At 71.4% G+C, this 56,273-nt stretch carries 51 protein-coding genes (1 of these 51 running past the window's edge); 24 read left to right on the top strand and 27 right to left on the bottom strand.

Annotation, left to right across the window (positions count from 1 at the left end; all coding sequences use genetic code 11):
• Nucleotides 1–223, bottom strand: partial view of a helix-turn-helix domain-containing protein gene (locus AB0F56_RS17010; RefSeq protein WP_362009755.1) — the 5' portion only. 1,142 nt of this gene lie to the left of the window's left edge; 223 of the gene's 1,365 nt are visible here — the first part of the coding sequence; its start codon is at nt 221–223; the stop codon falls past the left edge of the window.
• A gap of 173 nt (nt 224–396) precedes the next feature.
• Between AB0F56_RS17010 and AB0F56_RS17005 the strand changes: the two genes are divergently transcribed.
• Together AB0F56_RS17005 and AB0F56_RS17000 are read left to right on the top strand one after the other, a co-directional pair.
• The gene (locus AB0F56_RS17005) at nt 397–1,908 is read left to right on the top strand and encodes a long-chain fatty acid--CoA ligase (protein ID WP_362009753.1); all 1,512 of its coding nucleotides are present in this window, start codon (nt 397–399) and stop codon (nt 1,906–1,908) included.
• A gap of 3 nt (nt 1,909–1,911) precedes the next feature.
• Entirely contained in the window at nt 1,912–3,495 is a 1,584-nt protein-coding gene (locus AB0F56_RS17000; protein WP_362009750.1) for a carboxylesterase family protein, read from the top strand.
• Nucleotides 3,496–3,508: 13 nt separating this feature from the next.
• Here the strand turns inward: AB0F56_RS17000 and AB0F56_RS16995 are convergent, their stop codons facing one another.
• Both AB0F56_RS16995 and AB0F56_RS16990 read right to left on the bottom strand, forming a co-directional pair.
• Nucleotides 3,509–4,624, bottom strand: coding sequence for an AI-2E family transporter (locus tag AB0F56_RS16995; protein ID WP_362009747.1), 1,116 nt, complete (start codon nt 4,622–4,624; stop codon nt 3,509–3,511).
• 799 nt (nt 4,625–5,423) lie between these two features.
• Nucleotides 5,424–5,801, bottom strand: a complete 378-nt coding sequence (locus tag AB0F56_RS16990; RefSeq protein ID WP_362009745.1) for a MerR family transcriptional regulator — start codon at nt 5,799–5,801, stop codon at nt 5,424–5,426.
• Nucleotides 5,802–5,884: 83 nt separating this feature from the next.
• Between AB0F56_RS16990 and AB0F56_RS16985 the strand changes: the two genes are divergently transcribed.
• Nucleotides 5,885–6,958 (top strand): alkene reductase, encoded by a 1,074-nt coding sequence (locus AB0F56_RS16985; protein WP_362009742.1) that lies wholly within the window; start codon nt 5,885–5,887, stop codon nt 6,956–6,958.
• Nucleotides 6,959–6,977: 19 nt separating this feature from the next.
• On the opposite strand, the gene AB0F56_RS16980 is transcribed toward AB0F56_RS16985, so the two are convergent.
• The gene (locus AB0F56_RS16980; RefSeq protein ID WP_362009739.1) at nt 6,978–7,775 is read right to left on the bottom strand and encodes an SDR family oxidoreductase; all 798 of its coding nucleotides are present in this window, start codon (nt 7,773–7,775) and stop codon (nt 6,978–6,980) included.
• A 132-nt stretch (nt 7,776–7,907) separates the two neighbouring features.
• Here AB0F56_RS16980 and AB0F56_RS16975 point away from each other — a divergent pair, with 132 nt between their 5' ends.
• A complete protein-coding gene (locus AB0F56_RS16975; protein ID WP_362009736.1) occupies nt 7,908–8,513 on the top strand; it encodes a TetR family transcriptional regulator in 606 nt (201 codons plus the stop codon).
• Between the two features lie 254 nt (nt 8,514–8,767).
• On the top strand, nt 8,768–9,175 hold the full coding sequence (locus AB0F56_RS16970; protein ID WP_362010301.1) for a CoA-binding protein: 408 nt from the start codon (nt 8,768–8,770) through the stop codon (nt 9,173–9,175).
• A 16-nt stretch (nt 9,176–9,191) separates the two neighbouring features.
• Here AB0F56_RS16970 and AB0F56_RS16965 read toward each other — a convergent pair whose 3' ends face one another.
• Both AB0F56_RS16965 and AB0F56_RS16960 read right to left on the bottom strand, forming a co-directional pair.
• A complete protein-coding gene (locus AB0F56_RS16965; RefSeq protein WP_362009733.1) occupies nt 9,192–9,749 on the bottom strand; it encodes a YbaK/EbsC family protein in 558 nt (185 codons plus the stop codon).
• Between the two features lie 44 nt (nt 9,750–9,793).
• On the bottom strand, nt 9,794–10,366 hold the full coding sequence (locus AB0F56_RS16960; RefSeq protein WP_362009730.1) for an XRE family transcriptional regulator: 573 nt from the start codon (nt 10,364–10,366) through the stop codon (nt 9,794–9,796).
• Between the two features lie 115 nt (nt 10,367–10,481).
• Here AB0F56_RS16960 and AB0F56_RS16955 point away from each other — a divergent pair, with 115 nt between their 5' ends.
• Nucleotides 10,482–11,348, top strand: coding sequence for a DMT family transporter (locus AB0F56_RS16955; protein ID WP_362009727.1), 867 nt, complete (start codon nt 10,482–10,484; stop codon nt 11,346–11,348).
• A gap of 45 nt (nt 11,349–11,393) precedes the next feature.
• Here the strand turns inward: AB0F56_RS16955 and AB0F56_RS16950 are convergent, their stop codons facing one another.
• A complete protein-coding gene (locus tag AB0F56_RS16950; protein ID WP_362009724.1) occupies nt 11,394–12,137 on the bottom strand; it encodes an acyltransferase in 744 nt (247 codons plus the stop codon).
• A gap of 120 nt (nt 12,138–12,257) precedes the next feature.
• Here AB0F56_RS16950 and AB0F56_RS16945 point away from each other — a divergent pair, with 120 nt between their 5' ends.
• Nucleotides 12,258–12,785 (top strand): gamma carbonic anhydrase family protein, encoded by a 528-nt coding sequence (locus tag AB0F56_RS16945; protein WP_362009721.1) that lies wholly within the window; start codon nt 12,258–12,260, stop codon nt 12,783–12,785.
• 112 nt (nt 12,786–12,897) lie between these two features.
• Here the strand turns inward: AB0F56_RS16945 and AB0F56_RS16940 are convergent, their stop codons facing one another.
• Entirely contained in the window at nt 12,898–13,563 is a 666-nt protein-coding gene (locus AB0F56_RS16940) for a DedA family protein (protein WP_362009718.1), read from the bottom strand.
• 198 nt (nt 13,564–13,761) lie between these two features.
• Between AB0F56_RS16940 and AB0F56_RS16935 the strand changes: the two genes are divergently transcribed.
• From AB0F56_RS16935 to AB0F56_RS16925, 3 genes are all read left to right on the top strand, one after another.
• Nucleotides 13,762–15,153, top strand: coding sequence for a hypothetical protein (locus AB0F56_RS16935; RefSeq protein ID WP_362009716.1), 1,392 nt, complete (start codon nt 13,762–13,764; stop codon nt 15,151–15,153).
• Between the two features lie 73 nt (nt 15,154–15,226).
• Nucleotides 15,227–16,495, top strand: a complete 1,269-nt coding sequence (locus tag AB0F56_RS16930; protein WP_362010298.1) for a MoxR family ATPase — start codon at nt 15,227–15,229, stop codon at nt 16,493–16,495.
• Nucleotides 16,492–17,769, top strand: a complete 1,278-nt coding sequence (locus tag AB0F56_RS16925; RefSeq protein ID WP_362009713.1) for a VWA-like domain-containing protein — start codon at nt 16,492–16,494, stop codon at nt 17,767–17,769. Before AB0F56_RS16930 ends, AB0F56_RS16925 begins: the two co-directional genes overlap by 4 nt.
• 82 nt (nt 17,770–17,851) lie before the next feature.
• Here the strand turns inward: AB0F56_RS16925 and AB0F56_RS16920 are convergent, their stop codons facing one another.
• Nucleotides 17,852–18,313, bottom strand: coding sequence for a DUF4442 domain-containing protein (locus AB0F56_RS16920; RefSeq protein WP_361597477.1), 462 nt, complete (start codon nt 18,311–18,313; stop codon nt 17,852–17,854).
• 106 nt (nt 18,314–18,419) lie between these two features.
• On the opposite strand from AB0F56_RS16920, the gene AB0F56_RS16915 reads away from it, so the two are divergent.
• On the top strand, nt 18,420–19,514 hold the full coding sequence (locus AB0F56_RS16915) for a hypothetical protein (RefSeq protein ID WP_362009710.1): 1,095 nt from the start codon (nt 18,420–18,422) through the stop codon (nt 19,512–19,514).
• Between the two features lie 126 nt (nt 19,515–19,640).
• Nucleotides 19,641–20,960, top strand: a complete 1,320-nt coding sequence (locus AB0F56_RS16910; protein WP_362009708.1) for an MFS transporter — start codon at nt 19,641–19,643, stop codon at nt 20,958–20,960.
• Here AB0F56_RS16910 and AB0F56_RS16905 read toward each other — a convergent pair.
• From AB0F56_RS16905 to AB0F56_RS16895, 3 genes are all read right to left on the bottom strand, one after another.
• Nucleotides 20,947–21,738, bottom strand: coding sequence for a fused MFS/spermidine synthase (locus tag AB0F56_RS16905; RefSeq protein WP_362010295.1), 792 nt, complete (start codon nt 21,736–21,738; stop codon nt 20,947–20,949). The two genes, AB0F56_RS16910 and AB0F56_RS16905, sit on opposite strands and share 14 nt — an antisense overlap.
• A gap of 151 nt (nt 21,739–21,889) precedes the next feature.
• Nucleotides 21,890–23,068 (bottom strand): elongation factor Tu, encoded by a 1,179-nt coding sequence (gene tuf, locus AB0F56_RS16900; RefSeq protein WP_362009705.1) that lies wholly within the window; start codon nt 23,066–23,068, stop codon nt 21,890–21,892.
• Nucleotides 23,069–23,352: 284 nt separating this feature from the next.
• Entirely contained in the window at nt 23,353–24,060 is a 708-nt protein-coding gene (locus AB0F56_RS16895) for a DNA alkylation repair protein (RefSeq protein ID WP_362009703.1), read from the bottom strand.
• Between the two features lie 171 nt (nt 24,061–24,231).
• Between AB0F56_RS16895 and AB0F56_RS16890 the strand changes: the two genes are divergently transcribed.
• Nucleotides 24,232–25,038, top strand: a complete 807-nt coding sequence (locus AB0F56_RS16890; RefSeq protein ID WP_362009701.1) for a TVP38/TMEM64 family protein — start codon at nt 24,232–24,234, stop codon at nt 25,036–25,038.
• 34 nt (nt 25,039–25,072) lie between these two features.
• On the opposite strand, the gene AB0F56_RS16885 is transcribed toward AB0F56_RS16890, so the two are convergent.
• A complete protein-coding gene (locus AB0F56_RS16885) occupies nt 25,073–25,234 on the bottom strand; it encodes a hypothetical protein (RefSeq protein WP_362009698.1) in 162 nt (53 codons plus the stop codon).
• Between the two features lie 101 nt (nt 25,235–25,335).
• On the opposite strand from AB0F56_RS16885, the gene AB0F56_RS16880 reads away from it, so the two are divergent.
• The 4 genes from AB0F56_RS16880 to lnt all read left to right on the top strand — a co-directional run bounded on the left by AB0F56_RS16880 (nt 25,336) and on the right by lnt (nt 28,734).
• Entirely contained in the window at nt 25,336–26,211 is an 876-nt protein-coding gene (locus AB0F56_RS16880) for an undecaprenyl-diphosphate phosphatase (protein ID WP_362009696.1), read from the top strand.
• A gap of 76 nt (nt 26,212–26,287) precedes the next feature.
• Nucleotides 26,288–26,503, top strand: a complete 216-nt coding sequence (locus tag AB0F56_RS16875) for a hypothetical protein (RefSeq protein ID WP_362009694.1) — start codon at nt 26,288–26,290, stop codon at nt 26,501–26,503.
• A gap of 74 nt (nt 26,504–26,577) precedes the next feature.
• Nucleotides 26,578–27,024 (top strand): nuclear transport factor 2 family protein, encoded by a 447-nt coding sequence (locus AB0F56_RS16870; RefSeq protein WP_362009691.1) that lies wholly within the window; start codon nt 26,578–26,580, stop codon nt 27,022–27,024.
• Nucleotides 27,025–27,105: 81 nt separating this feature from the next.
• Entirely contained in the window at nt 27,106–28,734 is a 1,629-nt protein-coding gene (lnt, locus tag AB0F56_RS16865; protein ID WP_362009688.1) for an apolipoprotein N-acyltransferase, read from the top strand.
• Here the strand turns inward: lnt and AB0F56_RS16860 are convergent.
• Together AB0F56_RS16860 and AB0F56_RS16855 are read right to left on the bottom strand one after the other, a co-directional pair.
• Nucleotides 28,658–29,563, bottom strand: a complete 906-nt coding sequence (locus AB0F56_RS16860) for a Gfo/Idh/MocA family oxidoreductase (protein ID WP_362009686.1) — start codon at nt 29,561–29,563, stop codon at nt 28,658–28,660. The two genes, lnt and AB0F56_RS16860, sit on opposite strands and share 77 nt — an antisense overlap.
• A 61-nt stretch (nt 29,564–29,624) precedes the next feature.
• Nucleotides 29,625–30,812: an FAD-dependent monooxygenase gene (locus tag AB0F56_RS16855; protein WP_362009684.1), complete on the bottom strand. Its 1,188-nt coding sequence runs from the start codon at nt 30,810–30,812 to the stop codon at nt 29,625–29,627.
• A 105-nt stretch (nt 30,813–30,917) separates the two neighbouring features.
• On the opposite strand from AB0F56_RS16855, the gene AB0F56_RS16850 reads away from it, so the two are divergent.
• Both AB0F56_RS16850 and AB0F56_RS16845 read left to right on the top strand, forming a co-directional pair.
• On the top strand, nt 30,918–31,538 hold the full coding sequence (locus AB0F56_RS16850; protein ID WP_362009682.1) for a TetR/AcrR family transcriptional regulator: 621 nt from the start codon (nt 30,918–30,920) through the stop codon (nt 31,536–31,538).
• 52 nt (nt 31,539–31,590) lie between these two features.
• Nucleotides 31,591–32,112 carry a DinB family protein gene (locus AB0F56_RS16845; protein WP_362009679.1) on the top strand — a complete coding sequence of 174 codons (522 nt, stop codon included), beginning with the start codon at nt 31,591–31,593 and terminating at the stop codon, nt 32,110–32,112.
• A 47-nt stretch (nt 32,113–32,159) separates the two neighbouring features.
• Here the strand turns inward: AB0F56_RS16845 and AB0F56_RS16840 are convergent, their stop codons facing one another.
• The 12 genes from AB0F56_RS16840 to AB0F56_RS16785 form a co-directional block, all read right to left on the bottom strand.
• Nucleotides 32,160–32,633 carry a hypothetical protein gene (locus AB0F56_RS16840; protein ID WP_362010292.1) on the bottom strand — a complete coding sequence of 158 codons (474 nt, stop codon included), beginning with the start codon at nt 32,631–32,633 and terminating at the stop codon, nt 32,160–32,162.
• Between the two features lie 94 nt (nt 32,634–32,727).
• Nucleotides 32,728–33,411, bottom strand: a complete 684-nt coding sequence (ung, locus tag AB0F56_RS16835; protein ID WP_362009677.1) for a uracil-DNA glycosylase — start codon at nt 33,409–33,411, stop codon at nt 32,728–32,730.
• A gap of 94 nt (nt 33,412–33,505) precedes the next feature.
• Complete coding sequence (locus AB0F56_RS16830; RefSeq protein ID WP_362009674.1) at nt 33,506–35,083, bottom strand: ABC transporter substrate-binding protein; 1,578 nt, start codon at nt 35,081–35,083, stop codon at nt 33,506–33,508.
• Between the two features lie 150 nt (nt 35,084–35,233).
• Complete coding sequence (locus AB0F56_RS16825; protein ID WP_362009671.1) at nt 35,234–36,001, bottom strand: SDR family oxidoreductase; 768 nt, start codon at nt 35,999–36,001, stop codon at nt 35,234–35,236.
• Between the two features lie 26 nt (nt 36,002–36,027).
• On the bottom strand, nt 36,028–36,789 hold the full coding sequence (gene fabG / locus AB0F56_RS16820; protein ID WP_362009668.1) for a 3-oxoacyl-ACP reductase FabG: 762 nt from the start codon (nt 36,787–36,789) through the stop codon (nt 36,028–36,030).
• A 149-nt stretch (nt 36,790–36,938) separates the two neighbouring features.
• Nucleotides 36,939–37,322, bottom strand: a complete 384-nt coding sequence (locus AB0F56_RS16815; RefSeq protein WP_362009665.1) for a DUF3037 domain-containing protein — start codon at nt 37,320–37,322, stop codon at nt 36,939–36,941.
• Nucleotides 37,319–38,164: a HipA family kinase gene (locus AB0F56_RS16810; protein WP_362009662.1), complete on the bottom strand. Its 846-nt coding sequence runs from the start codon at nt 38,162–38,164 to the stop codon at nt 37,319–37,321. The genes AB0F56_RS16815 and AB0F56_RS16810 overlap by 4 nt, the downstream gene beginning before the upstream one ends.
• A 59-nt stretch (nt 38,165–38,223) precedes the next feature.
• On the bottom strand, nt 38,224–38,880 hold the full coding sequence (locus AB0F56_RS16805) for a hypothetical protein (RefSeq protein ID WP_362009660.1): 657 nt from the start codon (nt 38,878–38,880) through the stop codon (nt 38,224–38,226).
• 83 nt (nt 38,881–38,963) lie between these two features.
• The gene (locus AB0F56_RS16800) at nt 38,964–39,518 is read right to left on the bottom strand and encodes an RNA polymerase sigma factor (protein WP_362009658.1); all 555 of its coding nucleotides are present in this window, start codon (nt 39,516–39,518) and stop codon (nt 38,964–38,966) included.
• Nucleotides 39,519–39,592: 74 nt separating this feature from the next.
• Nucleotides 39,593–40,045 (bottom strand): hypothetical protein, encoded by a 453-nt coding sequence (locus AB0F56_RS16795; protein ID WP_362009655.1) that lies wholly within the window; start codon nt 40,043–40,045, stop codon nt 39,593–39,595.
• A 233-nt stretch (nt 40,046–40,278) separates the two neighbouring features.
• Entirely contained in the window at nt 40,279–40,857 is a 579-nt protein-coding gene (locus tag AB0F56_RS16790; RefSeq protein ID WP_362009653.1) for a hypothetical protein, read from the bottom strand.
• Nucleotides 40,858–40,887: 30 nt separating this feature from the next.
• A complete protein-coding gene (locus AB0F56_RS16785) occupies nt 40,888–48,618 on the bottom strand; it encodes a DNRLRE domain-containing protein (protein ID WP_362010289.1) in 7,731 nt (2,576 codons plus the stop codon).
• 1,284 nt (nt 48,619–49,902) lie between these two features.
• Here AB0F56_RS16785 and AB0F56_RS16780 point away from each other — a divergent pair.
• From AB0F56_RS16780 to AB0F56_RS16760, 5 genes are all read left to right on the top strand, one after another.
• Nucleotides 49,903–50,379: an MmpS family transport accessory protein gene (locus AB0F56_RS16780; RefSeq protein ID WP_362009650.1), complete on the top strand. Its 477-nt coding sequence runs from the start codon at nt 49,903–49,905 to the stop codon at nt 50,377–50,379.
• 60 nt (nt 50,380–50,439) lie between these two features.
• Nucleotides 50,440–52,020 (top strand): N-acetylmuramoyl-L-alanine amidase, encoded by a 1,581-nt coding sequence (locus tag AB0F56_RS16775; RefSeq protein ID WP_362009647.1) that lies wholly within the window; start codon nt 50,440–50,442, stop codon nt 52,018–52,020.
• Between the two features lie 354 nt (nt 52,021–52,374).
• The gene (locus AB0F56_RS16770; protein ID WP_362009644.1) at nt 52,375–52,896 is read left to right on the top strand and encodes a hypothetical protein; all 522 of its coding nucleotides are present in this window, start codon (nt 52,375–52,377) and stop codon (nt 52,894–52,896) included.
• Between the two features lie 90 nt (nt 52,897–52,986).
• Nucleotides 52,987–53,556 (top strand): hypothetical protein, encoded by a 570-nt coding sequence (locus tag AB0F56_RS16765; protein ID WP_362009641.1) that lies wholly within the window; start codon nt 52,987–52,989, stop codon nt 53,554–53,556.
• Between the two features lie 220 nt (nt 53,557–53,776).
• Nucleotides 53,777–56,273 (top strand): hypothetical protein (locus tag AB0F56_RS16760; protein WP_362009638.1); only part of this gene is annotated, 2,497 nt, incomplete at its 3' end.

Below are 56,273 nucleotides of genomic sequence, written 5' to 3'. Positions count from 1 at the left end.
CGGAGTGGGCGCGGATGTCGTCGACGGCGCGGTCGGTGAGACGGGCCAGGTCGCCGATGAGGGAGGTGGCGAGGGTGCGGCGCAGGGTGACACCGGCGCTCGTGGCGGCGGCCGTGGCGGGCGCGCCGGGCACGGGGGCCGCGGCCGGGCGGCCGGTGCCGGGGCCCGTGCCGGGGCCGGTCCGGGGGCCGCGGCCGGGCGTCGGCGCCGGAGTGAGGGTCATGGGCGCACCGTAACGCCGCCGTTTGGCGGATGCCACGTCCTGGACACCTCGGAGAGGCCGCTGCCCACTCCGCGACGTCACATGATGGGCATACGCACATGGTGCCGGACCCGTGACAGGAACGATTCTTTGCCGTGTCGGGCCCGTCAACGCAGCGTTTCCTGGAGCGTGCCATGTCACTGAGCGTCGCCAATGTCCTGGGCGAGTCCGCCCGCCAGTTCCCCGACCGGATCGCGGTCGTCGAAGGGGCGGTCCGGCTGACCTACCGGGAGCTGTGGCACGACGCCCTGCGGTGCGCCGCCGGGCTGCGGGCCGCGGGGGTGAGGCCGGGCGACCGGGTGGCCGTGCTGCTGCCGAACACGACGGAGTTCCTGCGGGCGTACTACGGCGCACTGGCCGCCGGGGCCACGGTCGTCCCGGTCCACGCCCTGCTGGTCGCCGAGGAGGTGCGGTACGTCCTGGAGCACAGCGGCGCGGTCACGCTCGTGAGCGGCGGCCCCCTGTGGGCGGTGGCCGAGGAGGCGGCCCGCGGCGCCGGGGTGCGCGCGCTGCAGGGCGCGCCGATGGCGGCGGAGCCGCTGCGGGCCGCCGAGCCGGCCGGGCCGAGCGACACGGCGGTCATCCTCTACACGAGCGGGACGACGGGCCGCCCGAAGGGCGCCCGCCTCACCCATCTCAACATCGTCCTCAACGCGTCCGTGACCTCGCAGGACCTGCTGGGCATGGGCGCGGAGGACGTCGTCCTCGGCTGTCTGCCGCTCTTCCACAGCTACGGGCAGACCTGCGCGATGAACGGGACGCTGCGGGCCGGGGCCACGCTGGTCCTTATGCCCCGGTTCAGCGGCCCGGCGGCGCTCGCGGCCCTGGCCGACGAGGGCGTCACCGTCTTCATGGGCGTACCGACGATGTACCACGCGTTGGTGGAGGCGGCGGCCTCCGACGCCCGGCGGCCCGCGGCCCTTCGTGCGGCCGTCTCGGGCGGCGCGGCGCTGCCGGTCGCGGTCCTCGAACGGTTCGAGGAGACGTTCTCGACGCAGGTCCTGGAGGGGTACGGCCTCACCGAGACCTCGCCGGTCGCCACCTTCAACCAGCCGCACATCGGGACGCGGCCCGGCACCGTGGGGCACCCGGTGTGGGGCGTGGAGATCGGGGTCGCGGACGCGGCCGTCGAGGACCGGATCGAGCTGCTCGCGGACGGCGAGATCGGCGAGGTCGTGGTGCGCGGGCACAACGTGTTCGCGGGGTACCTCGACGATCCGGAGGCGACGGCCGCGGCGGTGGTGGACGGCTGGTTCCGCACCGGCGACCTGGGCGTCCGCGACGAGGAGGGCTTCCTGAGCATCGTGGACCGGAAGAAGGACCTGGTGATCCGAGGCGGCTTCAACATCTATCCGCGCGAGGTCGAGGAGGTCCTGGTCCGGCACCCGGCGGTCTCGGAGGTCGCGGTGATCGGTGTCCCCGACGAGGCGAAGGGCGAGGAGGTCTGCGCCGTCGTCGTCCTGCGCCCGGGCTCCGGATGCGTCGGGGCGGCGGAGCTGGTGGAGTGGTCGAAGGAGCGCCTGGGCCGGCACAAGTACCCGCGGCTCGTGCGGTTCGTGGACGCGATGCCGCTCGGCCCGACCGGCAAGGTCCTCAAGCGGGCGCTGGTCGCGGCGGGTTCGGGAACGTCGGGCACGGAGGGCTGAGCGGTGCCCGAGGTTCGTGAGCCCGTGGTGTCCCTGCGGGGTGGGGAACTGCGGGGGTTCCTGGTCGAGGGGGCGCTGGGTGAAGGGTCGCCGGTCGGTGGGCCGCCGGTCGGTGGGTCGCTCGTGGACGGGTCGCCGGTCGAGGGCGCGCTCGTCGACGCGTCCCCGCCTCGCCGTGTCGCCGCCTTTCTGGGTGTGCCGTACGCGCAGGCGCCCGTGGGGCCGTTGCGGTTCCGGGCGCCCGAGCCCGTCGAGGCGTGGGACGGTGTGCGGGGCGCCCTCGCCTTCGGGGCGACGGCGCCCAAGCGCCCGTACGCGGCCCCTCTCGACACACTCCTCCCCGACCCGGACGTGACGGGGCCGAACTGTCTCAACCTCAACGTCTGGGCGCCGTGGCCGCCACCCGCGGGCGAGCCGGAGGCCACGGGCCGGCCCGTCATGGTGTGGATCCACGGCGGTTCCCTGGTCCACGGCTCGTCGGCCGTCCCCGTCTACGACGGGGAGGCGTTCGCGCGCGACGGTGTCGTGCTCGTCTCCCTCAACTACCGGCTCGGCGTCGAGGGGTTCGGGGTCTTCCCCGACGCCCCGGCCAACCTGGGCCTTCGCGACCAGCTGGCCGCGCTGACGTGGATACGGGAGAACATCGGGGCCTTCGGCGGCGACCCGGAGCGGGTCACCGTCTTCGGCGAGTCGGCCGGCGCGATCTCCCTCGCCGCGCTGCTCGCCTCGCCCCTCGCCAAGGGCCTGTTCCGCAGGGCCGTGCTCCAGAGCGGGGCGCCGATGGCGCTGCCCCTCGACCGGGCCCGCCGGACGACGGAGGCGATAGCCGCGCACCTGGGCGTGCCGGCGACGGCGCGGGCGCTGTCCGCCGTACCGGCGGAGCGGCTGCTCGACGCGCAGACCGAGGTGACGGGGAAGGGTTCGCCGCTGACCGGCGGGCACTCCTTCCAGATAGCCGTGGACGGCGAGGTCCTGCCCCGCGATCCGTTCGAGGCGCTGCGCGAGGGCGCGTCGGCGGACGTGGACCTGCTGATGGGCACGAACACGGAGGAGTACCGCCTGTGGTTCGTGCCGAGCGGGCTCACCGAGCGCATCGGCCGGCTGGCGCTGCGCGCCGCGGCCTGGAAGACCAAGGTGCCGACGCGGACCGTACGGACGTACCGGGCGCGCCGCCCCGGCGAGAAGCCGGGCGAGCTGCTGGGCGCGCTCGCGACGGACAAGCTGCTGCGGGTGCCGCAGATCCGGCTGGCGGACGCCCGGGCGGCGGGCCCGGGCGCCACGTACGTCTACGAGTTCGGCTGGCGCTCCCCGGTCCTCGGCCTGGGGGCCTGCCACGCCCTGGAGATCGGCTTCGTCTTCGACACCCTCGACCGGCCCGGGACGGAGGCCCTGACGGGTCCGGACGCGCCGCGCCCGCTCGCCGCCGCGATGCACTCCGCGTGGGTGCGGTTCGCGGCGACGGGCGATCCGGGCTGGCGGCCCTGGGACGGGGCGCGGCCGGTGATGACCTTCGGCCGCCCCGGCGACGACGGGCCGACGGTGGTCGAGTCGCCGCGCGAGGAGGAGCTGCGGGCCTGGGGCGTCTGAAGGGCCGGTGCGCCTACGACGCGACGGGGGCGCCGAGGGGCGCCTCTTCGGTCTCCCGTTCCCGCGGCGGTTCGCTGAGCTGTTCGCGCAGGTAGTTCCAGACGACCGCGATCAGCGCGGCGATCGGTACGGCGAGCAGGCTGCCGACGATGCCGGCGAGGCTGCCGCCCAGGGTCACCGCCAGCAGGATCACGGCGGCGTGGAGGCCGAGCCCCCGGCTCTGGATCATGGGCTGGAAGACGTTCCCCTCCAGCTGCTGCACCACGACGATGATGGCGAGGACGATCAGCGCGTCCGTCAGACCGTTGGACACCAGCGCGATGAGCACGGCGACCAGGCCGGCGAACAGGGCTCCCACGATGGGCACGAAGGCCGACACGAAAGTCAGCACCGCCAGCGGGAGCACCAGGGGCACGCCGAGGATCCACAGGCCGATGCCGATGAAGACGGCGTCGAGCAGGCCGACGAACGCCTGCGAACGCACGAACGCGCCCAGGGTCTCCCAGCCGCGCGCGGCGACGACGGGGACGTCGACGGCGAGGCGGCCGGGGAGCTGACGGGTCAGCCAGGGCAGGAACCGCGGGCCGTCCTTGAGGAAGAAGAACATGAGGAAGAGCGCGAGGACGGCGGTGACGACCCCGTTGAAGACGGTGCCCACGCCCGTACCGACGGCGCTGACCAGGCTGCCGACGCTGTTCTGGACGCGGTCGACGGCCGTGTCGAAGGCGCCGGAGATCTGCTCGTCGCCGATGTTCAGCGGCGGTCCCGCCGCCCACTCGCGCAACTTCTGGATGCCTTCCACCACGCCGTCGGCGAGCTCCCCCGACTGGGACGAGACGGGCACCGCGATCAGCGCCACGATGCCCGCGGCCACGAGGAGGAAGAGCACGGTCACGGCCGAGGCCGCCAGCGCGGGGGGCCAACCCCACCGGCGCAGGTGGCGGGTGAGGGGCCAGGTCAGGGTGGTGAGGAGAAGGGCCACGATGAGGGGCCAGACGACCGACCACATCCGGCCGAGGAGCCACAGGGCGACCGAGGCCATGACGAGGACGACGAGCAACTCGGCGGAGACACGGGCGGATCGCCGGAGCGCGGCGGCGGCCTTCGTGGAACTGAGCGTGGCAGGCATGGGGATCACCCTATGGGTGCCCGGCGGCACTCCGGGAGCCCGGTCGTCGTGGACACCGGTCCACCGGAGTCCACGGCGGCGCCGGTCACGGCGCCGCCGGCCGTTCCACGGGGCGGGACGTCAGCCGACCCGGCCGTACATCTGTCGCTACGGACCACACACGGGCTCTTGAGACCACGAGCAGTATGGATCAAGGCCGTGCGCAGAGAAGGCAAGTGGGAGCGCACCGGCGCACCTGCCGAAGCACCGCTGCTCCTGGCATCTCCTCGACCCAGTCCTCAAACGGTGGCTCGCGGACGGGATCAAGGGCCTGCCCGCGATCACCTGCGGTCACCAGGGCTCAGCCACGGACGCATGCTTGGTCCTCGTCTCACTCAGCGTCTCGATGATCAACAGACCCGCCGTTTCATGGACACTCCCGCCGCAGGCCATCAGAGATCCTGAACCTCCAATTGCTGTCGAATTAGAGATGTCGGCAAGGTGATTCGGTGACCCACTAAGGCTGACCTGCAACAACGGACAGGGCACGGAATCAGGTCGGCAACCTATGAGGCGACCAGCTGGGCCACGCACAAGGCGCCCAGCCGGGCAATCGGCGAGCCAACCAGTGAGGCAACCAGGTTCAGGAGCACGCAGCGGCGCCGCAGGGTCGCGACGGCCGCAATCGGACGAGCAGTTGATGAGGGGCGGGGACGACGACTGACCGCGGTGGACGAGATCGGCTGTCTCTCTCAACACCATGATCAGCCCCTATCCCGATGCACCCGCCGTTTGCGAAGGCTCGGGACCTTTCTCGGGGTCAGTCGGCCGTGGCCGTCGCCAACCCCGTCCGGTGCGCCCGGGCCGCGGCCATCAGCCCGTCGAGGGTGTCCCTGGTCCGTACGAGGTCGGCGATGTGCGCGGAGAGCCGCTCCCGCTCCAGCGCCATCCGCTCCAGCGCGGCGTCGGAGTTCTCCTCGCTGGGCGCGTCGACACAGGGCAGCAGCTCGACGATGGTGCGGCTGGACAGACCGGCGGCGTACAGGCGCTGGATGAACGCGACCCGCTCGACCTCGACGTCCGTGTAGTGCCGCTGCCCGCTGGCGCTGCGCGTGCTGGCGAGGAGGCCCTGATCCTCGTAATAGCGCACGGACCGGACACTCACCCCGGCCCGCGACGCGAGCTCACCGATCCGCACGAAGCCTCCCGACTGCGTTCCGCTGTGTTCCGGCTCACAACAGCTTGCCTCTGACGTCAATGTCAGGTCTTAGCGTAACCGACATGACAACTCTCTTCACCAGCTTCCGACTCGGCGGCCTCACCCTCCCCAACCGCGTGGTCATGGCCCCGATGACCCGCGTCCGGGCCGCCGCCGGCGGCCTCGCGACCCCCTCCATGGCGGCCTACTACGCCCAGCGGGCCACGGCCGGGCTGATCGTGAGCGAGGGCGTGCAGCCGAGCGTCGTCGGGCAGTCCAACCCCGGTACGCCGGGGCTGCACACCGACGAGCAGGTCGAGGCATGGCGCCCCGTGACCGCCGCCGTCCACGCCAACGGCGGCCGGATCTTCGCCCAGCTCATGCACGGCGGCCGGGTCTCCCACCCCGACACGACCGGCCTGCGGCCCGTCGGGCCGTCGGCGGTCCCGGCGGTCGGCGACGTGTTCACCCCGACCGGCCCCCAGCCCGCTCCGACGCCCCGCGCGCTGGACACCGCCGAAGTGCCCGAGCACGCCCGCTCCTACGGCCTGGCCGCCCGCCGCGCCGTCGACGCGGGGTTCGACGGTGTCGAACTGCACGGCGCCAACGGCTACCTGATCTCGCAGTTCCTCTCGTCCAACGCCAATCTGCGCACGGACCGCTACGGCGGCCCGGTCGAGCACCGGATCAGGTTCGCGGTCGAGGCGGCAACGGCGGCCGTCGACGCCGTCGGAGGCGCCAGGACCGGCATCCGGCTCTCTCCGGGCGGTACGTTCTGGGGCGTCGAGGAGACCGACGTACGCGAGTTGTACACCGCGCTCCTGGCCGAACTGGCCTCCCTGGACCTCGCGTACATCCACCTCGAAGCCACCGCGGACGAGGAGCTGCTGGTCGCCCTGCGGCGGGCGTGGCCGGGTGCGCTCGTCATGAACCCGGTGCTGCCGATGGGCCCGAAGCAGACCGGCCGGGACGACGCCGACCACTGGCTCGGCCTGGGCGCCGACCTCATCAGCTTCGGCCGCGCGTACGTCGCCAACCCGGACCTGGTCGAGCGGATGCGGGGCGGGCTGCCGATCGCACCGGCCGACGAGGCCACGTACTACCAGGGCGGCGACGCGGGCTACCTGACCTACCCGGCGTACCAGCACACGGCCTGACCCCGAGCGGGCGCCGAGCTCAGCGCGCGCCCGTCATGGATCCCATGACGAGGACCGCGCGGCGCCTGGTCAGACCGCGGCTCAGGCTCGCCATCACACGGTTGCGTCGGCCGGAGACGACACTCGGCGGCGGCGTACGGCGGTCCAGGGCCCGCAGCGCCGTCGCCACGACCTCCTGCGGGGACTGCATCTTCGCGCCGCCGGCGGCGGCATCCGTGCCGGTGACTTCGAAGAACTCGGTGCCGGTCGCGCCGGGCGACAGGGCGAGCACACGGAGCCCGGTGCCGCGGGACTCCTGCCACAGGGCCTCGGTGAAGCTCAGCACGAACGCCTTGGCCGCCGCGTAGACGGCCATGTTGGGGACGGGGAGATACGCGGCCATGCTGGCGACGTTGACGAGCACGCCGTCGCCGGCGCTCCGCAGCGGCCCGATGAACGCGCGGCTGATGTCGACGAGGCCGGCGATGTCGACGGCGATCTCCTCGCGCAGGCGCTGCGGGTCCTCGGTGTGGAACGGCCCGAAGGTGCCGAACCCGGCGTTGTTCACGACGCTCGTCACGGTCAGCCCGCGCCGGGCCACCTCCTCCGCGAGGGTCTCCCCCACGCCGGGCAGGCCGAGGTCGAGCGGTATGGCCGTGGCGCGGACGCCGTGGGTCGCGGCCAGTTCGGCGGCCAGGTTCTCGAGCCGCTCCCGGCGCCGGGCGACGAGCACGACGGCCGAGCCGCGCGCGGCGATCTGCCGCGCGAACTCGGCACCGATGCCGGCGCTCGCGCCGGTGATCAGGGTGGTCTGGCGGCGGTAGTCGACGGCACTCATGGCTGCTCCCCAGGATCGATGGATCGATGGATCGATGACGCGGTGAACCCACTCCGAATGTCACTGTAGGCCGAAACTGTCACCGAGTGTCAATACGGTACGGGGTGACACCGGCTGGTAGGCTCCGTACTCATGAGCGACGACGACAAGACCGTCCGCGGTGGACTGCGGGCCCGCACCCGGCTGGCCGTGCAGGCCGAGATCGTCGCCACCGCGATGCGGCTGTTCCTGGAGAACGGCTTCGAGGCCACGACGATGGAGCAGATCGCGTACGAGATCGGCATCTCGCGGCGCTCGCTCTTCCGCTACTTCGGCACGAAGGAAGACATCGTGCTCGGCGACCACGCCGAGAGCGGCCGGTCCCTGCGGGCCCTGCTCGAGGCCCGTCCGGCGGAGGAGCCCCCGTGGGACGCGCTCCGGGCCGCCCTCAAGGCGCTCGTCGACGCCCTGCCGTACTCCTCCGAGGACTTCCTCAGGATCACGACCATGCTCCACGCGTCCCCGTCGCTCCGGGGACGGCAGCTGGAGAAGCGCCAACAGTGGGTCGACCTGCTCGTGCCGGACGTCACCCGGCGCCTGGGCGACCCGGCGGACCCCATGACGGAGTCACGCGCCCGCGCACTCGTCGCCTGCGCCCTGGCCTGCTCGGACGTCGCACTGGAGACCTGGGTCCGCAGCGAGGGAACGGTCGACATGGTGCAGGTCTTCGACGAGGCGGTGGCGGCGGTACGCGGCTAGGGAGTGTCCGGAAAGTGTGGTCGTCCGCCCGAAGGGCGGGGCTCGCGGCGTCCGGTGCGTGCGATCGCAAGGCGCCGGGATGCCCTCGTAGCGGAGCTACGTGGGCATGTCGGCGACGCGGCGAGCGTGCGTGCCGGACGCCGCGAGCCAGGCCAGACTTTCCGGACACGACCCAGGGGGTGTCCGGGAATCCCACACGATCGACGCTCGTTCAGCCTCCAGGAGTGTCCGAACTCAGCGACCGGAGACAGAGCGTGCACAGCGACACGGAAACCATCCGCAGGATCCTCGACGAGCACGGCGACACCTGGGCCATCGTGGGGCTCTCCGCCAACGAGGAGCGCGCCGCCTACGGCGTCGCGGCCTTCCTGCAGCGGCACGGCAAGCGGATCGTGCCCGTACACCCGAAGGCCGAGACGGTCCACGGCGAACAGGGCTACGCCTCCCTGGACGCCATCCCCTTCGACGTCGACGTCGTGGACGTGTTCGTCAACAGCGCCCTCGCCGGCGCGGTAGCCGACGAAGCCGTCGCCAAGGGCGCCAAGGCCGTCTGGTTCCAACTCGGCGTCGTCGACGAAGCCGCCTACACCCGCACCCGCGCCGCAGGCCTCGACATGGTGATGGACCGCTGCCCGGCGATCGAGATCCCCCGCCTCGGCTGACGGGCACATACCGGCCTCACTCGACGCCCAGGCCCTCCAGCACGACCGCCCCCGGCAGTTCGGCGAAGGTTTTGCCCGGGACGATGAGTTTGCCGCGGCGGCGGCCGCTGCCGATGAGGACCCAGGGGGTGTCGACGACCGTCGCGTCCACGAGGACGGGCCAGTCGGCCGGGAGGCCGATCGGGGTGATGCCGCCGTACTCCATCCCGCTCTCGCCCGTCGCGGTCTCCATCGGGGCGAACCGCGCCTTGCGGGAGCCCAGTTGGCGGCGGACCACGCCGTTGACGTCGATCCTGGTGTCCGACCGGACCACGCAGGCCGCCAGGGTCGTCTCCTCGCCGCGCTTTCCGGCGACGATCACACAGTTCGCGGACTGTTCGAGGAGTTCGCGGCCGTGGTTCTCGACGAAGACGGCCGTGTCGGCGATCTCCGGGTCGGTGTCGACGTACAGCAGCTGATCCGCCGGGACGGTGCCCTGCCAGGCGCGTACGGCCGCCGCGACCGGTTCCGTGAGCCGGTCCAGGCAGTCGGGGGCGGGAACGGCGTTGTCGAAGTCTCCGATGGGTGCGCGCATGGAGCCCAAGCTAACAGCGGCCGCCCGGGCCGCTGTTCGGCGTCTCAGCGTACGGGCGGGATGGAGACGGCCATGGTCATCTCCACCCGCTCCGAGCCGTCGTTGCGGTACGCGTGCGGCACGTTGGCCTCGAAGACGGCGGAGGTGCCGGCCGGGATGCGGTGATCCTCGCCCTCGACCACGAGGGTGAGCTCGCCGGCCGAGACGTGCAGCAGCTCGGTCGTTCCGTCGGGGTGCGGGTCGGACGCGCTGCCGTCGCCCGGCATCAGCGTCCAGGCCCAGAGTTCGAGCGGGCCGCGCGCCTCGGTGCCGGCGAGCAGGGTGGTGTGACTGCCGGTGGAGGTGGACCACATGCGGACGGCCTGATCCGGCGGGACGAGGCGGACGTGCGGGCCCTGCTCGTAGTCGAGGAGCGTGGTGATCGAGACACCGAGCGCGTCCGCGAGCTTCACGGTGGTGCCGACGCTGGGGTTCGTACGGGCCTGCTCGATCTGGATGATCATGCCGCGACTGACACCGGCCCGGGCGGCCAGCGCGTCCAGCGTGAAACCGCGTTCATTGCGCCACCGCTTCAGATTCCGCGCGAGCGACTGCGTGAGCTGATCGAGGTCCGACACATTCCGTCCAATATTTTGGATGACATAGTCCAACAGACTGAACTACGGTGGGGTCTACCGCGGTGTACCAGCTGTCCACCGCACTGTACTGCGAGACCGCCCCCTGCGAGGATCCATGACTGCCCTGTTCGCCCTGGCCACCGCCCTCCTCTGGGGCCTGGCCGACTTCGGCGGCGGGCTGCTCACCCGGCGCATGCCCGCCCTCACTGTGGTGGTGGCCTCGCAGACCGTCGCGGTCCTCGTCCTGGGCGCCGTCGTGATCGCCACCGGCGCCTGGACCGAGGCCGGACCCCAGCTCTGGTACGCCGTCGCCGCGGGCGTGGTCGGACCGGTCGCGATGCTCTCCTTCTACAAGGCCCTCGCGCTCGGCCCGATGGGCGTGGTCTCCCCGCTCGGCTCGCTCGGTGTCGTCGTCCCCGTCTCGGTGGGCCTGCTCATCGGCGACCGGCCGGGGCTCCTCCAGTTCGCCGGGATCGGTGTGGCGATCATCGGCATCGTCCTCGCGGGCGGGCCCGAGCTGCGCGGGGCGCCCGTGCAGCGCCAGGCCGTGCTCCTCACCCTGGTCGCGGCCTTCGGCTTCGGCTCGGTCATGGCGCTCATCGCCGAGGCCTCCTCGACCCTGACCGGCCTCTTCCTCGCCCTGTTCGTCCAGCGGGTGACCAACGTGGCGGTGGGCGGCGGCGCGCTGTACGTCTCCGTGAAGCGGGGCGGGCGGGCCCTGCCCGAGGGCGGCGGGATGAAGGTCGTGTGGGCGGCCCTCCCGGCGCTCGCCTTCGTCGGCCTCGCGGACGTCGCCGCCAACGGTACGTACTCGATCGCGGCGCAGACCGGCCCGGTGACCGTCGCCGCCGTCCTCGCCAACCTCTACCCGGTGGTCACGGCCCTCGCAGCGCGCGGAGTGTTGAAGGAACGGTTGCGCGCGGTCCAGGCGGCGGGCGCGGGCCTTGCCCTGGTCGGCACGGTCCTCCTCGCGACGGGCTGATCGGCGCGACGGGCTGATCAGCCGACCGTCCGCCGAAAAGCGGGCTCAGCCCTCCGCGAGGTCCCATGCCGCGAGCGCGGCGAGCTGCTCGTGCGTCACACCGTCCGGTACGGGCACGGGCGCCGGTGTCCGCAGCGGCGGTTGCCAGCCCTTCTCCGGGTCCCAGCTGCGCACCACCTTCGCCGGCGCGCCGGCCACCACCGAGTGGTCCGGCACCTCGCCCCGTACGACGGCACCCGCCGCGACCACCACGTTGCGGCCGAGCCGCGCGCCCGGCAGGATCACCGCGCCCGTGCCCAGCCAGCAGCCCGGCCCGATCTCGACCGGCTCGGAGCGCGGCCACTGCCTGCCGACCGGCTCGTCGGGGTCGTCGTAACTGTGGTTGGTCGAGGTGATGTAGACGTACGGCCCGCAGTACGTGTCCGAGCCGATGGTCACCCGGGTGTCGGCGATGACGTGGCTGCCGCGGCCGAGGACGACACCGTTCCCCAGGGTCAGCACCGTGTCGGGGCCGAGGTCGAGCCCGGGCAGCATGCCGGCGGTGAGGGTGACCTGCTCGGCGATGATGCAGCACTCGCCGATCTCGATCCACTGCTCGCCGAAGACGGTCCCCTGCGGGAACGCGAGCCGGGTGCCCGCCCCGAGGCGACGGAAGCGCAGCTTCCCGGGGCGCTCGGCGGTCACGGAACCGGTCTCCTGCACCCAGCGCCACCCGCCCTGCACGGCCCGGGCGAGCACACGGCGCCGCCACGCGGTGAGAGAGGAGAACGTGTTTCTGTTCCTGGGCACCCGCACACGGTAGTCCGCACCGTCGTGGCTGATCAGTGGGGTGCCCTGTGATGTCCGTCATGGGTCGCGGCTAGGGTGCCGTGGAGGCGTGACGGAAGCACGAACGATCAGGAGCGAACGATGACCGAGGCGTTGATCAGGGGCGTGGGCGGCAAGGAGCCGCAGGTGGATCCGACCGCCTTCACCGCGCCGACCTCCGTGGTGCTCGGTGACGTCACGCTCGGCGCCCGTGCCAGCGTCTGGTACCACGCGGTGCTCCGGGCGGACTGCGGTCCCATCGCCGTCGGCGAGGACTCGAACATCCAGGACAACTGCACCGTCCACGTCGACCCGGGCTTCCCGGTCACGATCGGGGACCGCGTGACGGTCGGCCACAACGCGACCGTGCACGGCTGCGTCATCCAGGACGACGTGCTGGTCGGGATGGGCGCAACGGTGCTCAACGGGGCCCGGGTGGGCGCCGGTTCGCTCATCGCGGCGCAGGCGCTCGTCCCGCAGGGGATGGAGATCCCGCCGGGCTCGCTGGTGGCGGGCGTGCCGGCCAAGGTCAGGCGCCCGCTGACCGAGGAGGAGCAGGCGGGCATCCGCCTCAACGCGGAGATGTACCTCCACCTGGCCAAGGGCCACGCCGAGGCCTTCAAGGACTGAGAGCCCGGCTCGCGACGGAGGGCCAGGCTCACGCGCACAGCCCGAGGGCGCGGCGGCCGTATGGCCACCGCGCCCTCGCGCGTACGTCTCGCTGCCGGTGAGGCGCTGTCGATCAGCTCGCCGAGTCCGCCGGCACCGGGACCGGCGCCGCCTCCGGCTTCGTCTCCGCCTTCGCGGCCGCCTTCTTCGCGCGGTTCTTCAGGATCAGCATCGAGGTGACGCCGACCAGGACTGCCAGCACGAGCCCCAGCCACGAGAAGCGCTTGAGCCAGGCCTCGGCGACGACGCCCACCGAGTAGATGACGGCCGTCGTGCCGCCCGCCCAGAGGATGCCGCCGAAGACGTTGGCGATCAGGAACTTCCAGTACGGCATACGCAGCACGCCCGCGAGCGGTCCGGCGAAGATCCGCAGGAGAGCGACGAAGCGGCCGAAGAAGACGGCCCACATGCCCCACTTCTCGAAGGAGCGCTCCGCCAGCGCGATATTGGCCTCGCTGAAGTGCTTGGGGAACTTCTTGCCCAGCCAGGCGAGCAGCGGACGCCCGCCCCTGCGGCCGATCGCGTAGCCGATCGAGTCGCCGATGATGGCCCCGGCGGTGGCGCAGGCGCCGAGGACGTACGGATTGATGTCACCGTGCTGGGAGGCGAGCAGCGCCGAGCTGACGAGGACGATCTCGCCGGGCAGCGGGATTCCCAGGCTCTCGAGCCCGATCACCACTCCCACCAGCGCGTAGATCGCCACCGCGGGGATCGTCTCCAGCCATTCCTGGACGTGCAACGCGGTTTCCTCCCGGGTCGTGGCGCGCGCCGCCGTCGCGCGCGCCGGGGAAGCCTACCTGGTCAGGACAGACCGGCCCGCCGCCCGCCGGGCCCGTAAATGACTGGTCGGCCGTGACCGGGGCGCGCTACGCTCCGCCGCGATGACGACTCACACCGTTCAGTGTTGGGGGGTCCCGTCCGCGCAAGGTGAGTGCTGATGACCACTCACACCGCGTACGAGGATTCCCGCGCCTCCTTCCTTTCCTTCTGGCTGCGCGTCCGCGAGTTCGCCGTGCCGCCGTCCATGATCGAGACCGCGACCGCCCGCCGCCTTTCCGGGGACTGGGCCGGAGCCTGTGCCGCCGCACGCGTCGATGTCGACCTCGACCTTCGGTCCGTGACCCGGGCCCATGGCCAGGACCTCACCGACCGGCTCCGGCGCGATCTCCGCCACCTGGCTCCCGACCTGCTGCGCTGGCACATGCCGAGGGTGGCTCCGCACGGGCTGCTGCGCCCGGGCCTGACGATCTCGCTGGCCCGGTACGCCCCGGCGGAGCCGACGGCGCGCGCAGGCCCGGTCCATCTCGTCGCCCGGACCCCGCCGGCGTGGGCGGAGGGCGGCCAGCGGATCAGCCTCGCGCTCTGGGACGGGGCCTCTGACGGGTCCGCCAACGGGTCCGCCCACCGGTCCCCCCGTCAGGGTCCCGTCGGGCGCCACCCGCACCCGCGGCCAGGACGACGATTCCGCCTCGACCTGCACCGCCACCTGTGGGACGCGCGCAGGACCGACGAGCTGCGCCTGCGCTCGGGGGCCGACGCGCCGCCCGCCGGCGGGGCGGAGACGCCCGTACCGGAGGGGTACCTCTGTGCCGTCGACCGCTGGCCGGCCGAGGCGAGGCACGTGCTCCGGGCCGAGGGCAGGTCCGGCGGTCCGGTGACCGTGCGCCTCGATTCGCGCCGCCGCCTCACGCTGGACGTGGACGTGGACTCCGAGGCTCGTGGGGATACGCGCAGCCCCGCGGAGCCGCTCGTCCTGCCGGACGCGGCGACCTGGGTGCTGCCCGATCTGGAGCTCCTCCGGGCGGGCGCGATCGAGGCCGGCCGGCTCCACCCGCTGGTCGCCTCCGCCCTCGTACCGGACCACGTTCCCGCCGCCCCCGCCGAGGAGCAGGCTGCCTCGGGTCCCCGGGTCGTGGAGTGCCGGGGCGCCCGGCACCGGATCGCTCTGGTCGACGGCGTCCTGGCCTCGCTGGACCACGGCCCGGACGAACTCGCGCGGGAGGAGCTGCTCGTCGCCCTGGGCGGCCCCCCGCTGCCCTGTCTGCGGGCGATCGACGAGGCGCACCGGCGCCCGGACTGCCTCACGGGCGTGAGCGAACGCCTCCAGCACGGGGACGTCGCCGGGGCGCTCGCCGTCGTCGAGGGCCTGCTCGGGCCCGGGGCGACCCTGCGCGGCGGACCGCTGCGCGACGCCCTCGAGGAGGCGGCGCGGCGGCGGATCGCGTACGGGATGTTCCGCTCGGGCCTCGACGTACCCCCGCCCCACCGCGTCCTGCCCACCTCACGCCGTCCACGCGACGCACGAACCCGCCCGCGCCTCGCGCACTGAAGCGCGCCACCGGGCCCCTTCTCGTTCCCACCACGACTTTCCCAGGTGATCACTCATGACTGCTCTGTCCACCATGCCCGCGTACACACCAGCCCCCGCCCCTACCCCCGCCCCCGCCTCCCCCGATTCCCCGCTCGAAGTCGCCGACGCGTTGCTGACGCTCCTCGGCGACACCACCACCGAACCCCGGCCCGACACCCAACTGGAGGCCCTGACGCTGGCCGTGGCCGCCGACCTGCCCGTGATCCTCTGGGGTGAGCCCGGGATCGGGAAGACGGCGGCCCTGACCCGGCTGGCCGAGGAGCTCGACCTCCCCCTGACCACGGTGATCGCCAGCGTGCACGAGCCCTCGGACTTCTCGGGCCTGCCCGTCGTCGGCGACGACCCCGCCGTGCAGGGTGTTCCGATGGCCCCGCCGGACTGGGCCGTGCGGCTGGTCCGCGCCGGCCGGGGGCTGCTCTTCCTGGACGAACTGTCCACGGCGCCGCCGTCCGTGCAGGCCGCGCTGCTCCGGCTCGTCCTGGAGCGGCGGATCGGCGCCCTCCAACTGCCGCCCGGGGTACGGATCGTGGCCGCCGCCAACCCGAGGTCCTCGGCCGCCGACGGCTGGGAGCTGAGCCCGCCCCTGGCCAACCGGTTCGTCCACCTCCAGTGGGCCCACGACCGGGACGTCGTCGTCCGCGGCCTGGGCGGGACCTGGCCCCGGGCGACCCTGCCCCGCCTGGACCCCCTGAAGCTGCCCGAGGCCGTGGAGTTCGCCCGGCGCGCGGTCTGCGGGTTCCTGACCGTCCGCCCCGAGCTCGTGCACCGGCTGCCCAACAGCGAGACGCGGCGGGGCGGCCCCTGGCCCTCGCCCCGGAGCTGGGAGATGACCCTCCGTCTGATCGCCTTCGCGACGGCGGCCGGCTCCTCGCGCGACGTCCTGGCCCAACTGGTGCGGGGCGCCGTCGGTGACGGGCCCGGCCTCGAAGTGATGGCGAGCGTGGACCGGATGGACCTCCCGGACCCCGAGACCCTGCTCGCGGACCCCGGGGCCGCCGAGCTGCCCGAGCGCGGGGACCTGCGCCAGGCCGCCCTCGACGGAGTCGTGGCGGCGGTGCGCGGGCGCCCGGACGAGGCACGCTGGGACGCGGCCTGGGCGGTCCTGGTGCGGGCGCTGGAGACCGGGGCGCCGGACCTGGTGGTCGTACCGGCGACGACGCTCGCTTCGCTGCGGCAGGCGGACTGGACGGTTCCGGCGGCGATCGAGCAGCTCGCCGGCGTGGTCTCCCTCTCCCGGCGCGCCGACGACGCGGCGGCCCGCGCCGCTCAGGCGGCCCTGAAGCCGCAGGTCCGCCGATGACGGCGGGGACGCGCGGAGCGCAAGAGGCCGAGGCAGGGGCCGACCTCCGCCTCGACCTGGACTTCGACAAGCTCTACACCGCGCGGCTGCAGGCCGCCCGGGCCAGGCCGTACCTGGCGACGGCGCTGTTCGCCCTGCACACGGTCGAGTCGCGCCAGGTGCCCACGATGGCGGTCGACCGGTACTGGCGGTGCTACGTCTCCCCCGGGTTCGTGGACCGGACCCCGGTGGAGGAGCTGGCCGGGGTGTGGGTGCACGAGGTGTCGCACCTGCTGCGCGACCACCACGGGCGCGGCGACCGGCTCGCCCGGACGCGCGGACTGACCGGCCCCGCGGAGCGGCTGCGGATGAACATCGCGGCCGACATGGAGATCAACGACGACGCGTTCGGCGACGGCCTGGTGCGGCCGGAGGGCGCCGTCGTACCGGGCGACCTCCACCTCCCCGCGGGGGAGCTGATGGAGGACTACCTGCGTCAGTTCGGGCTCGGGCCCAGGACGGAGCACCTCGTCTGGCTGGACTGCGGCAGCGGTGCGGACGGCAGCGCACGGGAGTGGGATCTCGGCCCCGACGGCGCGGACGGTCTGAGCGAGCAGCAGCGGGACGCGGTGCGGTTCCGGGTGGCGCAGGCCATCTCGGGGCGGCCGGGGAGCGCCCCGCGGGGGTGGAAGCGGTGGGCGGAGGAGGCGTTCCATCCGCCGCAGCCGTGGCGGGAGTTACTGGGCGCGGCGCTCCGCTCGGCGACCTCGGGGCCCGGCGCGGGCGACGACTACAGCTACGGCCGTCCGTCCCGGCGCTCGACCGCGCTGTCCGGTGTCGTGCTGCCGAGCCTGCGGCGCAGGCCGCCGCGCGTCACCGTGGTCATCGACACCTCGGGCTCGGTCAGCGACGCGGAACTGGGCAGCGCGCTCCTTGAGGTCGCCGCCATCTCCCGTACCGTGGGCGGCCGTCGGGACCTCGTCTCGGTCGTGTCGTGCGACGCGGCGGCCCGGGTCGCGGACCCGATCTGCCAGGCGGAGGGCATCCCGTTGATCGGCGGCGGGGGTACGGATCTGCGCGCGGGCTTCACGACGGCCCTGCGCGGCCGTCCGCGCCCCGATGTGATCGTGGCCCTGACCGACGGCCAGACCCCGTGGCCCAGCGCGCCACCGCCCTGCCGGACGGTGGTGGGCCTCTTCCCCCGCGGCAGGCGCCCCCGCTACAACGAGGACAACCCGGAGTACGTCCCGGACACACCACCGGACTGGGCACGCGTGGTGGTCATCGACGGGTGAGGGGCGGTGCGGGCGTTGGAGCAGCGGTACGGAAGCGGCAGCCGGGCCACCGCTTCCGTACCCCCTTACCCCTTATATGGCGCTACTTGCCCTGGCCGTTCGGCCGCAGCGTCCAGACGACCGTCATCTCGCCGGTCACCGCGCCGTCCTCGCGGGTGATCGCGATGTGGACGGGGAACTCCGGGCGCTCGCCGGCGTCCAGTTCGGCGACGACCTCGGCGGCCGGGCGGCCCAGGGTGGCGGTGGCCGTGACGACGCCCATGGCCAGCTTCTTGTAGCCGATCTCGGCCGTCACGGCGAGCGGCACCGCGCGGTTCAGCTGGTCGCCGAAAGCGGCCAGGACGATCGCGCCGCTCGCCGACTCGGCCAGCGTGAACATGGCTCCGGCGTGCGGGCCGCCGACGTGGTTGTGGTAGTCGGCCTGGTCCGGCAGGCGGACGACGGCACGCTCGGAAGTGGTCTCCAGGAACTCGAGGTTGAGGGTCCTGGCCATGGGAACCGTGGCGGCGAGCATCTCGCCGACGGACATCTGGTCTGCGCTCATGGCGCGATGTTACCCGCGAGTAGCACGGATGGCCATCCCCCTCCCCACCCGCCCGCACGGGGGCGGACGTAGCAGGGTTCGCGCCACACCTCTATGGTTACTGGCCATGTGGCCAGGACAGCAGCCGCCCGGGGGCGAGCAGAACCCGCAGGACCAGAGTCAGAACCCCTACCAGCAGTCGGGGTACCAGCAGCCGAACCCGTACCAACAGCCCGGCTATCAGCAGCAACAGCCCGGATACCCGCAGCAGCCGCCCACGCAGCCGGGTTACCCGCAGCAGCCCGCGCAGCCCGGCTACCCGCAGCCCAACCCGTACCAGCAGCCGACCGTGCCGCAGTACGCGGTGCCCGGAGCGCCGCAGGGCGGCCCCGGTGGGCCCGGCGACGGCAAGAAGAAGCAGACGACCCTGATCGCCATCGTCGCCGCGACCGCCGTCGTCGTCGCGGCCGGCGTCACGGGGTTCCTCGTCCTCGGCAAGGACGACGACAAGAACACGAACGCGGGCGGCGACCCGAAGGGCTCCGCGTCCGCCCCTGCCACCCCCACCGGCCCCGCGCCGACCTCCTCCTCCCTCGACAACCCGCGCGACGACGCCGACCTGCAGCCGACCATCCCCGGCTGGAAGGTCGTCCACAATCCGAAGTACGGCACGCTCTTCGACGTACCCCCGGACTGGGAGCTCCTGAAGCCCGGCAGCGTCACGTTCTTCGAGGACGAGAAGAAGGGTGACGGCACCCCGGTCGTCACGATGTCGGCTCCGGTGCGCTACAAGAGCAAGTGGTGCACGTTCGACACGAACAAGGACGGCTCCAAGGAGAGCTGGGGCCTGAGCAGCGCCGGCACCAAGGGCGGCCAGGGCGCCAAGAACACCGACGAGGCGGCGTTCAACGAGGCCGGCAACTGGGTGTGGGCGGGCTACGCGCAGCACATGCCCAAGGGCACCATCAAGATCACCAAGGCCGTGCCGTACACCACCACGTCCGGTCTGACCGGCAGCGTCGCGACGGCCACCGCCCCGGGGATCAAGAAGCGGAACCCGTGCGAAGGGGACGGCAAGTCCATCGCCTTCTCCTTCAAGAACGCCAAGGGCGACTTCTCGTCGTTCGTGCTCTACGGCGCCGACGGGGTCAAGGACGAGCTGGCGGACGCCACGATCCAGAAGATCCTGGCGACCGTACGGCTGGCCCCGGCGTCTTCCTGACGCAAGTCGGACCTGACGCACATCGGTCCCGACGTACATCGGCCTCGACGCAAGTCGTCCCGGCGTACGTCGGTCCTGACGTAAATCGGTTTGGCAGGGGGCGGCGGCTACGGGGATAGTCCCGGGGTGAGAAAACCCGCCGCCTCCCCCCGCACCCCGCTCCTCTCCCGCCGCCCGGACTGGGCCGGCCGCAACTACGTCCTGCTGACCGCCGCCGCGATCGTCACCAACCTCGGCACCCACGGTGCTCTGATCGCGGCGGCGTTCGCGGTGATCCAGTCCGGCGGTGACGGCGGTGACGTGGGCCTGGTGGCGGCGGCCCGCACCCTCCCGCTCGTCCTCTTCCTGCTGATCGGCGGCGCGGTCGCCGACCGGATACCCCGGCACCGCGTCATGGTCGCCGCCAACGCGCTGAACTGCGTCTCGCAGGCCGCCTTCGCCGTCCTCGTCCTCGCGGGCGACCCGCAGCTCTGGCAGATGATGCTGCTCACCGCCCTGTGCGGAACGGGCCAGGCCTTCTTCAGCCCGGCCGCCGAGGGCATGTTGATGTCGAGCGTCAGCGGGGAGCAGGCCGGCCGCGCCTTCGCCCTCTTCCGGATGGCGATGCACGGCGCCGGCATCGGCGGAGCCGCGCTCGGCGGCGCGATGATCGCCGCCGTGGGTCCCGGCTGGGTCCTCGCCATCGACGCGGCCGCCTTCGCCGTCGCCGGCGGGTTCCGCGCCTTCCTCGACGTCAGCCACATCGCCGAGCGCAAGCCCGGCGGCGGACTGCTCGCCGATCTGCGCGAGGGCTGGCAGGAGGTCGTCGGCCGCCCGTGGCTCTGGTCGATCGTGGCCCAGTTCGCCGTCGTCGTGGCGCTCGTCGGTGCGGCCGAGTCGGTGTACGGACCGCTGGTCGCCCGGGACGAACTCGGCGGGGCCCGGCCGTGGGGGCTCGCGCTCGCCGCGTTCGGCGTGGGCACGCTCTCCGGGGCGTTCCTGATGATGCGCTGGAAGCCGCGCAGGATGCTGCTCGTGGGCACCCTGGGCGTCTTCCCCCTGGCCCTGCCGTCGGCGGCGCTCGCGGTGCCGCTCGACGTCGTCGGGCTCTCGGTGGCCATGTTCGTCAGCGGGGTGGCCATCGAGGTGTTCGGCGTGGCGTGGATGACCACGCTGCACCAGGAGATCCCGGAGGAGAAGTTGTCCCGGGTCTCCGCGTACGACTGGTTCGGCTCGACGGCGATGCTCCCGCTCTCCACGGCGCTCGCGGGCCCGGCGGAGAGCCTCTTCGGCCGGAGTCAGGCGCTGTGGGGTTCGGCGGTCCTGATCGTGCTGGTCACGGCGCTCGTGCTGCTCGTCCCCGACGTACGGAATCTGACGCGCCGTACACCTTCGAAGGAGCTCACGCGCGGCCCCGGCCCCGGAGCACCGACGGCCGCCGACCAGGGCGCCGTCAGCCCACGCTGAACGCCCCGTCCGGCGGTACGGGAGAGGGCACCGCGTCCGCGTCGTCCACCGGGCGTGCGTCGCCGGTGAAGCGCGCGAGGCTCTCGCCGTACTCCACGCGCGCGGGGAAGGCGTCCGACGCCGTGCGGCGGGCCAGGAAGGCCGTGTCGATGTCTCCGTCGGATGCGACGAGGACGGCGTTGCCGAAGCGGCGGCCGCGCAGCACGGGCGGTTCGGCGATCAGGGCGAGGTCGGTGAAGACGGCGGCGAAGGTGGCCAGTTGGGAGCGGAGGAAGGCGAACGGCGCCCCGTCGGCCAGGTTGGCGGCGTAGAGCCCGCCCGGCCGCAGCACGCGCCGGGCCTCGCGCGCGTACTCCACCGAGGTCAGGTGCGCGGGGACCCGCGAGCCGCCGAAGACGTCGGCGACGAGGACGTCCACGCTCGCCGTGGGGGCCTTGCCGAGCCAGTCCCGGGCGTCGGCCCCGTGCACGGCGACCCCGGAGCCCTCGGGCAGCGGAAGGTGCTCGGCGACGAGGTCGAGCAGCCCCAGGTCGGCCTCCACGACGTCCTGGCGGGAGCCGGGGCGGGTGGTGGCGACGTAGCGGGGCAGGGTGAGCGCGCCGCCGCCGAGGTGGAGGACGGAGAGGGCGGCGCCGTCGTCGGCCGCGCTGTCGAGGACGTGGGCGAGCCGGCGCGCGTACTCGAATTCGAGGTGCGTGGGCTCGTCCAGGTCGACGTACGACTGCGGTGCGCCGTCGACGGTGAGCAGCCAGGCCCGCTCCCGGTCGATGTCCGGCATGAGCCGGGCGGTGCCCCCGTCGACCTCGCGCACGACGGGAATCTGCTCGTTGACCTCGTTCACACCCTCATTGTGCCTGCGGCCCCGGCCGACGGTGGGCCCGCACTCCGTGGGTACGGAATGCGGGCCTCCGTCCGCACGGCGGTCGGGGTCAGGCGACGGTCGTGACCGTCCCCGCGCCGACCGTGCGGCCGCCCTCGCGGATCGCGAAGCCGAGACCCGGCTCCAGCGGTACGTCACGGCCCAGCTCGACGGTCATGGTGACCGTGTCGCCGGGGCGTGCGATCGCCGCCTCGCCGAGGTCGACGTCGCCGACGACGTCCGCGGTCCTGATGTAGAACTGCGGGCGGTAGCCGGTGGAGACGGGGGTCGTACGACCGCCCTCCGCGCCCGACAGGACGTACACCTGCGCCGTGAAACGCCGCCGCGGTACGACGCTCCCCGGCGCCGCCACGACGTGCCCGCGACGGACCGCGTCCCGTGGGACGCCGCGCAGCAGCAGCGCCACGTTGTCGCCCGCCTCGGCGGACTCCATGGGCTTGCCGAAGGTCTCGACGCCCGTCACGACCGTCTCGGTCTCCGCGCCCAGGACCTCGACCCGGTCGCCGACCCGGACCGTGCCCCGCTCGATCGCGCCCGTCACGACGGTCCCGCGCCCGGTGATGGTGAGCACGTTCTCGACGGACATCAGGAACGGCGCGTCCACGTAGCGCACCGGCATCGGCACGTACGTGTCCACGGCGTCCAGGAGCGCCTCGATCGCGCCGGACCAGCGCGGGTCGCCCTCCAGGGCCTTGAGCCCGGACACCCGGACGACGGGCACGCTGTCGCCGGCGTAGCCGTGCGCGGTCAGCAACTCCCGTACCTCCAGCTCGACCAGGTCGGTCAGCTCGTCGTCCCCCGCGTCCGCCTTGTTGAGCGCGACGACGATGTGGTCGACGCCGACCTGGCGGGCGAGGAGCACGTGCTCGGCGGTCTGCGGCATGATCCCGTCGAGCGCGGAGACGACGAGGATCGCCCCGTCGAGCTGGGCGGCGCCGGTGACCATGTTCTTGACGTAGTCGGCGTGGCCGGGCATGTCGACATGGGCGTAGTGCCGGGTGTCGGTCTCGTACTCGACGTGCGCGATGTTGATGGTGATGCCGCGCTGGGCCTCCTCGGGCGCGCGGTCGATACGGTCGAAGGAAACATAGGAAGTGGGGCTGCCGGTCCCGCGCTCGCTGAGGACCTTGGTGATGGCGGCGGTGAGGGTGGTCTTGCCGTGGTCGACATGGCCCATGGTGCCGATGTTCAGGTGCGGCTTGGTGCGCACGTACGCCGTCTTGGACATGGTTCGCTCGTTCCTTGAGCTCGAAGCGTGTGAGGGGACCCCGGGACCGAACCGACCCTCCCCCTACGGGGTCCGCCGGACGATCCGGGGAGGGTCAGCTTCGGACGCCGTCGAGTGCGACGACGGCGAGGAACGTGGAATCCACGACGGCAGCCTTCGGCGCGGCCGCGACTGCGGGCCGTGCTGCGAGGAAGGCGTACCGGAACATGCCCCCGATCATCGCGGGGCGAGCGCGCTACGTCGAACGATTTTCCACCGAGAGGCTGTTGAGGGGGCGAACGGCATCAGAGGTGCTTGAGCGCCTCGCGCACCGAGAGCGGGGCAAGCCGCGTCCGGTTCGTCTCGACGAAGGCGCGGACCTCGTCGGGGTCCGTCTTGGCGTACTCGCGCAGGGCCCAGCCGATCGCCTTGCGGAGGAAGAAGTCGGTGTCCCCTGCGCGGCGCAGGCAGTACGCGAAGAGCTGCTCGGAGTCGGTGGCGTCCTTGAAGCGCAGTTGGTGCAGGAGCGCGGTCCGCGCGATCCAGAGGTCGTCGTCCTCGATCCACTCGTCCATGCGCGCGGCGAGCGCCGGATCGGCGGCGACGAGCCCGCCGACGACATGGGCGGCGAGGTGGTCGACGGTGTCCCACCAGGAGTCGGTGGTGATCAGTTGCCGGGCGACGGGCAGGAAGCCGGACGAGCAGCGCCGGACGTGGCGGCGGAGGTAGTCGACGGCGAAGTAGTGGTACTCGCGCTCGGGGAGGGCGAAACAGCGCAGGGCGACGGCCGCGCAGTCGGCCTCGTCGGGGCGCGGGGTGCCGTCCAGGACCGTACGGGACAGCACGCGCCGCTCCGGGGTGCGGATGCCGAGGAAGGGCGCGACGCCCTTCATGTACGCGACCATCTCCTGGGCCCGGAACGGGTCGCCCGCGGCCGGGTAGACCTCGGTGAGGCGCCCGAGCAGGGTGTCGGCGAGGGCGCTGGCGGGGACGGCGGGCGGCGCGGACGTCATGGGGGTCACAGTACGGCCGACCACAGGACGGGCGATCACGGTACGGCCGATCACCGCACGTGCGGTCGGTCACCGTTCATCGGATGGCAGTACGCACCGTTCATCGGATGGCAGGACGGAGGATGACGGACATTACGGCGATCACACGGGTACGTCGGTTACTCTCCCCGGATGCTCGACCCCGTCACCCGACCGCCGGGCTCCCTCGCGCTCCGCTGCTCCCGGGCCATGCTGTCGCCCTGGTCGCGCCTCTCCCTGCTCGCCGCGCTCCTCCTCGCCGCGGCGACGACCGTCCTGCTCTACGAGCCACAGCGGCTGCTCGCCGAGGGCTGGCCGGCGCAGTCGAGCGGTGCGGGCGCGGTGCTCCTGTTCGGTCTGGCGTACGGGGTGTGCACGGCGGCCTTCGTCCCGCGGCCGATCCTGAACCTGGCCGCGGGCGCGCTCTTCGGTACGCAGGCGGGGCTCGTGGCGGCGCTGGCCGGGACGGTCCTGGGCGCGGGGATCGCGTTCACCCTCGGGCGGCTGCTCGGTCAGGACGCGCTGCGGCCGCTGCTCCGGGGGCGCTGGCTGACGGCGGCGGACGGGCAGCTGAGCCGGCACGGGTTCCGCTCGATCCTGGCGATCCGGCTCTTCCCGGGGGTCCCGTTCGCGGCGGCCAACTACTGCGCGGCGGTCTCCCGCATGGGGTACGCGCCGTTCCTGCTCGCGACGGGGCTCGGCTCGATCCCGAACACGGCGGCGTACGTGGTGGCGGGCAGCGAGGCCGGGTCGCCGACCTCGCCCGCGTTCCTGATCTCGATGGGCTTCATCGTGCTCTCCGGCCTCGCGGCGGCGGTCGTGGCCTGGCGCAAGCGCCACGGCCTGCGCGCCCGGGCGACGGCGACGGCGACGGCGACGGCGACGGCGACGGGACCATCGACGCCGAAGCCGGTCGAGGCGCGCCCGCTGGAGACGACGGGCGCGGGGGACCCGCGCTAGCGCGGACGACCGCCGCGACGGACCGGCGCGTACCTCAGAGCGCCTCGACGATCATCGCGTTCGCGTGCGGGGACGAGGCGGATCCCGCGAGCGTGACCCACCGTGTGCGGTCGGCCGACTGGACGACGACGGGACCCGGGGAGACGGCGGCCCCCGCGGAGTCCTGCGACCCCAGACCCTCGGGCGGGGCCTTCATCTGAGGACGGTACGCTGCGCAACGACCGGCGGTTGATCTCCGATCCGAGACGCGACCGCCTTTTCTGACGGCACGAGCACATTCGGGACGGCCCTAGCCCCATGAGTTGGTTCGAATCATTCATCCTCGGACTCGTCCAGGGGCTGACGGAGTTCCTTCCCATCTCCTCCAGCGCGCACCTCCGCCTCACCGCCGCCTTCGCCGGCTGGGAGGACCCGGGCGCCGCCTTCACGGCGATCACCCAGATCGGTACCGAGGCGGCCGTCCTCATCTACTTCCGCAAGGACATCGCGCGGATCGTCTCCGCCTGGTTCCGCTCGCTGCGCGACAAGTCGATGCGGAGCGACCACGACGCCCAGATGGGCTGGCTCGTGATCGTCGGCTCGATCCCGATCGGTGTGCTCGGCGTGACGCTGAAGGACCACATCGAGGGCCCCTTCCGTGACCTGCGGTTGATCGCGACCACGCTGATCGTGATGGGCATCGTCCTCGGCATCGCCGACCGGCTCGCCGCCCGCGACGAGGCCGGCGGCCGGCACCGCGTCGTCCGCGAGCGCAAGACGCTCAAGGACCTCGGCGTGCGGGACGGCCTGATCTTCGGCATCTGCCAGGCGATGGCCCTGATCCCGGGCGTCTCCCGCTCGGGCGCGACGATCTCCGGCGGTCTGCTCATGGGGTACACCCGTGAGGCGGCGGCCCGGTACTCCTTCCTCCTCGCCATCCCCGCCGTGCTGGCCTCCGGCCTCTTCGAGCTGAAGGACGCGACCGAGGGCGGGCACGTCTCCTGGGGCCCGACGGTCTTCGCCACGATCATCGCGTTCGGCGTCGGCTACGCCGTCATCGCCTGGTTCATGAAGTTCATCACCACCAAGAGCTTCATGCCCTTCGTGATCTACCGGATCCTGCTCGGCATCCTGCTCTTCATCCTGGTCGGCACGGACGTCCTCAGCCCCCACGCGGGCGAGTCCGGGAGCTGACCCCGCACCGCTCCGTACCGCTCTCCGCGCCGCCCGCCGCCGGGCGATCTTCGGGTGCGCACCGCACCCTGGAACCATGGCCTGGCAAGCACCCATCGTCGTGCACCGCCCGTCCCCCGACGGCGGGCGGCGCGTCACCGTCCGCGGACAGATCGTGGGCCTGGCACACAACGACACCGACCTCGTCGAGTTCCTGCGCAGAGCGGGCCTCGAGGACGCCGACATGATCCTCGACGACCCCCACCTGGTGGAATGGCGCGGCGGCCGCCCCCACCTCTGGGAGGCGGCCTAGGGAGTGTCGCCAAAAGATCCAGCGGCGCGCGCAGGGCTCTTGGCGGGGGCCTCTCGCTGCCGGAGACTGAAGCGATGACGCAGCGCGTGGATCTCGCGACCGTGATGGACCGGATGGCCATCGACGACCTTGTCACCGGGTACGCGGTGGCCGTGGACGACTCCGACTGGGCGGGCTACCGGGCGCTGTTCACCCGTGACGGCCGCGCCGACTACCGGGGTTCCGGCGGGGTCGAGGGCCCGGCCGACGAGATCGCCGACTGGCTCGCCGAGACGATGCGGCTCTTCCCGGTGCGCCAGCACCTCATCGTGAACCGGCGCGTCCGCATCCAGGACCTCGGCGGCTACCCGGGCGACAGCGCGGACGTGCGCGCCGACTACGTGAACCCGATGCGGTTCGAGTCCGGCGAGGACTTCGTCTGCGGCGGCCGCTACGCGTTCTCCCTGGCCCGGACGGACGCCGGCTGGCGGCTGCGCTCCGTGGTCGTCGAGGAGAAGTGGCGCCGCCTCCAGCGCCCGTAAGACCGCTCGTACGGTCGTGGCGGGCACGGCCGCGGCCGTCGTACGGCGCACACTGGAGGCGACACCTGGAGGCGACGCGGCATGCGGAATCCGTTCGGCCGTCGCGGTGGTAGCGGTACCGACGCCGCGCACCCCACCGCGGCGACGCCCCACCGGGCCGCACGCGCCGTGGTCGCGGTGGTGTCCGGTGCGCTGCCCGCGCTCGCGTTCCCCGCGCCGGCCCTCTGGTGGTTCGCGTACGTCGCGCTCGTCCCCTGGCTGCTGCTGCTCCGCACCGCGCCCACCGCGCGCCGCGGGGGCCTGGAGGGCTGGCTGGGCGGGGTCGGCTTCATGCTGGCCGTGCACCAGTGGCTCATGCCGAGCCTGCACGTGTTCATCCTCGTCGTCGCCGCTCTGCTGGGGCTGTTGTGGCTGCCCTGGGGCTGGCTGGTGCGGGCGATGCTCGCGGACGGACCGTCAGGACCTCGCGCGGCGGCCGCCCTTGTCGTCGTCCCGTCGGGCTGGCTGCTCATCGAACTCGTCCGCTCCTGGGAGGGCCTGGGCGGCCCCTGGGGGCTCCTCGGCGCCAGCCAGTGGCAGGTGGCCCCGGCGCTGCGGCTCGCCTCCGTCGGCGGGGTCTGGCTGGTGTCCCTGCTGGTGGTGGCGGTCAACACCGCCGTGGCCCTCCTTGTGGTGTCCTCCGCCGCCGCCCGGATGACGGCGCTGGTCGGTCTCGTGGCGTGCGCCCTGGTGGTGGGCACGGTCTGGTGGGGTGTCGCCCCACCCCGCGAGCGCGGCACGGCACGGATCGGCGTCGTCCAGCCCGGGGTGTACGACGGACCGGGCGGCGCGGAGCGGCGGTTCGCCCGCGGCGAGGAGCTGACGAGGGAACTGGCCGGCCAGAACCTGGACCTGGTGGTGTGGGGCGAGAGCAGCGTCGGCTCCGATCTGACCGCCCGCCCCGACTACGCGGAGCGGCTGACCGCTCTCTCCCGGGCCGTGGACGCGCCGATCCTCGTCAACGTGGACGCCCGGCGCTCCGACCGGCCGGGCATCTTCAAGAGCAGTGTGCTCATCGGGGCCCAGGGGCCGACCGGCGACCGGTACGACAAGATGCGGCTCGTGCCGTTCGGCGAGTACATCCCCGCCCGCCCGCTCCTCGGCTGGGTGACATCGGTGGGCAAGGCGGCGAACGAGGACCGGCGGCGGGGCACGGAGCCGGTGGTGATGACGGTGCCGGCCGAGGGCGACCGCCCGGCGCTGCGGATCGGTCCGCTGGTCTGCTTCGAGTCCGCGTTCCCCGACATGAGCCGCCGGCTCACCCGCGACGGCGCCGCGCTGCTCATCGCCCAGTCGGCGACCTCGACGTTCCAGGACAGCTGGGCGCCCGCGCAGCACGCCTCGCTCGCGGCTCTGCGCGCGGCGGAGACGGGCCGCCCGATGGTGCACGCGACGCTGACCGGTATCAGCGCCGCGTACGGCCCGGACGGGCGCCGGGTCGGTACGCCGCTGGGCACCGACCGGAGCGCGGCGACCGTCTACGCCGTGCCGCTCTCGCAGACCACGACGGGGTACGTCCGGTACGGCGACTGGCCGTTGTACCTCGCCCTGACGGTCCTGGCCGCGCTCTGCGCCGCCGAGGGCATGGGGGCGCTCAGGAGGCCTGAGTCAGAGCTTCGCGCACCACGCGCTCGCACAGCTCGTGGGTCTGGAGGGCGTCCCGGGCGCTGAGCGTGCGGCCGTCCCGTACGGCGTCGAGGAAGCCGAGGACGGCCTGCTCGATACCGCGCTGGCGGGCCACGGGCACCCAGTCCCCGCGCCGGCGGACCGTCGGCTGGCCCTTGTGGTCCACGATGTCGGCCAGGTTGAGGATCTGACGCTTCGTGTCCTGGCCGGAGACCTCGAGGATCTCCTCGGTGGAGCCGTTCATCCGGTTCATCATGCCGAGGGCGGTGAACCCGTCGCCGGAGAGCTGGAGCACGACGTGGTGCATGAGCCCGTCGCGGATCCGGGTTCGTACGTCGATGTGCTCGACCTCGCCGGGGAGCAGGAAGCGCAGGGTGTCGACGACGTGGATGAAGTCGTCCAGGACGAGGGTGCGCGGGTCCTCGGGCAGCCCGACGCGGTTCTTCTGCATGAGGATCAGCTCGCGCGGGTGGTCCAGGCACTGGGCGTAGCCGGGGGCGAGCCTGCGGTTGAAGCCGACGGCCAGGCTCACCCCGCGCGCCTCGGCGAGCTCCACGAGCCGCTCGGAGTCGGCGTATTCGTACGCCAGCGGCTTGTCGACGTACGTCGGTACGCCGGCCTCCAGGAGCCGGGTGGTGATCTCGGGGTGCACGGCGGTCGGCGCGTGCACGAAGGCCGCGTCGAGGCCGGCGGCGAGCAGCGAGTCGAGGTCCTCGTGGCGCCGGCCGCCCGGCACGTGGTGGACCTCGGCGACCCGGTCCAGGGTCGCCTTCGTCCGGGTCTGCAGATGGAGTTCGACGCCGGGGAGGGCGGCCAGGACCGGGAGATAGGCCTTCTGCGCGATGTCGCCGAGTCCGATGCAGCCGACCTTCACGGGGTCTCCCTTGCGCGTGACGAGGTGTACGCGACGGCACCCGCCGTGCCGTTCGCGCTGGTCAGCTTACGCGGGGGCGATCACCCACGACGGGCGGGCGCCAGTCGGCGATGCCGTCGAAGCCGCGCAGCACGAGGCCGGGGCCGAAGCGCGAGACCGCCGCGATGAGCGCGTCGCGCGCGGCGACGGCGGGCCGGGCCGAGAGCAGCGTGAGCCGGCCGGTGCGGGCGGCCTTGCGGACGATGGCGGTGGTGCGCGGCAGCCGGTCGGCGGTGTACGCGGCGAGGGCGCCGCTCGGCGCGAGCCCCAGGACCGCGTGGTGGGCCAGGACGACGGCGTCCTCGATGGCCTGGTTGCCGCCCTGGCCGAGGGTGGGCTGCATGGCGTGGGCGGCGTCGCCGAGCAGGGCCACGCGGCCGTGGTGGAAGGCGGGCAGGGGGTCCGGCATGTGGTGGACGTCGTGGCGCAGGACGCCGTCGGGGGCGACGGAGGCGAGGATCTCGGGGATCGGGTGGTGCCAGCCGCCGAAGAGCCTGCGGAGTTCCGCCCGCTCGTCGTCGGGGGCCTGGGCGCCCGCGGGGGCGGCGGCCATGGCGTACGCGTAGACGCGGCCGTCCTTGAGCGGCTGGGTGCCCCAGAGGCGGCCCCGGCCCCAGGTCTCGTGCGGGGCGAACGGGCGGTCGAGGGCGGGCACGACGACGCGCCAGGTCGTGAAGCCGGAGTACCGCGGTCCGGGGTGGTCGGGGAACAGGGCGCTCCGTGCGGTCGAGCGGATGCCGTCGGCGCCGACGACCAGCTCGGCCTCGATGTCCCCGTCCGGGGTGCGGACGAGGGCGGGCCGGGTGTCGTCGCCGGGGTCGGCGACGGAGGCGGGCGCGCCGGTCCTGACGACGCCGTCGGGGAGGGCGCCGAGGAGGATCCCGACGAGTGTGGCGCGGTGCAATGCGACCAGCGGCCCGCCGAAGCGCTCGGCGGCGGCCCGGGCGCTGGTACGGGCGAGCCAGCGGCCGCCGGGCGCGCGCATTCCGCCGTCGCCCTGCCAGGCCGAGAGCGCGCGGACCTCGTCGCCGAGGGCGATGACGTCCAGAGCGCGCAGGGCATTGGGGGCGAGGCCGATACCGGCCCCGACCGGGGTGAGCGCGGCGGCCCGCTCCAGGACGGTGACGTCCCAGCCGCTCCGATGGAGGGCGACGGCGGCCGTGAGCCCTCCGACGCCTGCTCCGATCACGACGGCACGCTGCTGTTCCATGGCTTCCCCCTCGACGGCCACACTCGGCAACTACAGCTGTAGTTGCCGTCACCAGGACCGTACTACAGCTGTAGTCACCGCGGTATTGGTGGATAGGTTGTCCCCATGACCGCCCGCACCTCCGCGCCCGCCCCGGACTCCCCCGCCCCTGCCGTCTCCCGGCCCACCCTCATCGGTGACGCCGCGCTCGCCCTCCTCGTGGAGCGGGGGATGCGGGGGCTGACCCATCGCGCCGTGGACGAGCGCGCCGGACTGCCCCACGGGTCGACGTCGAACCACGCCCGCACCCGGCAGGCGCTGCTCGAAACGGCCGTCCGCAGGCAGGTCGAGCTGGAGTCGGCGGTGCTCACCCTGGACGAGCTGCCAGGACCCGACGCCGGGCCCGACGCCCTGGTGGACGCCCTGTCCCTGGCCCTGCACCGGTACCTCGCCGACCACCGGGCGCTCCTCGTCTCGCGCTACGAGCTCGCCCTGGAGGCCACCCGTCGCCCCGAACTCCGCGCCTTCTTCGACGCGGCGGGCTCGGCGAACTTCCACGGGCCACTGATCGCGATGATGGCTGCCGCCGGCTCGGCGGCCCCGGCGCGCCACGCCCTGTCCCTGATCGCCTGGTGCGAGGGGCTGCTGTTCTCCTGCGCGGCGGGATCGTTCCACTCGGCCCTACCCACCCGTGCGGAACTGCGCACCGGGTTCCAGGAGTTGCTGCGGGGCATGCTCGGCGGGTGAGCCACGGCGTAACCCCCTGGCGCCGGCCCCGGCGATGGGACACCATGCCCGGATGACTTCCGTCGATGACAGCGCGCGTACCGAACCGTCCACCCTCGCCGGCGAGCGCGAGATGCTCGAAGGCTGGCTGGACTACCACCGGCAGACCCTCGCCCTGAAGTGCCTGGGCCTGGACGAGACCCAGCTGCGCACCGCCTCCGCTCCCCCGTCGAACCTCACCCTGCTCGGCCTGGTCCGACACATGGCCGACGTGGAGCGCGGCTGGTTCCGGCGGGTCATGGCCGGCGAACGGGCCGAGCGGATCTACGGCACGGTGGAGGACCGGGACCGGGCGTTCCGGGTCACCGACGCGGACACCTGGGAGGAGACCCACGCCACCTGGCAGCGGGAGATCGAGGGAGCGCGCGCCGTCGCGGCGGCCCACGGCCTGGACGACGTGGGCGCGGGCAAGCACCCGAGCGGCGAGGTCTTCAACCTGCGCTGGATCTACGTCCACATGATCGAGGAGTACGCGCGCCACAACGGCCACGCGGACCTGCTCCGCGAGCGCATCGACGGAGCGACGGGCGACTGACCGGGCGGCAGGCGACCGACAGCCCGGAGCGCGCCCCCACCCGCCCCCTACCGCCCCCGCAGCCGTGCCTCCAGGCGCTCGATCGCGGCCCTGACCCCGTTGCCGTAGCCGTCGTCATCCAGGGCTTCCGAGGCGACGCGGGCCCGGTCGAGATGGACCCGGGCCGCGTCGAGTCGCTGGAGCTTGAGATAGTCGGCGGCCAGGTTGAGGTGGAGCGAGGGGTACAGGGCCCGGAGCGCGACGGCCGAGTCGTGGCCGGCCGACCGCTCCCCGTACAGCTCCTCGGCCGCGAGCAGGGCCCGCAGGTCCCAGGCCAGCTCGGCGTCCGGGTCGTCCTGCGCGTCGGCCAGGTAGTGCGCGAGCGTGCAGCGGTGCAGGGGGTCGCCCTCCGGGCCGAGCTGCCCCCACAGCTCGACGAACCGGTTGCGCGCCTCCTCGCGGTCTCCGCCGTGGAGCAGCATCGTCGCCTGCCCGATCCGGGTCAGGACGCCGTCGTCCGCCACCTGCTGCTGCTCGGTCACTGCGGCCTCCACGCGCTCACCGTCCGGGGGCTCCGACGCTAACCGCCGAGGCCCCCGATCCGGCACAGGCTCGGGTGGCGGCCCGTCGGACGGCTCAGCCGAGGTTCGGGACGCGCCAGTCGATCGGCTCGTGGCCCTGGGCGGCGATCGCCTCGTCGATCTGGGTGAAGGGGCGGGAGCCGAAGAACTTCTTCGCCGACAGCGGCGAGGGGTGCGCGCCCTTCACGACGACGTGCCGCTCCTCGTCGATCAGCGGGAGCTTCTTCTGGGCGTAGTTCCCCCAGAGCACGAAGACGGCCGGGTCGGGGCGCGAGGCCACCGCGCCGATCACCGCGTCCGTGAACTTCTCCCAGCCCTGGCCCTTGTGCGAGTTCGCCTCGCCGGCCCGGACGGTGAGGACCGCGTTGAGCAGCAGCACGCCCTGCTCGGCCCACGGCATCAGATAGCCGTTGTCGGGCACGGGGTGGCCCAGCTCCTCCTGCATCTCCTTGTAGATGTTCCGCAGGGAGGGCGGGGTCTTGACGCCCGGCCGGACGGAGAAGCAGAGGCCGTGCCCCTGCCCCTCCCCGTGGTACGGGTCCTGTCCGAGGATCAGGACCTTCACCTTGTCGTACGGCGTCGCCGCGAGCGCGGCGAAGACCTCCTCGCGCGGCGGGTAGACCGGCCCCTTGGCCCGCTCCTCCTCGACGAACTCGGTCAGCTGCTTGAAGTACGGCTTCTGCAGCTCGTCCCCGAGGACGCCGCGCCAGGACTCGGGCAGCATGTCGGTGTCGGTCACGTCAACAACCTCCGGTAGGCGATCTCTTCTACGCCTCAGAACCTACCGGGGGCCACTGACAACGGTGCCGCTCGGGCCGCCTGCCGGCGGCCGTCTACCAGCTCGCCCTGCGGCTGAGCTCCCACATCTGCATGACGGTCTGCGGGTCGAGCGCGCGCTCGGCACCGCCGATGTCCTCGCTGGCCGCGATGTAGAGCTTGCCCTGCCACAGCGGAAGCAGCCGGACGTCCTCGACCATGATCTCCTGGGCCTTGCGGAACTGGGAGACGGCCGCCCCGCGGTCGGACTCGCGCCGTGACTTCGGCAGGATCTCGTCGGTGATCTCGGGGCTCAGGTACGGCGTCCCCAGGGCGTTCTGCTTGCCGACGAACGGGGAGATGAAGTTGTCCGCGTCCGGGAAGTCGGGGAACCAGCCTCGGCCGAAGACCGGGTACTGCCCCTTCTGGTAGCCGGCGGCGAACTCCTTCCACGGCTTGCTCTGCAGGGTCACCCGGAACAGCCCGGAGGCGTCCAGCTGCCGCTTGAGCTCGGCGAACTCCAGCGCGGTGCCGGAGCCGTACCGGTCGGTGGTGAACCAGAACGTCAGGTCGACGGGCTTCTTGATCCCGGCGTCCCGCAGGATGTCCCGCGCCTTGGAGACGCTCGGCTCGCCGAAGCGGTCGAAGAACTCGGTGGTGTGGCCGACGATGCCCTTCGGGACCATGGAGTACAGCGGCTCGGCCGTGCCCTTGTACGCCTTGTCGACGAGCTCCTCACGGTCGACGAGCTGCGCGATCGCCTTGCGGACGGGCTCCTTGGCGACCGAGGGGTCCTGGGCGTTGAAGACGAGGTAGCGGATGTCGGCGCCCGGCGACTCGATCAGCTGGAGGTGCTCGTTGGCGTCGCTGGCGCTCTGGAGGTCGACGACCTCCTCGGCGGTGAGACCGCGGTAGGTGGCGTCGATCTCCTTCTTCTTCAGCGCGGCGACCATCGGCTCGGACTCCTTGAAGTACCGGATGGTCACGCCGGCGTTCTTGCGGTCCGCGAACCCCTTGTAGGTGGGGTTCTTGGTCAGCTCGGCCTTCTCGCCCTCGGTGTACTCGTCGAGGACGTACGGACCGGAGCCGGTGAGCTCGCCGTCCTCGCGGAGTGCGTCGGCCGGGTACTCGGCCGGGTCCACGAGCGACATGGCGGGCGTGGCGAGAACGAACGGGAAGGTCGCGTCCGGCTTGTTCAGCTTGAAGACGACCGTGCGGTCGTTGACCGTCTCGATCTTGTCGAGCGAACCGAGCATCCCGTTCGGGCCGCCGTCGGCGTCGATCTTCCGGATGCGCTCGATCGAGTACTGCACGGCCTTGGCGTCCAGCGTGTTGCCGTTGGAGAACTTCAGCCCGTCGAGGAGGGTGCACTCGAAGATCCGGCTGGCGGTGTCCGTGAATTTGCAGTCGGCCGCGTCGGACTGCGGGGACGTACTGCCCGTCGGGAAACTCACCAGCGTCTGGAAGACATTTCGGAACAGCTCCCAGGAATTGTCCCAAGCGGCTGCCGGATCGAGCGTGGTGGGAGAACTCGTCGTGCCGACCACGAGTCTCTGGTCCGCCGCGGATTCATTGTCCGAAAACAGCCCGCATCCGGACACCAGGGATATGGACGCAAGGGCTGCAGCGACCTGCAGACTGGTCCGGTTGAACACGTGCGCACGCTCCTCGTTCAGCCTTGGGTCGGCCGACCATACCGCAGCGCCCCGCCAGGTCAATGTTCGACCCTGACGGGGCACTTGAGGCATTCGACGATTAACCGGGGTCAAACCGGTCAGAAGTTCAAGCGAGTGTCCGGATATCGGTCACCCGACACCGGCGTTGAGGAAAATCCCCCCGTCGACCACGAGAGTCTGGCCCGTGATCCAGTCCGACTGGTCGGACGTGAGGAACGCGGCGGCGCCCCCGATGTCCTCCGGGACGCCGAGCCGCCCGAGCGGGTAGGCGGCGGCCGCCTCGGCCTCCCGCCCTTCGTAGAGGGCCTGGGCGAACTTGGTCTTCACCACCGCCGGGGCGATCGCGTTGACCCGGACGACCGGCGCGAACTCGTGCGCGAGCTGGAGGGTCAGATTGACCATCGCCGCCTTGCTCATTCCGTACGCGCCGATGAAGGGCGAGGGGGAGATTCCGGCGACCGACGCGATGTTCACGATCGCGCCGCCGTTGTCCTTCTGCCAGGCGTGCCAGGTCTGCTGGGCGAATCCGAGCGCGGAGATCACATTCGTCTCGTAGACCTTGCGGGCGACATTCAGGTCGAGATCGGCCATCGGTCCGAACACCGGGTTCGTCCCGGCATTGTTCACCAGGAAGTCGACCCGGCCGAAGGCTTCCATGGTCGCCGCGACCGCGGCGGCCTGGTGGGCCTCGTCGTGGGCCTTTCCGGGTACGGCGATGACCCGGTCGGAGCCGAGCTGCTCGACGGCCTCCTTGAGGGCCTCCTCGCCGCGTCCCGTGATGCAGACCCGGTCGCCCCGGGCGACGAGGGCCTCGGCGACGCCGTAGCCGATGCCCCGGCTCGCGCCGGTGACGAGGGCGACCTTGCCGGACAGCTCGGGCAGTTCCTTCGTGCTCATGTACGTCTCCTCTTCCCGCGCGGGCGTCAGTTGAGCGGGCCGCCGGCCACGTACAGGACCTGGCCGGAGACGAAACCGGCGTCGTCGCCGGTGAAGAAGGCGATGGCGTTGGAGACGTCCTCGGGCCTGCCGACGCGCTGCACCGGGATCATGGAGGCGGCCGCGGCCTGGAAGTCCTCGAAGCCCATGCCGACGCGCTCGGCGGTCTGCGCGGTCATCTCGGTGACGATGAAGCCCGGGGCGACGGCGTTGGCCGTGATGCCGAACTTGCCCAGCTCCTTGGCGAGGGTCTTGGTGAAGCCCTGCAGACCGGCCTTGACCGCCGCGTAGTTCGCCTGGCCCCGGTTGCCGAGAGCAGAGGACGAGGAGAGCGAGACGATACGGCCGAAGCCCGCGTCCACCATGTGCTTCTGGCAGGCCTTGGCCATCAGGAACGCACCCTTGAGGTGGACGTTCACGACCAGGTCCCAGTCGGACTCGGACATCTTGAAGAGCAGGTTGTCGCGGAGCACGCCCGCGTTGTTGACGAGGATCGTCGGCGCGCCGAGCTCGGTGGCCACGCGGGCGACGGCGGCCTCGACCTGGGCGCTGTCGGAGACGTCGCAGCCGACGGCGATGGCGGTGCCACCGGCGGCGGTGATCTTCTCGACGGTGTCCTTGCAGGCCGCCTCGTCGAGGTCGAGTACGGCGACGGCGCGGCCCTGGGCGGCCAGCCGTACGGCGGTCGCCGCTCCAATGCCCCGCGCCGCGCCGGTCACGACGGCTACGCGCTGCTCGGTGGTCGACATGCTGATTCTCCTCGCCCTTGGATCATCCCTGGTTGCGGCCCGCTCCGTGCGTCCCCCACGTACATGAGCGACCGCTTAGTACCTTCGCAGACGAGACGCTAGAAGCCCTGGCACCCGGTGTCAACGGCACACCGGGTGCACCGGCCCACTCAGCGCACAAGGAGGTCGAGCAGCCGGTCGACCTCGCCCTCGGGATCGAGGGTCAGACCGGTGTGCACGGGCCCGGGCTGGACGACGGTGGAGCGAGGCGCGATGAGCCACCGGAACCGCCGCCCCGCGTCGTCACGGGAGGCCTGTCCGGCGTCTTCGCCCCCCAGGCAGATCCCCTCGACCGCGTGCAGAGCGGCCCGTACCCCGACGACGTCCGCGCCGGGGTCGAGCGCGCGGAGCTTGCCCTCGTCGAGATGGGTCCGGGCGGCGACGAAGGACTTGGCGCGGCAGTAGACCACCACACCGGCGTTGAAACACTCACCGCGCTCGACGCGTGGCACGACGCGCAGCAGCGCGTACTCGAAGACATCGCGGTCGGTCACGTGGTGCGGTCCTTCTCGGTGGAGTGCGGCCGGGGGGCGAGGCGCTCGGCGAGCCAGCCGGGCGGCTGCGCGGGCCGGCGCTCGACGCGCGGGCCGAGGGTGATGCGCTCGTGGATGGTCGCGGCGCGCGGCAGCAGGGCCTCCACGTAGGCCCGGCGCAGCGCGTCGGTGCTGTCGAAGCCGGGCTCGTCGACGAGCCACTCGTCGGGCACGTCGGCGGCGACCTCCTCCAGGAGTTCCCGCGTGACGAGCGGCGCGAGCTCGGCAGCGGCGGCGGCGATGTCCGGCGAGAACGGCGCGAGGGCGTGGTCGGAGGCGTCGTACGGCTTGGCGGCGGACGCCTGGGCGCCGGGCCAGTTGTGGTGCCAGATCATGGTGGCGCCGTGGTCGATCAGCCAGAGGTCGCCGTGCCAGACGAGCATGTTGGGGTTGCGCCAGGACCGATCGACGTTGTTGATGACGGCGTCGAACCAGACGACCTTGCCCGCCTCCTTCGAGTCCACCTCATAGGCGAGCGGATCGAACCCGAGGGACCCGGGCAGATAGTCCATCCCGAGGTTGAGCCCTCCACTGGCCTTCAGGAGCTCCTGCACCTCCTGGTCGGGCTCGGAGAGCCCGATGACGGGATCGAGCTGTATCCCGACCAGCTCGGGCACCCGCAGCCCGAGCCGCCGCGCGAGCTGCCCGCACACGACCTCGGCGACGAGCGTCTTCCGCCCCTGCCCGGCGCCGGTGAACTTCATGACGTACGTACCGAGGTCGTCGGCCTCGACGATGCCCGGGAGCGATCCACCCTCACGCAAAGGCGTGACATAGCGAGTCGCTGTCACTTCTGTAAGCATTTCGCCAGGCTATACGGCACGACCCTGACGATCGCCGACGGCGGCTGTCCGGGCACCCCTCAAGGCCGAGGAGGGTCGTCCTTGCCGTTCGGGTTCGGCGAGCGCTGGTCTCGGGCGTCGCCGACCGCGTCGGGGGTGGTCTTGTCCGAGGCCGGGGAGTCGTCGGTGAGCGTCGCGCAATAGGACGGCACGGCGTTTTCGCCGCCGGCCGCCGCGATCAGGCGTCGCCAGGCGGTCGAGTCCAACGCCTTGCCGCCGCGCTCGGTCTTCTTCTCGTACGCCCGGCACAGCGCTTCGTGGCTCTGCGCGGCGCCCGGCGGAGTGCGCTCCGATGGTCGCGGCGTCGGCCCGGCCGTCTCCGGTCCCGGTGCCGTCGACGCGGCCGACCCCGAAGGCGATCCAGGCGGGGCGCCCTTCTCGGGCGGTGGAGGCACGAGTGCGCCGCGGCTCGGCTCGGGACGGCGCTCCGGCGCCTCCGAGAACGGGCTCGGCAGGCCTCCGGCGGCCAACGCCACACCGCCCAGCGTCACGCTGGTGACCAGCGCGGCCAGCGCCGCCTTCGGCCAACGCCCCCTGCGGCGCTCCGCCGCCGGCCGCCAGTCGTCGCGGCGCCGGGTCCGCCGCGCGGCCGCATCGGAGTGGATGCCCGCGTCGCGCGCGGCGCGGAACGCGGTGACCGCCTGCCGCACCGCGTCCTCGTCTCCGTCCTCGACCATGGGCTGGTCCGGACGCAGCGCAGCTCTCAACGCCCGCGTCACAGCGTCGTCTTCGTGATCGTCGTCCCGCTCACGGCCCTGACTCATCCTTCACCTCCCCGCAGCTGTCTGGCCAGGCGTCGCAGCCCGCGATGCGCAGCGGACCGTACCGCACCGGGCCGCTTGCCCAGCACGCGTGCCGCGGCCGGACCGTCGAGTCCGACGACCACCCGCAGCAGTACGGCCTCCGCCTGGTCCCGGGGGAGGCCTGCGACCATCTCTAACGCCTCCGCGGTCGACACCGCCTCCAGGGCCTCGCCGGCGGTGTCCCGCTGCGCGGGCAGCTCCAGCACGTCCTGGTCCAGCACGTCCTGCCGCGGGCGGGAGCGCAACCGCCGAAGGTGATCGAGCGCGCGGTGCCGGGCGACGGTCGCGGTCCAGCCGCGAAAGCCCGCGCCGTCACCGCGGAACCGCCCGAGGTCCCGTGCTATCTCCAGCCAGGCGTCGGAGGCCACGTCCTCGGCGTCCTCGCCGACCATCCCCCGCAGGTAACCCAACAGCCCCGGGTGCACGAGGCGGTACGCGTCGGCGAACGCCGCCTCGTCCCCGCCCTGGGCCCGCTCGACGGCGTGCCCCAGCACAACATCGTGAGCCCTCATGCGTGTTATCGGTCTTCCTGCGTGAACTGTGCGGGACGCGGCGGCTGATCGCGCCGCCGGACGGCCCCGGCCAGCTACTTTACGTGTCCCACGGCGCAGCCCGTGAGCGGGGCGGTGCGGGCTCGTCCCGGGAAGAGCAGGGAGAGTTCGTACACGGACTCGCCGGTTCCCAGCTCGAAGCGGTTCACGACCTTGCCCAGTGGGTTCCAGGCCCGTCCGTCGGGGCTCCGGATGCCGACGGGCTGCCGAAAGAGCCCGTACATCTCGTCGTCGAAGTCGACCCATCGTGCGCCGGAGCGGCGTACGAACACCTCGCCGGCGTAGGCGCCGAGCCCTTGGAGGGCCGGTCCGACGGCGGCGGGGTCGTCACCGCTCCGTCTCAGCCCGTCCACCACGCGGTCCACGATCCGCAGGCTCTTCACCGAGTAGTCCAGCGGCAAGCGCGTCCTCGCGGTCGCGCGGGAGACGAACGCGGCGGCGTGTCGGCTCATGTCGGCGGCTCGCAGCGTGCGGCTGACGCGGTCCATGGTTCCCACCCCTCGTACGCGAACCGGTGCGGTACCCCGGTCCTCCGTCGTTCTCCGAGGTGCCACGGGTGCGCCGTGCCCCTCTCGGAATCCAGCGGAACGAGAGGCCGGACCATCACGGCTTCACGCTGTGATCACCGCCACATCCCGCCGCAAAGGAACCGCCGGGCACCTGTCGGTGCCCGGCGGCCTGGTGCGGACGGGTAATCAGTCGACCGGTCCGGCGGGGGCGGTCACTCCGCCCACGGGTCGAGCCCCTGCTCCAGCAGGCGCTCCTCCTCGCTCTCGCTCAGCAGGAGCGCGGGATGCCTGCCCCAGAGCGAGAGGTCGCTCAGGGGGTTCGCCGGGAACTCGGCCCGCAGGACGCGGACGAGGAACTCGACCATCCCGCAGTCGTGGCGACGCCAGATGCCCTTGCCCCGGTGGTAGACGAGCACCGGCCACGCGGACGGGTCGTCACCGGAGGCGTCCCAGCAGACGATGTCCGCCGCCGCGTCGGAACCCCAGGCGATCAGCCGCGGCCGCGCCCCCTCGAGCTCGGGCTCCTTCCCGAAGTTCGCCCAGGCGTCCTCGGCGGTGAGGGTCTCCACGAGCATGCCGCCGTAGGGCGACGTCAGCTCATCCGCTTTCGGCTCGGGGACCTGGACCTGGAAGAAGTTGTCGATCGCCCCGGGTCCCCACACCTCCATGAACGCGCGGTAGTCGGGCGGGAACTCCGTGCCCCACGACGCGTTCATGACGGCCCAGTCGACGGGCGCCTCGGGTGCCGTCCTCGGCGGCATGAGCTGCCGCAGTGTCTCCACATCAGTCATCGCGGTGCCTCCTGCTCCTTCCGGTCGCCGTCATTCCATCGATCCCGTCGGTACCTGCCGGCCGGTGTTCTGATCGTTGAACATGCCGAGGTTGCGGCCCGCCAGGGTGTTGGAGATGAAGGTGTCGATGGATATTCCGGCACTTCCATCCGGATTCGTCCCTTGTGCATGGATGGCGAATCCGGTGGGTACGGTACGGCGGCCACTGTATCGGGGGGTCACCGAGTAGTAGACGTCCTGTCCTGCCTGCACGGCCGCGGCGATGTCCGCCTCGTACTTGGCCATGTTGTTGTCGCCCTGCTGGGATCCGATCTGCTTGGCGTTGGCTCCACGGGCGCACGTGGCGAGGTTCCGCGGGTCCGTACCCGACCCGGTCAGCTGGTTGGCCAGCAGGTGGCAGGCGTTGATGTTCTCCCGGATCGGCCGCGCACCGAGGAAGCCGGCGGTGCGCTGCGCCCACCGGTACCCCGGAGGCGTGAACACGCGGGTATCGGTCTCCGAACCCGAGTGTGAGGCCACGTACTCCTTGGTGAGGCAGGAGGTCATGCCGGTCGCCCGGCTGCCGTTGCTCTTGTCCACGTCACCGTGCTGAACCCAGCCGGACCCGCACTTGCCGCTGTCGTCGTCCTCGTCCGGCGAGGGCCGGGGAGCCGGCTTGGGCTTGGGCTTGGGCTGCCTGGCCCGGTCGATGGCGTCGTTGATGCCGCGCGCGGTGGACACCAGCGCGTCACCGAGGCTGTCCGCGAGACTCGGACGGCCCTGCTGCTCCGCGACCACCTCGTCGGTGGCGACGACCGCGACCGCGACGAGGGCGATGACGATGGGGATCGCGATGGCGAAGTGCCCGTCGACCTCGACGTTGCTGATCGGGTTGCCGCCGGTGAAAGCGTAGCGGTTGCCGGTGAAGGGGTCGCTGCCGAGCCCCATGTCGGCGAGGGCGCCGTTGTACATGTCCCGGGTGGTGAAGCGGTTGAGACCCGGGTCGTAGTTGCGGAAGCCCATGTCGTAGGTGCCGGACTGGGCGTCCCACCGCTTGGCGTTGTAGCGGTAGGAGTTGTACTCCTCCTTCGTCGGATCGCCGGCATCGGGCTTGTCGATGCCGGTGAACTCGGTCGTGTCGTTGCTGCCGTAGGCGGTGTAGCCGTAGGTGGCCTTGGTGTCGCCGTTCCTGTCGGTCAGCGTGTCGACGTCGGTGTGGCTGTTGTAGCCGTAGAAGCCGTCCTCGGTGGTCCCGTCGGTGTTGTGCTTGACCTGGGAGAGCCGCTCGCCCCACGGCGAGTACTGGTACGACTTGGTGAGCTTGCCGGCGACCTCCTCGTTCAGCACCTCGCCCGAAAGACCGAGGTACGTGTACTGCGTGGTCTTCCCGTCGGCGGTCTTCGACGTGGTGCGGTCCAGCGGATCGAAGGCGTAGGTCGTCGACTTCATCGCGCCGGAGCCGTCGCGCTGCTGGGACTCGACGACATGGTCGAAACCGTCGTAGACGTTCCGGGAGACCACCTGCCCGCCCTGCGTGACGGACTCGGTCCGGCCGAAGGGGTCGTAGTTGAACGTGGACGTGGTGCCGCCGGTGGTCGACGTCTGCAGCCGGTTGCGGTCGTAGGCGAAGGCGGTGGAGGTGCCCTTCACGTTCTGGCTGACCACGTTGGCGTTGTCGTCGTGGACGTACGTCTCTGTGCCCGCGCCGTTGCCCGTCTTGACCGCCTTGGCGAGGCGGTCGGCCGGGTCGTACGCGTAGTCGGTGGTGGAGTCGAGGTACGCCGCGTGGTTGTCGGCGTTCATCTTCCTGACCACGTCCTGCGCCTTGTTGCCGTTGGCGTCGTAGGCGTAGGTGTGCGAGGCGACGAGGGTGCCGTTGCCCTTCTTCTCCGTGGTGGTGCGGACCGCGCCGTCGAGGAAGTAGGCCCTGTCGACGGTGTTGCCGTTGGCCTTGGTCTCCCGGGCGACCGCACCACGGTCGGTGTAGGTGTACGAGGACACCTTCGGGGAGGGGTCCGTCGGGCTCGTCCCGACCGACACCGTCTTGACCAGTTCACGCGGGTCGTAGGTGTAGCGGGAGAACTGGTCGGCGTGCGTGACCGTCTCCGGCTGGCTGTTGGCGTCGTAGGTGTAGGTGCTGGACTTCTTCTCCTGGCCGGCGAGCGCCTCGGTCACCTTCTGGACCTGGTTGAGACCCGTGTAGGCGATCGTGTAGGCGTCGACCCTGGCCCCGGACGAGGTGTCGTCGATCGACGTCAGGTTGCCGTTGAGGTCGTACGCGTAGGCGAAGGTGTGCTTCTCGGTGTCGGACTCGGACGACGTGTCGCGCACGAGCTTGACGCCGTCGGCGACGACGACGCCCCCGCTGCTCTGAGCGAGCTGGAGCTTCGCCGTGTTGCCCTGGGTGAAGGCGTAGGAGCCGATCGGGACCCAGGTACCGGTCTGCGCGTTCTGGTCCTTGGTGACCTCCGTCGTGCCGCCGCTGTGGGTGACCGTGTACTTCGCGGCCGCCGTCGCGCCGGTGACCCTGGGGTACTTGACGTACGCGGTGTACGTGCCGTCCTTCGGGACGTTGAGCGTCCAGGTGTAGGCGTCGGTGCCCGCGCCCGAGGCGTGCGTCCGGTGGTCGTACCCGGTCTGGCCCGTGGCGCTGCCGGCGGTCCAGGTGCCGGTGGAGGACGTGTGCTGGGTGTCGGAGTTGTCGACGAGCACGACCGCACTGCCCACCGGGATGCCGTCGTCCGTCTTGGACTTCAGCCTGCCGTTCGGGTAGTACGACCAGCCCATGGTGCGGCTGGAGGAGCCGCCCGCCGACGTCAGCGTCCGCGAGGTCTGCTGGCCGATGGCGTTGTAGTCGTAGGAGGTGACGATGGACCACGGGTCGGTGGACGCCTTCGACCAGCCGTTGTCGAAGTACTCGAAGACCGTGTCGTTGCGGACCGTCTGGCCCTCCGACGGGGGCATCGAGGTCCTGGAGACCCTCCCGACCTCGTCGTAGGAGGTCTGGGTGTAGACGTCCGGCTTGTTGTAGCGGGGGTCGGCGGGGTCGTACGGCTGGAACTGCTTGACCGGGCGGTTCAGCGCGTCGTACTCGGTACGGGCGGTGAAGTCGTCGGCCGTGGTGGTGGCGGAGCCCCGCGGCGAGATCGCCTTGGTGGCGTTGCCGACCTGGTCGTACTCGTACCGCGTCGTGCGGTGGACGATGTCCGCGCCGGTGCCGGAGTGCGGCGCCTTGACCTCGGTCTGGCGGCCGCGCTCGTCGTAGGTGATGGTCGACGTGTTGTTCTCGGCGTCCGTCGTGGAGACCAGCAGCGAGTCCTTGTCGTATGTGCGCTTGCTGGACTTGCCGAGAGCGTCGGTGAGTTCGACCGGGCGGTGGTTGAGGTCGAAGAGCGTTTTGGTGGTGTAGTCGGTGGTGTCGGCGGTGGCGTTCTTCTTCGGATCGACGACCGTGACCACGTTGCCGACGTTGTCGTAGGTGTAGGAGATCGTGTCCCCCACCCCGTTGATCACGGAGACGAGCTGGTAGATCTCGTCGTAGGTGTTGGTGGTCGCGAAGTCGGACGGGTCCGCCGGGGTGAGGAGGCCCTTCGGCTCGGTCGTCGTCCGGAGATGGCCGGCCTTGTCGTAGGAGTAGGTCGTCGTCCGCACCGGTGCCGTCGGCGAGTCCTTCGGGGCCGTGCCCGAGGTGATCTGGTCGGCGGCGTCGTACACGGCCGTGGACACCGCGCCGTGCGGCGCCGTGACGCTCGTGACGTTGTCGTTGGCGTCGAAGACCGGTGCCGGAGTGGTGATCAGCTCCCCGGCAGCCTGGTCCTTGGGCGCGGTGGAGGCCAGCGGGCGCCCGAAGGTGTCGTACGCCTGCGTGGTCCTCTTCCCCAGCGCGTCGGTGACCTCGGTGACCTGGCCGCGCACGTCGTAGAGGTACGACGTGGACTCGCCCAGCGCGTCCGTGATGGTGGCCGGGTAACCGCTCGCCACGAAGTCGCTGTTGACCGTCGGGTTGCCGTTGGCGTCGGTCGCCCTGGTCAACTGGCCGTAGGAGTCGTAGTCGTACGACGTGGTGTAGTCACCCGCCGTCGGGGTGGCGACGCCCTTCGGGTCGGTGACGGTCTTCAGGTTCCCGTACGTGTCGTAGCCGAACTGCCACTTGCGGCCCTCGGGAGACGTCTTGGTGAAGAGGTCGGCCGAGAAGCCGTCGAGGCGTGTCTGGTAGCTGTAGCGGGAGGAGTTCGCCGGGTACGTGCCCGGTGCGCACTCCCCCGCCGTGGGCACACCGCCCTTGTTGTTCTCGGCGTCACGCGACCAGAGCGGGTAGCCGGTCTTCTGGTCGTAGCAGTACGCGGTCTTCGCCCCGTTGGCCTCCTCCATGTACGTGACGTTGTTGTCGGCGTCCCACGACATCTTCGTGGTCTGTGACTTGGCGTTGGTCGTCTGGACCGGGCGGCCGAAGTCGTCCGTCACGTAGTCGGTGGCACGGGACTCGGCGTCGGTGACCTTCGTGTCCGTGAACTTCGTGTTCCCGGCGTTCACCGCGTAGGCGAAGTCCGTCGGACCGCCCAGACGGTCCGTGATCCGCTGCGTCCACCAGTGGTACTTCGGGTCGCCACCGGTCTGCGGCGCGTAGTAGGACAGGTTCGTCGCGTTGCCGCGCGGGTCGGTGGCCTTGACCAGCTTGACGTTCTTGTTCCCCTGCGTGGCGTCGTAGGTGAACTTGAAGTCCTTGGGCTGTCCGGACCCCACGCCGTCGGTGATCTGGCCGAGCAGGCCCTTGTCGGTGTAGTAGAAGGAGATCTTGCGCCCGGAGATGTCCGTCATGGACTTCACGTGGTCGTAGATCTTGGAGTTGGTCAGGTTCGAGCCCGTGACCTTCGCGCCCGAGTCGTTGATGTACTCGTAGGACGCGTCTCCCTTCTTGTAGTGGTCGACGGTGAGCGACTGGCGGCCGGCCGGGTCCGTGACATAGGTCAGGAACTTGGTCGGCTTGTTGTTGGACTTGCGCTCCTCGTAGGTGAACGACTGTGTGTTGCCGTTCTTGTCCACCGTCGAGGTCAGGTAGCCATCGCAGCCGAACAGGAACCGCGTGCCATCGGGCCTGGTCATGGTCCAGGCATCGGGTACCGGGTCCTTGGTGGGCTTGCAGTCCAGGCCCGCCTTCATCGTCAGCTTGTAGTGGACACCGGCCGGCGCCTTCCACACGCTGTTGGCGGCGTCCCAGCGGAAGACGTGCGTGGTGCCGTCACCGTCCGGGAGGCGGATCTCCGTCGGGTTCGGGTTCGGGTGGAAGTCCAGCGGCGCACCGAGCCGGATCGGCCCCGCGGCCTGCATCGACCAGCCATGCCCCGCGACGGTGTCGGAGGTGTCCTGCGAGTTGTAGGCGAACCGGACGAAGGTGCTCAGACCCCGGCCCGGATTGCTGAAGGCGTTGTACTGCCAGACGCCGTTGCCGGAGGACAGGTTGTTCATCAGCGTGGAGCCGGCGCCGGTGTTCTTGCCGGTGTAGCTGTAGAACTTCTCCAGGCCGAGGCTGTTCGAGGTGGGGTCCTCGACCGCGACGTTCTGCTTCAGTGCCGGAATGCCGCCCGTGCCGGCGGACAGCCAGGTGCCGTCGGAGATCTTCCGGATGTCCCAGCCCAGCACGTACTCGTTGCGCTTGTTGCCGGAGTCGGAGTTGTTCGGGGTCTTGACCTGCGCCTGGAGGGTGGCGGACTTGCCCGGCAGCAGGGCCGGGACCGCCGTCTTGAGCTGGTTGCCGCCGGTCGTCACGTCCGTGCCGTCCGGGAGCTTCCAGGTGTAGGACAGCTCGCGCTCGCCCGCGGCCCAGGCCGTCGAGGTCGTATTGGTGACCGTGAACTCCACCGAGTACGTGGAGTTCGGGGTCATCCGTGCCGGCGTCTGCGGCGCGTAGTACGTGTCCTCGGTCGTCGCGTCGACGTAGATGACCTGCATGTACGGACGCAGCTGCGGGTCGGACGCCTCGGACGACAGGAACAGCGTGCGCTCCTGCGGGCCGGTGGTGGTCTCGTCCTTCAGCTTGACCAGGACGCCCTTGTTGTTGGCGGGGGTGCGTACCCAGGACTGCATGAGTCCGGTGGCGTCCCACCAGTGGCGGCCGACCTCGTCGGTGATCTGCGGGACCGTGTCGGCGACGGCGGCCGAGAAGTCACCGCCCGCGGTCGTCCACGGGGTCGTGGAGTTGGCGTTGTTCCAGGTGGCCTGGGTCTCGGTGAAGTCCCGGGTCAGGGAGTGGAGTTCGTAGATCGCGCCGTTGGTGGTGCTGGTGGTCTCGGCGCCCCACAGGTACATCTTGTTCTCGAGCACCGTGGCGGTGGTGGGGATGTCCGTGGTGGGGAACTTGATGGCGGCGCGGGTCTTGCCGTACGTACCGGAGTTGTTGCCCACGCTCAGCCAGGTCTGCGCCTTGCCGGAGACCAGGCCGTCATGGTTGACGGTCGGCTGCTGCGAGGAGAGCGTGGTGTCGGTCTGGCCCGCCTGGATGATCTTCATCGTCCGGCCGGCCTTGGGGATGCCCACGATGCGGGTCGGGGACCCGAGGAGCTGGCCGTTCTTGGTCTTGACCGCGAGCTGGTAGTAGTACGACTTCCCGATCTCGCTGGAGCTGGAGTCCGGGGTCGGCACCGCCGTGGTGTCGGTGTACGTCGTCGCGGTCGAGCCGATCGGCGCGATCAGCGTCGCGGCGGACGGGGTGAAGGCCTGCTGCGTGGAGCGGTGCAGCTGGTACTCGACCATGTCCAGACCGGTGTCACCACTGGTGTTGGCGTACGCCGGCCAGGAGAGCTCCGGGCCGGTGGAGTGGACCACGGTCGGCGAGTTCAGCGACGTACCGACGGCCCCGTAGGTCACCGTCAGACGCGGATAGGTGGAGGTCTCACCGCCGTAGGCGTTGCCGTCGGCCGCCCCGTAGCGCGGGCCGCCGGTCGGCGCGGTGCCCGACTCGTCCTTCGCCTTCAGCACGAAGCCGTGGTTGGTCGCCGCGCCGGAGACCCACTGCTGGACCGTGTCGGCGACGGGGAAGTCGTGCCACTTGTTGTAGTCCCAGGCCGCCTTGGTGATCTCGGCGGGGTTCACGAGGCGTACCGAGTCGGCCAGCGTACGGGTCGTCGCCGAGCCCGTGTCGCCCAGGACGACCTTGCCTGCGTTCCCCTTGGCGAAGCTCAGCTCCGCGGCGTCCAGGGTCTTCCAGACGCCGCCGGTGCCGGTCTGGTTGACCGTGTAGTTCTTGGTGCCGCCGTTGTGGGTGACCGTGTACGGAGCGGCCGTGGCGGCGTCCGCCGCGGCCGGGTAGTGCACGTCCACCCGGTACGTGTCGGTCTCCGGGACCCTGGGCTGCCAGGTGTACGTCTCGCCCGTGAGCGCGTTCTTGTTGGAGGCGTAGTCGTCGTTGGTCGCCGCGCCACCGGTCGTGGTGGACCGCGGCCACTCTCCGACCGCCGCCGTACCGGCGTCACCGTCGTCCAACTGCACCGTGGTACCGGACAGCTCGCCCACCAGAGCGCTGGTGTTGGACCAAGTCGCGGGCGACGCGCCGGCCTCGCTCCACGCCCCGGTGGCCCGGTGCGCCTCGAGGGCGACAACGTTGCCGTTGGTCGTGTGCGACTGGTCGTAGTACAGACTCAGCCGTGCCGCGTCGACCTTCACCCCCGCCGGGATCTCGGTCAGCGGGAACTTGATCAGTGAACGGGCGATCCCGGTGTCCGTCTTGCCGACCGACAGCTTCCAGGTGTTGTTGAAGTTCACCGCCGGCTGGTCCGACAGGACCATCGTGTCCTCGGAGACCGAGGCGATCGGCGTGATCGTGATCGTCGGATCGATGACGACCGGGTACTGACGCTCCTTCGCCGCGAGCCACTTGGCATCCGGCGTGATCGTCAGCTTCCAGCCCTTGCCGTCGGCGTCCCGGACCAGCTTCTGGGTGACCCTGGTGCTGTACGTACCACCGGTGACCGACTGCGGATCCTTCGTGGCGTCCGTCATGTACGGAGCCGGGATCACCATCACCGGAGTGCCCGGAGCCTCGCCGAAGAAGGCGATCGAGCCGTCCTTGCGCGTCTTCGGCGTCAGGCCGCCCTCGGTCTCCAGAGTGAAGGTGAACGACACCGGACCGGCCGGGCGCTCGGCGAGGACGATGTCCTCCTTCACCTGACCGTTGCCGACCCGGTACGACAGGTCCGCGCCGGCGACGGCGTCCTTGTAGAGGACCCGGTCACCCTTCGCCTCGGGCTTCAGCGCACCCGCGCCGGCCAGGCCGAACGTGACCGCCCCACCGCCCTCCGCCTCGAACCGCATGAACCTGTCGGCGTCGGAACCGAACCAGCTCCTGCCGGCGTTCGCGGTGTTGGCGAAGTCGAAGCCCTTGTCCTGGGTGGCACCCACCTCGGTCGTGATCGGCTTCCAGGAACTTCCCGACCTGTACGAGGTCGGCACGGCCGTCAGTTCCGCTTCGATCCGGCCGTCCGACAGTTGCCAGAAGCGTGCCTGTGACGTCCGCTTGCCCGTGAGTTCCTTGACCCGCTTCGCCTTCGGGAGCTTCTCCCCCTTCGGCGACTTCTCCCGGCTGGGTATCTCCAGGTTCCCGCCGACCGGGGGCTTCGCCTCGCCCTGGTCGTCGTCCTCGTCCGAGAACCAGCCCGCGATGGTGTCGACAACGCCCTTGTCGTCGTCGGTCGACGGTGATTGCGGAGCCGCATGGGCGATCTGTGGCAATAGCGTGCCCGCCACCGCCGACACGACAAGACAGGAGAGATATCTCCTGAACGGAACTTTCACCTCTGTACCTTTCGGTATCGGCGCACCCGATTCACTGCACGCGAAATGGGCACGCCGAACGAGCCGCGGCGGATTTTCGCCCGGCTTGAAGAATGCGGGTGTTGCAGGGGGCTTTCTAATCAGTCTTCTGACGCCCGGTCAACCCTGAGGGCATAGCGGACAATCGTGTGACGGAGAGAGGTGTCGTTCGCCCGATTCTTCCGCTCGCTCGCGAAGGAGTGACGGCGTGGTGTATAACCGCCCGGTTCATCTGTCAGCTCACGAAAGCCGGGCTCTTTCATGTCGTCCAATGAACTCGCGGAAAACGCGGTGCGGGAGGAGAACGAGCACGAGAGCACGGGGGCCTCCCCGGACCGGCGGGGCTTGCTGATCGCCGGCATCGCCCTGCTCGCCTGCTTCGGGCTCGTCGGCTACGGCGTCCTCGACACCGACGAACAGCCGAAGCCGAGCGCGGCGCCGACGGCCGAGGTGACGTACGAGGTCTCGGGGACGGGGGTCGCCGAGATCTCCTACCTCGCCCGCAGCGAGGCCGGCACGGCCACGGTCGAGAAGGCCGTCACGCTGCCCTGGAGGAAGTCGGTCCAGGTGCCTCTCGGCCAGGCCCCGACCGTCGCCATTGTCCTCGACGGAAAGGGCGGGCAGGCGTCCTGCGCACTGGCGATCCGCGGCAAACACGTCCAGCGCGCCACCGCCATGGGCGAGTTCGGGCGCGCCACGTGCACCGGCGACCTGCCGCCCGGCGACGGCCAGGAGTGAGGCAGCACCCCACGGCCGGCCGAAGATACCGCCCAACCACATACGTACGAGGGATGGGACATGAGTCCAAGAGGAGCCCGCGCCAGGCGGGCGAACGGAAAGAAGCGCGCGGTCTGGCTGGCGGCGGGAGTCGTCGTCCTGGCAGGCACGGGCGTGACGGCCGTCGGCGCCTCCGGAGGCAGCGAGGATGCCGGGCCCGGTGACGGGTCGCGACCGGCCAAGGCGCATGTACTGGCCCTGGACGGCAAGGACCCGAAGAGGCGCTCGCTCCCGCGCACCGGGACGCAGACGTTCTCGCTCATCGGCGCCTCGTGGGAGGACAGCGGCGACACATTCGAGGGCACCGCTCAGATTCGCACCCGCAAGGCGGCCACCGGCGAGTGGAGCGAATGGCGCGACCTCGACTTCGACATCCGGGCGCCGGAGTCCGCCGAGGGCCGCGCGACGGACGTGCGCGGCGCCTCGGAGCCGTTGTGGGTCGGCCCGTCGGACGGCGTCGAGGCGCGAGTCGTCGCGGACGGCGAGGAGACCGCGGTGCCCGACGCACTCCGGCTCGACATGATCGACCCCGGACAGGCCGTCAGAGGCAAAGGCGACGGCAAGGGGAGCGGGAAGGAGAAGGGCAGGCCCACCGCCTCCCCCGACGCCACGCGCACCACCCCCGTCGCCCCCGCGCCGACCGACGCGCCGACGACGGCCGCGCCCGGCGCCGAACCGGGCGACACGACGGGAGGCTCAGGCAGCGGCGAGGCATCGCAGCCTCCGACAGGGGAACCGACGGAATCGGCCGGCGCGTCCGAGGACCCGGCTCCCACCACCGTCCCGGACCCGACGGAAGCACCGACGGAGGAACCCACCGGGGCTCCGACCCAGGCGCCCACCGACGAGCCCTCGGCCGAGCCCTCAACCAGTGAGCCCCCGACAGCCCCGACTCCTGGCACGACACCCACGGAGGACCCCACCGGACCGGAACCCACCACCGAGCCCAGCCGCACCGCCGAGCCCAGCACCACCGCTCCGACGGCTCCGACCGCTCCCGCCATCGTCAGCCGTGCCGACTGGGGCGCCGACGAGTCGCTCGTCGAGGACGCGCCCTCGTACCTCAACAAGGTCGACGCCGTCTTCGTCCACCACACCGCCGGGACGAACGACTACACCTGTGCCGACTCTCCGGCCATCATCCGCGCGATCCTCACGTACCACGTGCGGACGAACGGGTGGAACGACATCGGCTACAACTTCTTCGTCGACAAGTGCGGCACGGTCTTCGAGGGCCGTGCGGGCGGTGTGGACCGACCCGTGCTCGGTGCGCACACCTACGGGTTCAACAGCTACTCCTCGGGCATCTCCCTGCTCGGCAACTACGAGAACGGCGGGACGCCGACCGCCGCGGCCACGCAGGCCATCGCCGACCTCACCGCCTGGAAGCTCGGTCTGCACGGCGTCGACCCGCAGGCGAAGGTGACGCTCACGGCCGCCGCCGACACCGGCGTGTGGACCAAGGGCCAGGCAGCGACTCTGCACACCGTCTCCGGCCACCGCGACGGCTACGCCACACTCTGCCCGGGCGCGAGCCTGTACTCCGCGCTCCCGGGTATCCGTACGGCCGCGGGCAGTTCCCCCTACGCCACCGGAAACTGACGATCACGACCCGCGAACGAGGCGGCCGGGACCTTTTGGACAGGGCCCCGGCCGCCCGACCTTGGTGTAGGGCCTCGGTTCGTCGAAAGGGCGCGGCGCTCATCGCCACGCATTCAAGGTGGCCCGGTTATACAGGTTTTCTAGAAACCAACACGAGGCGACGGACAATGCGGACAATCGACGGCAATGCTGCTTGCAAGACCCCGTTCACAAGGGGTACGAAACGGCCTTTGAGATCCGCGATCGAGGTCCGTTGTTGGATAAATCCGCTTGCTGAAGCACTCGGTCCAGCGGGTGTCCGACACCGTAGATCCAAGCGGTACAGTCCCGACGGAGAGAATCCAGGGAGGACACATGGCCGTTGACGTGCCGGTGCAGCTGACGTACGTGGTGACTTGGCGGGAGATATCTGACGGGTTGAAAATTCAGCTGCGGCACAGCCCGGCCGGCCGATGGATGTATCGCGTCCTGTGGGCAGCGGCGGGCCTGCTCGGCCTGGTGATCATCGCGAACGTGTTGACCAGGGGCACTGACGCCCCGGGTGTGGGCTTGTGGAAGTTCGTGGCCCTCGCCTATCTCTCCTTGGTCGCCTTCCGCTGGTTGATGGCTCTGGCCCTGCTCGCCTACGCCCGGCATCTGGGCGAACACCGCGTGACGGTCGACGAGTCAGGGATCGAGACCGTTTCCGCGCGGCACACGCTGCACACCGGTTGGGGGTTCTACGGGCGCGCCGTTGAGGGTCGGCGCGTGTTCGTGCTGCTCACCCCCGATGTGTGGGGAACGGGAGTGATGGTCCTCCCCAAGAGCGGTCTGGATTCGGCGCAGGACTCCGAGCGACTCTGGACGCTGATCACCACACACCTCGGGGGCAGTTGACCGCCCCTTCGGCCGGGCGAAGGGGCCTTCCGATTGGAGCGGTGAGGTGATCCCGCTGAGGTCGCGCAGGGCCACCTCATCGACCATCTCGTGGCGGCCGGACGCGTCCCCCTGGCCGAGGCGGTCGCCGGCGACCTGCGCTGGGTGGAGTCACGCCTCGCCGAGCGCGGCCCCACCGCTCCGTGGACCGACCTCACCCGCATCGACACCCCTCACACGCGTCCTCTCGCACACAGCCTCGCGCAAATCAACCACCTGCTGTCTCCCACCGAACCGCCCCAGGCACTCAACAACGTCCTGCACACGCGCCTCGGTACCCACCCGCACTGGCAGCCACAGATCACCAGCCGCCACAACGACCTCGCCCAACGCCCCTGTCTCGAAGCCCTGTGGCCGCTGCCCGACGCCCCCACGCCGGCGCTCCAGCGGACCTTCACCGGACACTCCAGCGAACTGAATGCCTTGGCGATCTCGCCGGACGGGGCCTGGATCGCCACCACCGGTCTCGATGCGACCGTGCGGATCTGGAGGGCAGTGGATGGGGACGTTGCGGTCATCATGCGAGCCGAGGGGGAACTGTACGCATGCACGTGGGGCCCCGCCAACGAACTCGCGGTAGGGGGCGCACGGGGGCTGTACCTCTTGAAACTGCGTGTCTGAAGCGGCCGCGGCGCCGAGACGACCGGCCTCACGCAGTCGGCGCGGGCTACAGCGGGACGCGGGCGTCCAGGGCGGCCGGCAGGGCGCAGGACGTCGCGGCGGCCCAGAACGATGACGGGTCGATCTGTGCCTGCGCTTCTGGTCCGCGGCGGACACGGGAGCCAAGTCGGCCTGAATCGCGTCATGCATGTGTCAGATCTCGCTCGAGAAAGAAGACACGATGCTCAGACAGAGGCTGCGGTCGGCGCTCTCCGCACTGACCGGCACCCTGGTGGCCGGCGCGTTAGTCGCCATGACGCCACACGTCGCGCAGGCCGACGAACCGCCCTTGCCCCTGCCCTCTCCCTCCTCCTGCAACCCGGGTCCTTGGAATCTGACCCAGCACTACGAGGAGTTCGCGCCGGCCGACGGGCCCTGGCGGGTGGCGCCCGGAGACAACCTCGAGGTGACCGTCACCAAGTCCCGCACCATCGAGGTCGGCGCCCAGCTCACCGTCGGCGTATCGGCCGAGTGGGCCGTGGCCAAGGTCAACGCCGAGCTCGGGATCAGCACGAAGGTCTCATGGACGAGTTCGGTGGGCCTGAAGACCAACACCAACTCCCCGGCCCACGAGCTGACCCACGTCTACTACGGCGTCTTCACCGAACGCGTCCTCATGGAGCGGACCTGGTCCCCGGCAGGGTGCAACAAGGGGTGGCCGTACACGCTTCAGAACTTCCAGAGCGCCATGTGGCTGCAGCTCCCGAAGAGCGAAGGATTCAAGAAGGTCTCGATGCCCCTGGGGCGGGGCGGGGTGGGGACACCCGGTACGACCAACCCGCCCGCTCCGCCGCAGCCGCAGCCGGTGACGTCGGTCCACGGCCTGGCCGACGGCACGCTCCTGCACACCACGGACACCCGGCGCATCTACAAGATGGTCGGTGGCGCACCGGTCTGGCAGGCCACGTGTGACAGCGGCATCTGCGACTCCCCGCCACGACCGACGACCCAGTCGGTCATCGACGCGGGGCCGAAGACCCCGCGCAACGGCTCGTCGGCCATCGACCAGCGCGGCCGGATCTATATCTACGTCGGCGGTGCGCCGCTGCACCAGTCGCACTGCAACTCCCCGGTCAACTGCGGCAGGCCGCCGAAGATCTCGGACTGGTCGATCGACGCCCGTGACCACATGAACCAGGTCCCGGCCGACGGCAATCTGCTCCAGGGCTGGAACGGCGGCAACGGGACACCCGTCGCGCAGACCGTCGGCGGGGCGCGGCTCAACTTCGGCAGCCCGCAGGAGGTCATCGACACCGGCTTCGGCACGGACTGGGCCTCCAAGGTCGTCATCGTGTCGGACTACTCGTTCAACAACCTCGGCACGATCCCGGCGGACGGCACGCTCGTCCAGGGCACGGGCGGCGGTGCCTCGACGCCGGTGGCCATGTTCGTGGCCGGCTCGCGCATCAATTTCGCCTCGCCCGAGGAAGTGGTCGAGACGGGGTACGGGACGAACTGGCGCCAGAAGGTACGCGCGATCCCGAGCCGTGCCTTCAACGAGTTCCACGCCGACATCCCGCCGGACGGCTCGCTCGTCCAGGGCATCGCGAACGGCGTCCCGACGCCTGTGGCCATGATGCTCGGCGGTGCGCGGATCAATTTCGGCTCGCCGCAGGAGGTCATCGACTCCGGCTTCGGTACGGACTGGGCGTCGAAGGTCCGGACGGTGCCGACGCGCGCGTTCAACATGATCCGCGCCGACGTACCCGACGACGGCACGCTGGTCCAGGGAACGGGTGGGAATTCGCCCGTCGCCGCGATCATCGGCGGCGCGCGGGTCAACTTCGCCTCGCCGCAGGAGGTCATCGACTCCGGCTTCGGCACCGACTGGGCGTCGAAGGTCCGTGCGCTGCCCGCCCGGGCGTTCAGCCTGATCCCCGACCGGATCGGGGACGGCACGCGGGTGAAGAAGGCCGGTGCCACGTCGCAGGCCGGCATCGTCGGGGGCGCGAAGGTGCCGTTCGCGTCGATGGACGAACTGATCGCCTGCGGGTTCGGGGACAAGCGGATGTGGACCATCCCCGACCGCGTGTGGGACGCGCTCACGACCGAGATCGCGGACGGCACCCGGCTGAAGAAGGCGGGGTGGTCGTCGGAGGCCGCGGTCGTCGGCGGTGCGAGGGTGGACTTCTGGACGGAAGCCGAACGCAACGACGCCGGCTACGGCGGCGTCATGCTCCAGTACATCCCGGCCCGGGTGTGGGACGCGATGACGACCAGGATCGCGGACGGCACGCGCATCGCGAAGAGCGGGTGGTCGTCGGAGGCCGCGGTCGTCGGCGGGGCGAGGGTCGACTTCTGGACGGAAGCCGAACGCAACGACGCCGGCTACGGCGGCAAGCCTCGCCAGGTCGTCCCGATCCGGGTCTGGGACGCGCTCCCGCAGCGGATCGCGGACGGCACGCGGGTGAAGAAGGCCAGTACCCCCTCGCAGGCCGGGATCATCGGCGGGGCGAAGGTACCGTTCGCCTCGATGGACGAACTGATCGCCTCCGGCTTCGGCAGCAAGCCGATGTGGACCATTCCGGACCGGGTCTGGGACGGCCTCCCGAACCAGATCGCGGACGGTACGAGGCTGAAGCAGGCCAGTACCCCCTCGCAGGCCGGGATCATCGGCGGGGCGAAGGTACCGTTCGCCTCGATGGACGAACTGATCGCCTCCGGCTTCGGCAGCAAGC

The sequence above is a fragment of the Streptomyces sp. NPDC026092 genome, assembly GCF_040638605.1.
Classification (GTDB): Bacteria; Actinomycetota; Actinomycetes; order Streptomycetales; family Streptomycetaceae; genus Streptomyces.
The sequence above is the reverse complement of the archived record's forward strand: the minus strand, read 5'-3'. Positions and strand labels throughout refer to the sequence as shown.

Excerpts from the sequence above, each read along its gene's own strand:
- lnt (WP_362009688.1), top strand. The coding sequence starts at position 27,106 with ATGCGGAATCCGTTCGGCCGTCGCGGTGGTAGCGGTACCGACGCCGCG.
- AB0F56_RS16945 (WP_362009721.1), top strand. The coding sequence starts at position 12,258 with ATGACCGAGGCGTTGATCAGGGGCGTGGGCGGCAAGGAGCCGCAGGTG.
- AB0F56_RS17005 (WP_362009753.1), top strand. The coding sequence starts at position 397 with ATGTCACTGAGCGTCGCCAATGTCCTGGGCGAGTCCGCCCGCCAGTTC.
- AB0F56_RS16800 (WP_362009658.1), bottom strand. The coding sequence starts at position 39,518 with ATGAGGGCTCACGATGTTGTGCTGGGGCACGCCGTCGAGCGGGCCCAG.
- AB0F56_RS16995 (WP_362009747.1), bottom strand. The coding sequence starts at position 4,624 with ATGCCTGCCACGCTCAGTTCCACGAAGGCCGCCGCCGCGCTCCGGCGA.
- AB0F56_RS16845 (WP_362009679.1), top strand. The coding sequence starts at position 31,591 with ATGACTTCCGTCGATGACAGCGCGCGTACCGAACCGTCCACCCTCGCC.
- AB0F56_RS16885 (WP_362009698.1), bottom strand. The coding sequence starts at position 25,234 with ATGAAGGCCCCGCCCGAGGGTCTGGGGTCGCAGGACTCCGCGGGGGCC.
- AB0F56_RS16905 (WP_362010295.1), bottom strand. The coding sequence starts at position 21,738 with ATGCCGGACATCGACCGGGAGCGGGCCTGGCTGCTCACCGTCGACGGC.
- AB0F56_RS16870 (WP_362009691.1), top strand. The coding sequence starts at position 26,578 with ATGACGCAGCGCGTGGATCTCGCGACCGTGATGGACCGGATGGCCATC.
- AB0F56_RS16920 (WP_361597477.1), bottom strand. The coding sequence starts at position 18,313 with ATGAGCGCAGACCAGATGTCCGTCGGCGAGATGCTCGCCGCCACGGTT.
- AB0F56_RS16790 (WP_362009653.1), bottom strand. The coding sequence starts at position 40,857 with ATGACTGATGTGGAGACACTGCGGCAGCTCATGCCGCCGAGGACGGCA.
- AB0F56_RS16805 (WP_362009660.1), bottom strand. The coding sequence starts at position 38,880 with ATGGTCGAGGACGGAGACGAGGACGCGGTGCGGCAGGCGGTCACCGCG.
- AB0F56_RS16855 (WP_362009684.1), bottom strand. The coding sequence starts at position 30,812 with ATGGAACAGCAGCGTGCCGTCGTGATCGGAGCAGGCGTCGGAGGGCTC.
- AB0F56_RS16850 (WP_362009682.1), top strand. The coding sequence starts at position 30,918 with ATGACCGCCCGCACCTCCGCGCCCGCCCCGGACTCCCCCGCCCCTGCC.
- AB0F56_RS16935 (WP_362009716.1), top strand. The coding sequence starts at position 13,762 with ATGACCACTCACACCGCGTACGAGGATTCCCGCGCCTCCTTCCTTTCC.
- AB0F56_RS16880 (WP_362009696.1), top strand. The coding sequence starts at position 25,336 with ATGAGTTGGTTCGAATCATTCATCCTCGGACTCGTCCAGGGGCTGACG.
- AB0F56_RS16890 (WP_362009701.1), top strand. The coding sequence starts at position 24,232 with ATGCTCGACCCCGTCACCCGACCGCCGGGCTCCCTCGCGCTCCGCTGC.
- AB0F56_RS16975 (WP_362009736.1), top strand. The coding sequence starts at position 7,908 with ATGAGCGACGACGACAAGACCGTCCGCGGTGGACTGCGGGCCCGCACC.
- AB0F56_RS16925 (WP_362009713.1), top strand. The coding sequence starts at position 16,492 with ATGACGGCGGGGACGCGCGGAGCGCAAGAGGCCGAGGCAGGGGCCGAC.
- AB0F56_RS16780 (WP_362009650.1), top strand. The coding sequence starts at position 49,903 with ATGTCGTCCAATGAACTCGCGGAAAACGCGGTGCGGGAGGAGAACGAG.
- AB0F56_RS16795 (WP_362009655.1), bottom strand. The coding sequence starts at position 40,045 with ATGGACCGCGTCAGCCGCACGCTGCGAGCCGCCGACATGAGCCGACAC.
- AB0F56_RS16965 (WP_362009733.1), bottom strand. The coding sequence starts at position 9,749 with ATGCGCGCACCCATCGGAGACTTCGACAACGCCGTTCCCGCCCCCGAC.
- AB0F56_RS16895 (WP_362009703.1), bottom strand. The coding sequence starts at position 24,060 with ATGACGTCCGCGCCGCCCGCCGTCCCCGCCAGCGCCCTCGCCGACACC.
- AB0F56_RS16915 (WP_362009710.1), top strand. The coding sequence starts at position 18,420 with ATGTGGCCAGGACAGCAGCCGCCCGGGGGCGAGCAGAACCCGCAGGAC.
- AB0F56_RS16785 (WP_362010289.1), bottom strand. The coding sequence starts at position 48,618 with ATGGTCCTGTCGGACCAGCCGGCGGTGAACTTCAACAACACCTGGAAG.
- tuf (WP_362009705.1), bottom strand. The coding sequence starts at position 23,068 with ATGTCCAAGACGGCGTACGTGCGCACCAAGCCGCACCTGAACATCGGC.
- AB0F56_RS16875 (WP_362009694.1), top strand. The coding sequence starts at position 26,288 with ATGGCCTGGCAAGCACCCATCGTCGTGCACCGCCCGTCCCCCGACGGC.
- AB0F56_RS16775 (WP_362009647.1), top strand. The coding sequence starts at position 50,440 with ATGAGTCCAAGAGGAGCCCGCGCCAGGCGGGCGAACGGAAAGAAGCGC.
- AB0F56_RS16825 (WP_362009671.1), bottom strand. The coding sequence starts at position 36,001 with ATGAGCACGAAGGAACTGCCCGAGCTGTCCGGCAAGGTCGCCCTCGTC.
- AB0F56_RS16770 (WP_362009644.1), top strand. The coding sequence starts at position 52,375 with ATGGCCGTTGACGTGCCGGTGCAGCTGACGTACGTGGTGACTTGGCGG.
- fabG (WP_362009668.1), bottom strand. The coding sequence starts at position 36,789 with ATGTCGACCACCGAGCAGCGCGTAGCCGTCGTGACCGGCGCGGCGCGG.
- AB0F56_RS16810 (WP_362009662.1), bottom strand. The coding sequence starts at position 38,164 with ATGCTTACAGAAGTGACAGCGACTCGCTATGTCACGCCTTTGCGTGAG.
- AB0F56_RS16930 (WP_362010298.1), top strand. The coding sequence starts at position 15,227 with ATGCCCGCGTACACACCAGCCCCCGCCCCTACCCCCGCCCCCGCCTCC.
- AB0F56_RS16955 (WP_362009727.1), top strand. The coding sequence starts at position 10,482 with ATGACTGCCCTGTTCGCCCTGGCCACCGCCCTCCTCTGGGGCCTGGCC.
- AB0F56_RS16985 (WP_362009742.1), top strand. The coding sequence starts at position 5,885 with ATGACAACTCTCTTCACCAGCTTCCGACTCGGCGGCCTCACCCTCCCC.
- AB0F56_RS16980 (WP_362009739.1), bottom strand. The coding sequence starts at position 7,775 with ATGAGTGCCGTCGACTACCGCCGCCAGACCACCCTGATCACCGGCGCG.